Source organism: Firmicutes bacterium HGW-Firmicutes-1, from assembly GCA_002841625.1.
Lineage (GTDB): Bacteria > Bacillota > Clostridia > Lachnospirales > Vallitaleaceae > HGW-1.
Genome location: PHAG01000007.1, coordinates 115343 through 173013 on the forward strand (window position 1 = coordinate 115343; position 57671 = coordinate 173013).

At 35.6% G+C, this 57671-nt stretch carries 59 protein-coding genes and 1 riboswitch (1 of these 60 cut by a window edge); of the genes, 57 read left to right on the plus strand and 2 right to left on the minus strand.

Going from position 1 to position 57671, the window contains the following annotated elements:
- Nucleotides 1-344 precede the first annotated feature (344 nt).
- The 54 genes from CVU84_09305 (at nt 345) to CVU84_09570 (ending at nt 53512) form a co-directional block, all read left to right on the plus strand.
- A complete protein-coding gene (locus CVU84_09305) occupies nt 345-1085 on the plus strand; it encodes a hypothetical protein (protein ID PKM94701.1) in 741 nt (246 codons plus the stop codon).
- A gap of 24 nt (nt 1086-1109) precedes the next feature.
- On the plus strand, nt 1110-2807 hold the full coding sequence (locus CVU84_09310) for a VWA domain-containing protein (GenBank protein ID PKM94702.1): 1698 nt from the start codon (nt 1110-1112) through the stop codon (nt 2805-2807).
- Between the two features lie 58 nt (nt 2808-2865).
- Nucleotides 2866-4008 carry a toxic anion resistance protein gene (locus tag CVU84_09315; protein PKM94703.1) on the plus strand — a complete coding sequence of 381 codons (1143 nt, stop codon included), beginning with the start codon at nt 2866-2868 and terminating at the stop codon, nt 4006-4008.
- A 563-nt stretch (nt 4009-4571) separates the two neighbouring features.
- On the plus strand, nt 4572-5864 hold the full coding sequence (gene ltrA / locus CVU84_09320; GenBank protein PKM94704.1) for a group II intron reverse transcriptase/maturase: 1293 nt from the start codon (nt 4572-4574) through the stop codon (nt 5862-5864).
- 236 nt (nt 5865-6100) lie between these two features.
- Entirely contained in the window at nt 6101-6592 is a 492-nt protein-coding gene (locus tag CVU84_09325; protein ID PKM94705.1) for a rubrerythrin, read from the plus strand.
- A gap of 241 nt (nt 6593-6833) precedes the next feature.
- Nucleotides 6834-8183 carry a histidine kinase gene (locus CVU84_09330; protein PKM94706.1) on the plus strand — a complete coding sequence of 450 codons (1350 nt, stop codon included), beginning with the start codon at nt 6834-6836 and terminating at the stop codon, nt 8181-8183.
- Nucleotides 8184-9185, plus strand: a complete 1002-nt coding sequence (locus CVU84_09335; GenBank protein ID PKM94707.1) for a hypothetical protein — start codon at nt 8184-8186, stop codon at nt 9183-9185. It abuts the gene before it with no gap.
- Nucleotides 9186-9674: 489 nt separating this feature from the next.
- The gene (pduA, locus tag CVU84_09340) at nt 9675-9956 is read left to right on the plus strand and encodes a propanediol utilization microcompartment protein PduA (GenBank protein ID PKM94708.1); all 282 of its coding nucleotides are present in this window, start codon (nt 9675-9677) and stop codon (nt 9954-9956) included.
- 15 nt (nt 9957-9971) lie between these two features.
- Nucleotides 9972-10754 carry a propanediol utilization microcompartment protein PduB gene (locus tag CVU84_09345; GenBank protein ID PKM94709.1) on the plus strand — a complete coding sequence of 261 codons (783 nt, stop codon included), beginning with the start codon at nt 9972-9974 and terminating at the stop codon, nt 10752-10754.
- A gap of 21 nt (nt 10755-10775) precedes the next feature.
- Nucleotides 10776-12440: a propanediol dehydratase gene (gene pduC / locus CVU84_09350; protein PKM94710.1), complete on the plus strand. Its 1665-nt coding sequence runs from the start codon at nt 10776-10778 to the stop codon at nt 12438-12440.
- Between the two features lie 16 nt (nt 12441-12456).
- Nucleotides 12457-13104 (plus strand): propanediol dehydratase, encoded by a 648-nt coding sequence (pduD, locus tag CVU84_09355; protein PKM94711.1) that lies wholly within the window; start codon nt 12457-12459, stop codon nt 13102-13104.
- A 15-nt stretch (nt 13105-13119) separates the two neighbouring features.
- The gene (pduE, locus tag CVU84_09360; GenBank protein ID PKM94786.1) at nt 13120-13626 is read left to right on the plus strand and encodes a propanediol dehydratase small subunit PduE; all 507 of its coding nucleotides are present in this window, start codon (nt 13120-13122) and stop codon (nt 13624-13626) included.
- A gap of 17 nt (nt 13627-13643) precedes the next feature.
- Nucleotides 13644-15452, plus strand: coding sequence for a diol dehydratase reactivase subunit alpha (locus CVU84_09365; GenBank protein ID PKM94712.1), 1809 nt, complete (start codon nt 13644-13646; stop codon nt 15450-15452).
- Between the two features lie 179 nt (nt 15453-15631).
- Nucleotides 15632-15976, plus strand: coding sequence for a hypothetical protein (locus CVU84_09370; protein PKM94713.1), 345 nt, complete (start codon nt 15632-15634; stop codon nt 15974-15976).
- 30 nt (nt 15977-16006) lie between these two features.
- On the plus strand, nt 16007-16750 hold the full coding sequence (locus CVU84_09375) for a hypothetical protein (GenBank protein PKM94714.1): 744 nt from the start codon (nt 16007-16009) through the stop codon (nt 16748-16750).
- A gap of 56 nt (nt 16751-16806) precedes the next feature.
- Nucleotides 16807-17082: an ethanolamine utilization microcompartment protein EutM gene (locus CVU84_09380; GenBank protein PKM94715.1), complete on the plus strand. Its 276-nt coding sequence runs from the start codon at nt 16807-16809 to the stop codon at nt 17080-17082.
- A 10-nt stretch (nt 17083-17092) separates the two neighbouring features.
- On the plus strand, nt 17093-17752 hold the full coding sequence (locus CVU84_09385) for a propanediol utilization protein (protein PKM94716.1): 660 nt from the start codon (nt 17093-17095) through the stop codon (nt 17750-17752).
- Nucleotides 17739-18569: an ethanolamine utilization protein EutJ gene (locus tag CVU84_09390; protein PKM94717.1), complete on the plus strand. Its 831-nt coding sequence runs from the start codon at nt 17739-17741 to the stop codon at nt 18567-18569. Before CVU84_09385 ends, CVU84_09390 begins: the two co-directional genes overlap by 14 nt.
- A 2-nt stretch (nt 18570-18571) precedes the next feature.
- A complete protein-coding gene (locus CVU84_09395; protein PKM94718.1) occupies nt 18572-19240 on the plus strand; it encodes a hypothetical protein in 669 nt (222 codons plus the stop codon).
- A gap of 10 nt (nt 19241-19250) precedes the next feature.
- Nucleotides 19251-19514, plus strand: coding sequence for an ethanolamine utilization protein EutN (locus CVU84_09400; GenBank protein ID PKM94719.1), 264 nt, complete (start codon nt 19251-19253; stop codon nt 19512-19514).
- Between the two features lie 10 nt (nt 19515-19524).
- Nucleotides 19525-20469, plus strand: a complete 945-nt coding sequence (locus tag CVU84_09405; GenBank protein PKM94720.1) for an ATP:cob(I)alamin adenosyltransferase — start codon at nt 19525-19527, stop codon at nt 20467-20469.
- A gap of 14 nt (nt 20470-20483) precedes the next feature.
- A complete protein-coding gene (locus CVU84_09410; GenBank protein ID PKM94721.1) occupies nt 20484-21884 on the plus strand; it encodes an aldehyde dehydrogenase EutE in 1401 nt (466 codons plus the stop codon).
- Nucleotides 21865-23223 (plus strand): electron transport complex protein RnfC, encoded by a 1359-nt coding sequence (locus CVU84_09415; protein PKM94722.1) that lies wholly within the window; start codon nt 21865-21867, stop codon nt 23221-23223. Before CVU84_09410 ends, CVU84_09415 begins: the two co-directional genes overlap by 20 nt.
- Before the next feature lie 26 nt (nt 23224-23249).
- Complete coding sequence (locus CVU84_09420; protein ID PKM94723.1) at nt 23250-23801, plus strand: propanediol utilization protein; 552 nt, start codon at nt 23250-23252, stop codon at nt 23799-23801.
- A gap of 146 nt (nt 23802-23947) precedes the next feature.
- Nucleotides 23948-25018, plus strand: coding sequence for a butyrate kinase (gene buk, locus CVU84_09425; protein ID PKM94724.1), 1071 nt, complete (start codon nt 23948-23950; stop codon nt 25016-25018).
- 63 nt (nt 25019-25081) lie between these two features.
- Complete coding sequence (locus CVU84_09430; GenBank protein PKM94725.1) at nt 25082-25621, plus strand: hypothetical protein; 540 nt, start codon at nt 25082-25084, stop codon at nt 25619-25621.
- Between the two features lie 216 nt (nt 25622-25837).
- Nucleotides 25838-27136: a 4-hydroxybutyrate--acetyl-CoA CoA transferase gene (locus CVU84_09435; protein PKM94726.1), complete on the plus strand. Its 1299-nt coding sequence runs from the start codon at nt 25838-25840 to the stop codon at nt 27134-27136.
- A 52-nt stretch (nt 27137-27188) separates the two neighbouring features.
- Complete coding sequence (locus tag CVU84_09440; GenBank protein PKM94727.1) at nt 27189-28532, plus strand: MFS transporter; 1344 nt, start codon at nt 27189-27191, stop codon at nt 28530-28532.
- 61 nt (nt 28533-28593) lie between these two features.
- A riboswitch (cobalamin riboswitch) is annotated at nt 28594-28787 on the plus strand.
- 215 nt (nt 28788-29002) lie between these two features.
- Nucleotides 29003-29734 carry a cobalamin biosynthesis protein CbiM gene (locus CVU84_09445; protein ID PKM94728.1) on the plus strand — a complete coding sequence of 244 codons (732 nt, stop codon included), beginning with the start codon at nt 29003-29005 and terminating at the stop codon, nt 29732-29734.
- A gap of 4 nt (nt 29735-29738) precedes the next feature.
- On the plus strand, nt 29739-30029 hold the full coding sequence (locus tag CVU84_09450) for an energy-coupling factor ABC transporter substrate-binding protein (protein ID PKM94729.1): 291 nt from the start codon (nt 29739-29741) through the stop codon (nt 30027-30029).
- 5 nt (nt 30030-30034) lie between these two features.
- Nucleotides 30035-30799: a cobalt ECF transporter T component CbiQ gene (gene cbiQ / locus CVU84_09455; GenBank protein PKM94730.1), complete on the plus strand. Its 765-nt coding sequence runs from the start codon at nt 30035-30037 to the stop codon at nt 30797-30799.
- Nucleotides 30800-30818: 19 nt separating this feature from the next.
- On the plus strand, nt 30819-31670 hold the full coding sequence (locus tag CVU84_09460; GenBank protein ID PKM94731.1) for an energy-coupling factor ABC transporter ATP-binding protein: 852 nt from the start codon (nt 30819-30821) through the stop codon (nt 31668-31670).
- Nucleotides 31657-32436: a sirohydrochlorin cobaltochelatase gene (locus CVU84_09465; GenBank protein PKM94732.1), complete on the plus strand. Its 780-nt coding sequence runs from the start codon at nt 31657-31659 to the stop codon at nt 32434-32436. Before CVU84_09460 ends, CVU84_09465 begins: the two co-directional genes overlap by 14 nt.
- A gap of 271 nt (nt 32437-32707) precedes the next feature.
- Nucleotides 32708-33346 carry a precorrin-8X methylmutase gene (cbiC, locus tag CVU84_09470; protein PKM94733.1) on the plus strand — a complete coding sequence of 213 codons (639 nt, stop codon included), beginning with the start codon at nt 32708-32710 and terminating at the stop codon, nt 33344-33346.
- Nucleotides 33336-34475 carry a cobalamin biosynthesis protein CbiD gene (gene cbiD / locus CVU84_09475; GenBank protein PKM94734.1) on the plus strand — a complete coding sequence of 380 codons (1140 nt, stop codon included), beginning with the start codon at nt 33336-33338 and terminating at the stop codon, nt 34473-34475. Before cbiC ends, cbiD begins: the two co-directional genes overlap by 11 nt.
- Nucleotides 34420-35088, plus strand: coding sequence for a precorrin-6y C5,15-methyltransferase (decarboxylating) subunit CbiE (gene cbiE / locus CVU84_09480; protein ID PKM94735.1), 669 nt, complete (start codon nt 34420-34422; stop codon nt 35086-35088). The genes cbiD and cbiE overlap by 56 nt, the downstream gene beginning before the upstream one ends.
- Complete coding sequence (gene cbiT / locus CVU84_09485; GenBank protein PKM94736.1) at nt 35075-35680, plus strand: precorrin-6Y C5,15-methyltransferase (decarboxylating) subunit CbiT; 606 nt, start codon at nt 35075-35077, stop codon at nt 35678-35680. Before cbiE ends, cbiT begins: the two co-directional genes overlap by 14 nt.
- Nucleotides 35673-36374, plus strand: coding sequence for a precorrin-2 C(20)-methyltransferase (gene cobI / locus CVU84_09490; GenBank protein ID PKM94737.1), 702 nt, complete (start codon nt 35673-35675; stop codon nt 36372-36374). The genes cbiT and cobI overlap by 8 nt, the downstream gene beginning before the upstream one ends.
- Complete coding sequence (cobM, locus tag CVU84_09495) at nt 36371-37129, plus strand: precorrin-4 C(11)-methyltransferase (GenBank protein ID PKM94738.1); 759 nt, start codon at nt 36371-36373, stop codon at nt 37127-37129. Before cobI ends, cobM begins: the two co-directional genes overlap by 4 nt.
- Nucleotides 37126-37872, plus strand: coding sequence for a precorrin-3B C(17)-methyltransferase (cobJ, locus tag CVU84_09500; GenBank protein ID PKM94739.1), 747 nt, complete (start codon nt 37126-37128; stop codon nt 37870-37872). Before cobM ends, cobJ begins: the two co-directional genes overlap by 4 nt.
- A complete protein-coding gene (gene cobK / locus CVU84_09505) occupies nt 37869-38636 on the plus strand; it encodes a precorrin-6A reductase (protein PKM94740.1) in 768 nt (255 codons plus the stop codon). The genes cobJ and cobK overlap by 4 nt, the downstream gene beginning before the upstream one ends.
- 17 nt (nt 38637-38653) lie before the next feature.
- Nucleotides 38654-39883, plus strand: a complete 1230-nt coding sequence (locus CVU84_09510) for a glutamyl-tRNA reductase (GenBank protein ID PKM94741.1) — start codon at nt 38654-38656, stop codon at nt 39881-39883.
- Between the two features lie 41 nt (nt 39884-39924).
- Entirely contained in the window at nt 39925-41316 is a 1392-nt protein-coding gene (locus CVU84_09515) for a hydroxymethylbilane synthase (GenBank protein PKM94742.1), read from the plus strand.
- Nucleotides 41306-42805, plus strand: a complete 1500-nt coding sequence (cobA, locus tag CVU84_09520; GenBank protein ID PKM94743.1) for a uroporphyrinogen-III C-methyltransferase — start codon at nt 41306-41308, stop codon at nt 42803-42805. Before CVU84_09515 ends, cobA begins: the two co-directional genes overlap by 11 nt.
- Before the next feature lie 207 nt (nt 42806-43012).
- Nucleotides 43013-43990 carry a porphobilinogen synthase gene (locus tag CVU84_09525; protein PKM94787.1) on the plus strand — a complete coding sequence of 326 codons (978 nt, stop codon included), beginning with the start codon at nt 43013-43015 and terminating at the stop codon, nt 43988-43990.
- Entirely contained in the window at nt 43987-45279 is a 1293-nt protein-coding gene (hemL, locus tag CVU84_09530) for a glutamate-1-semialdehyde-2,1-aminomutase (protein ID PKM94744.1), read from the plus strand. Before CVU84_09525 ends, hemL begins: the two co-directional genes overlap by 4 nt.
- Nucleotides 45280-45289: 10 nt before the next feature.
- Nucleotides 45290-46387, plus strand: a complete 1098-nt coding sequence (locus CVU84_09535; GenBank protein PKM94745.1) for a cobalt-precorrin 5A hydrolase — start codon at nt 45290-45292, stop codon at nt 46385-46387.
- Nucleotides 46368-47732, plus strand: coding sequence for a cobyrinate a,c-diamide synthase (locus CVU84_09540; GenBank protein ID PKM94788.1), 1365 nt, complete (start codon nt 46368-46370; stop codon nt 47730-47732). The genes CVU84_09535 and CVU84_09540 overlap by 20 nt, the downstream gene beginning before the upstream one ends.
- An 18-nt stretch (nt 47733-47750) precedes the next feature.
- Nucleotides 47751-48281 (plus strand): cob(I)yrinic acid a,c-diamide adenosyltransferase, encoded by a 531-nt coding sequence (locus CVU84_09545; GenBank protein PKM94746.1) that lies wholly within the window; start codon nt 47751-47753, stop codon nt 48279-48281.
- A gap of 21 nt (nt 48282-48302) precedes the next feature.
- Nucleotides 48303-49787, plus strand: a complete 1485-nt coding sequence (locus CVU84_09550) for a cobyric acid synthase CobQ (protein ID PKM94747.1) — start codon at nt 48303-48305, stop codon at nt 49785-49787.
- A 2-nt stretch (nt 49788-49789) separates the two neighbouring features.
- Complete coding sequence (cobD, locus tag CVU84_09555; protein ID PKM94748.1) at nt 49790-50752, plus strand: cobalamin biosynthesis protein CobD; 963 nt, start codon at nt 49790-49792, stop codon at nt 50750-50752.
- A gap of 12 nt (nt 50753-50764) precedes the next feature.
- On the plus strand, nt 50765-51844 hold the full coding sequence (locus CVU84_09560) for a threonine-phosphate decarboxylase (protein PKM94749.1): 1080 nt from the start codon (nt 50765-50767) through the stop codon (nt 51842-51844).
- A 27-nt stretch (nt 51845-51871) separates the two neighbouring features.
- Nucleotides 51872-52939, plus strand: coding sequence for a nicotinate-nucleotide--dimethylbenzimidazole phosphoribosyltransferase (cobT, locus tag CVU84_09565; GenBank protein ID PKM94750.1), 1068 nt, complete (start codon nt 51872-51874; stop codon nt 52937-52939).
- Between the two features lie 9 nt (nt 52940-52948).
- Nucleotides 52949-53512: a bifunctional adenosylcobinamide kinase/adenosylcobinamide-phosphate guanylyltransferase gene (locus CVU84_09570; protein ID PKM94751.1), complete on the plus strand. Its 564-nt coding sequence runs from the start codon at nt 52949-52951 to the stop codon at nt 53510-53512.
- A 1-nt stretch (nt 53513) separates the two neighbouring features.
- Here the strand turns inward: CVU84_09570 and CVU84_09575 are convergent, their stop codons facing one another.
- Together CVU84_09575 and cobS are read right to left on the minus strand one after the other, a co-directional pair.
- On the minus strand, nt 53514-54104 hold the full coding sequence (locus tag CVU84_09575) for a hypothetical protein (protein PKM94752.1): 591 nt from the start codon (nt 54102-54104) through the stop codon (nt 53514-53516).
- An 11-nt stretch (nt 54105-54115) separates the two neighbouring features.
- A complete protein-coding gene (gene cobS / locus CVU84_09580; GenBank protein PKM94753.1) occupies nt 54116-54862 on the minus strand; it encodes an adenosylcobinamide-GDP ribazoletransferase in 747 nt (248 codons plus the stop codon).
- Between the two features lie 319 nt (nt 54863-55181).
- Between cobS and CVU84_09585 the strand changes: the two genes are divergently transcribed.
- The 3 genes in view from CVU84_09585 to CVU84_09595 are tightly spaced (at most 11 nt apart) and all read left to right on the plus strand, a layout consistent with a single transcriptional unit that may run on beyond the window.
- Nucleotides 55182-56036 (plus strand): ATP-binding protein, encoded by an 855-nt coding sequence (locus tag CVU84_09585; protein ID PKM94754.1) that lies wholly within the window; start codon nt 55182-55184, stop codon nt 56034-56036.
- The gene (locus CVU84_09590; GenBank protein PKM94755.1) at nt 56037-57071 is read left to right on the plus strand and encodes a hypothetical protein; all 1035 of its coding nucleotides are present in this window, start codon (nt 56037-56039) and stop codon (nt 57069-57071) included.
- 11 nt (nt 57072-57082) lie between these two features.
- On the plus strand, nt 57083-57671 hold the 5' portion of the coding sequence (locus tag CVU84_09595; protein ID PKM94756.1) for a hypothetical protein. It continues 413 nt past the right edge of the window; 589 of the gene's 1002 nt are visible here — the first part of the coding sequence; its start codon is at nt 57083-57085; the stop codon falls past the right edge of the window.

Consider the following 57671-nt stretch of genomic DNA (forward strand, 5'->3'; position numbering starts at 1 on the left):
TGTAAGCTTAAGTCATACGCTTTAATAAGTTAGGGTTGTGAAATGGAAAAGAAAGGACGCTGTTAATAAATAATGACTGTTGCGCATACTTATCATACCCTAAATAGAATAATATAACAACAAGTATTATTTTATCCTATTTTTATTTTGCTATTTCAACAGTTACGAGAGGTTAAGATTACGCCTGTTTAAGGGGGTATAAAATTGAAAAAAGTAACTGACAGTTTTTTATCAATATGTTAAAATTAAAACTATAGTTGAAAACAGATTAAAGTTATAATTATTTTTAACCGAATGCAGAGGTTTTGTAACATTGACTGAGATAAAGAGGAGAAGGATAAACCGTGGGTACAAAAACAATCATTAAAATTGCAATGTTGAATTTGGCAATCGTTGTGCTTAATATAGTGATTTTCTCAAAAGGGCTTTTAGATATTGAAATAGGAGGGACAAGTGTTTTTGAAACTGCGTTTGGTTTTACGGCTATATTAATGAGTTTCATCATTTTTGTTTTAGGAAACTACAAACTTATATCTGGAAAAAAAGAAATAATTCATGCGATTGAACTCAAAACAGTTGAGGATTGTATAATAGCGCTTAAACAGCAGCATGTAAAAAAAACTTTTTCAAAAGATATTGCTAATATATTAGAACAAATAGAAAGGTTCATGAAAAAGAAAGAAACACTAAAGGATATTCTACTTCAGAAATTTAACATTGGAGAAATGAGTTATTTAAAATTTGAAGGAGCTGTATTAGGTATTCAAGAAGTGTTTTACATAAATATCAAAAGTATATTAAATAAATTAAACGCTTTTGATGAACAAGATTACAATCGTATTCGAAACGATAGTATTCAAAAAAATTTCACAAAAGAATTCATTCAAACTAAGCTTAGCATATATAATGAGTATATTGTATTTGTAAAAGATTCAATTGAAGACAATGAACAAATTTTACTTAAACTTGACAAGCTTCTTTTGGAAATATCTAAGTTTAGCAGTTTGGAAGATGGAGAAATTGAGAAAATGAGTGCAATGATAGAGGTAGATGAACTGATTAACAAGACAAAGCTTTACAAATAAAAAGACACAGGAGTGAGAGCAAATATGAATGAGAAAAACAATTCAATTAAAATGATTATCATTTTGACAGTTATTGCAGTAGTCGTTTTTGGAATTATTTATGGAGGTATTCAGGTAACAAGAAATTTAGGGAAAAGTGAAAAAGTTGTGACAACGGAAAATGCTATGGAAACATTGAAGGATCTTTACAGTGAGATAACCGTAAACACAATAACACCTAGAAAGGTTCCGGTAAGTCTTGAAACCACAAGTTTAGAGGAATCATTGCCGAGTATAGATAAATTTCCAGCACAAGTAGAAAATACAACGGATACTTATATCGAAATATTTTCTTCCACTGAAAAATCGGGTGAAGGAAAAGACGGCTGGTTAAATGACGTTGCAAAAGCCTTTAATGATGCAGCTATAAAAGTGAACGATCAAACGGTTTCTGTAAAAATTAGAGGTATAGCCTCTGGAACGGGAATGGATTATATCGTTTCAGGAAAATATATTCCAGATGCATTTACTCCCTCCAATGAACTATGGGGAGAAATGATGTTATCAAAAGGAACAGACATCACATTGGTTGATGAGAGACTAACCGGAAATGTGCCGGGAGTTCTTTTAACCAAAGCTAAATATGATGAACTTATTGATAAGTATGGTGCAATTAACCTGAAGGTAATCACTGAAGCAGTTGCCAATAATGAAATTGCAATGGGTTATACCAATCCGTTTGCAAGTTCTACAGGACTTAATTTCTTAGTATCTACATTATATACTTTTGACGAAAAGAATCCATTAAGTGAAAAGGCTGTTCAAGGTTTTGAAACATTCCAAACGAACATACCATTTGTGGCATTTACGACTTTGCAAATGAGAGAATCCGCCAAATCTGGTGTTTTGGATGGTTTTATTATGGAATATCAAACGTATCACAATTCACCGGACTTAAAGTCTGATTATATATTCACTCCATTTGGTGTCAGACATGATAGTCCAATGTATGAAATAGGAAACCTTTCTACTGAAAAGAAAGAAATCTTGAGCAAGTTTATTGAATTCTGCAAAATGGAAGAAAGCCAAAAACTAGCCTCGGAGTATGGATTTAATAATCTAAATGAATATAAACCGGAAATAGGTAATATCAACGGAGATACCATTACACAAGCTCAGAAACTATGGAAAGAAAAGAAAAACGGTACGAATGATATTGTTGCAGTATTCGTAGCGGATATATCTGGAAGCATGGAGGGGGAACCCTTGAATAAACTTAAGGAATCTCTTCTAAGTGGTTCACAATTTATCGGAAAAGATAATTCAGTGGGATTTGTTACATTTTCAACGGATGTGAATATTAATCTTCCTATTGGGAAATTTGACCTGAATCAGAGATCATTATTTACAGGAGCTGTAACAGATATGCAGGCAACAGGAAGTACAGCCATGTTTGATGCAATTGTTGTAGCTACAAAAATGCTGATGGATGAAAAAGCCAATAATCCCAATGCAAAACTAATGCTCTTTGTGTTAAGTGATGGTGAAACAAATCAAGGCTACAATTTTAACGATATAGAGAGCATGGTAGAAGTTTTGAAAATACCTGTTTATACAATCGGATATAATGCCAACATAAAAGTATTGCAAAATATTTCAAGTATAAATGAAGCAGCAAGTATTAATGCGGATACAGATGATGTTATTTATAAGCTCCAAAACTTATTCAATGCGCAAATGTAAATAGTTGCTACTAGGTAAAAATATTACTTACCAATAAATGATTAGGAGGGTTATTCATATGAGTTTTTCTATGGAAGTTACAGATACAGAATTAGTTAAAAAAGAGATTGTTGAGCAGGTAAAGCCAGTTCCTGAAGAAATTGCTAAGTTAAAAGAGTTGGCAGATAATAATGTATCAGAAATCATGGCATTAGACATGGATTCATTAGAAAAAAGAAAAGTAGTACTTCAATCAATTGATGAATTTGGACTGGAAACACTTCACAGTTCAGCGAAGAAAAATTCACTACTACAAGTTTCTGTTGGAAGTTTATCTAAAATGGGAGGTGAAGGTGGATCAGTTGCAACTAGCCTTCTTGATTTGCATCATGAAATCAAAGATCTTGATCCCAGCTTAATTGACTTTACAAAAACAGGAATTTTGGGAAAAATTTTCAACCCTTTAAGAGCTTATTTTGAGAAATACGAAAAGGCAGACAGTGTGATTAATGATATTGTGGTATCTTTAGAAAAAGGTAAAACAACCTTGAAAAACGATAACACAACTTTGGAAATTGAAGAAATGTCCATGAGAGATCTTACAAAAAAACTTACAAAAGAAATTGAAATGGGAACAATGATGGACGAAACAATTTCTAAACAAATAGACAACGCTAAAGCTAGCAATGAAGATCCGGAAAAAATCAGATTTATCACTGAAGAGATTTTATTCCCATTGAGACAAAGAATTATGGATATGCAGCAAATGATAGTAGTGAACCAACAAGGAATCATGGCTATTGAAGTCATAAGAAGAAATAATAAAGAACTCATTAGAGGCGTAGAGCGCGCAAAAAATGTAACGATTTCTGCAATGAGAATTGCTGCTATCGTTGCAAGCGCTTTGTATAATCAAAAAATTGTATTAAAAAAGATCGAAATGTTGAATGCAACAACAAATGAATTGATAAGCGGAACCTCTAGGATGTTGAAAGAACAAGGAGCAGAGATTCATAAGCAATCAATGGAAGCCAATATATCTGTGGATACTTTAAAGACAGCTTTTACAGATGTTATTGCAGCTATGGACGCTATAAGTGCATATAAGCAAGAAGCGCTTCCTAAAATGAAGCAAACGATAAGTGAATTTAAAGAACTAGCTGAAATTGGTGAGCAACAAATACAAAGATTAGAGAAGGGAAGCCGACTTTCTATATCTTAGTAGATAATCTGTCTCACAATTAAAACTAATATTCTCAAGCTCACAACACTTCTTTATGGGAGTGTTGTTTTGTGTTCGCCCAGCATGGGCGAACTCTTGCGGGTGAAAGTCCCGAGTGTGCCTTTGTAGTAGGAAGCACATAGCCAAGAACAAGGGTGTCCACCGTGAGGTGGAATCTGAAGGAAGTTGGAGGCAAACCTCTGGTCTGACGGACAGAAATCACATATAAGGCAGTTCATAATGGATAAGGTTGCACAACAAACTGAAGTCCGATACTACTGGAATAATTATGAAGTGTAAATGTGGCAGATAGATGGAGGGAAAGAGTTCGTTCTTAACTGGGGAGATCTTATCTCCTACACCAAAGGCTTGCAGTGATGTAAGAATGGGAAATGAGAAGTCAGCAGAAGCCATAGTAGTGATGAAGCCTATGGAAACTTAGGAATAGCGAAGGGCTGAACAATCTTATCAGTTACTAAAATCGTGATTGCGTATCAATGCAACATCAGGTGCTTTAACACTCTATCGAAAGATAAGGCGATGGCAGAGATACCACGAGAAGAATGGAGGTAGCGAATGTGAAAACTGAAAATCTTTTGGAGCAGATACTGAGTTCGGAAAATCTGAATGAAGCATATCTGCAAGTCAAACGAAATAAGGGAGCAGAGGGAGTTGACGGAATGAAAGTCGATGAACTTAAGGAGCATCTTAGAACGAATGGCGAGAACATTAAGGAACAAATAAGGGAAAGAAGGTACCACCCTGAACCTGTAAGGCGAGTTGAAATACCAAAGCCTGATGGTGGGGTAAGAAACTTAGGAGTTCCAACAGTAACAGACCGATTCATCCAACAAGCAATAGCACAGGTGCTGACACCAATCTATGAGGAACAATTCCACGACAACAGCTATGGATTTAGACCTAAAAGATGTGCAGAAATGGCAATCATCAAAAGCCTTGAAGTGATGAATGATGGCAATACGTGGGTAGTTGATATTGACCTGGAGAAATTCTTTGACAATGTAAACCACGATAAGCTGATGAATCTCATAGCAAGGACGATTAAAGATGGAGATGCCATTTCAATCATCAGAAGATTTTTGGTAAGTGGAGTAATGATTGATGATGAATACAAAGAGACCATTATTGGTACACCACAAGGTGGGAATTTATCACCACTCTTAAGCAATATAATGCTTAATGAACTTGACAAGGAACTTGAAGGAAGAGGACTTAGCTTTGTGAGGTATGCAGATGACTGTATTATTCTTTTGAAAAGCGAGAAAGCAGCCAACAGAGTCATGTCAAGCATAACGAAATTTATTGAAGAGAAGTTGGGATTGAAGGTCAATGTAAGTAAAAGTAAAGTGGATAGACCCAATGGCATAAAGTACCTAGGATTTGGATTCTACTGGGACACATTTAGTCATCAGTTTAAAGCAAAACCACACCAAAAGTCTGTAGAGAAGTTAAAAGAGAAACTTAAACGGCTCACATCGAGAAGTTGGGGTGTTAGTACGGCATACAGAATGGTGAAGTTGAAGCAATTGATAATTGGATGGGTGAACTATTTTAAAATCGGTAGCATGAAGAAAATGTGTACTGAACTAGATGCACACATAAGATTTCGATTAAGAATGTGTATATGGAAGCAATGGAAAAAGGTTAAAACGAAGTACAAGAATCTTATGTTACTTGGCATCCCGAAGCAGAAGGCTTGGGAGTGGGCAAATTCTAGAAAAGGCTATGCGAGAATAGGTAGTTCATGGATTCTGCATAGAGCGATTACCAACGAAAGATTAAAGAAATTTGGCCTAGTATTGCTACTAGACCAGTATCAGTTAGTTCACATTTAGTTATAAGATTGAACCGCCGTATACGGAACCGTACGTACGGTGGTGTGAGAGGACGGAAATTTCTCATTCAGAGAAATTTCCTCCTACTCGATTTAAAACTTGGCACATTAGTGTTTAAAGAGTTTATTTATAATGCTGATATTAAGGGTATATTTTATGCAATAAAAAGAAAACAACTTATCCTAAATATGTTAATATAAAGAATAAGGTATAAAAAAAATAAGGATGGTGTTAATATGCTAAACGAAGAACTAGAACTTATCAAACAAGCTATTGTCAATGAGGTTGAAGGATATGAATTTTATCGTATGGCTGCCAATCAATCCGCAAGTATAGGAAGTAAAGAAGCATTGTTATTACTAGCAGAGGAGGAATTAAAACATGTTGAATACTTAAAGCTGCTTTTTGATAAAATGAAAAATGGAGCAGCTGAGGATTATAAACTCGCATTTTTATCGGATCCTCCTTCTCCCAATATTTACAATTGGAATAAGGTGGAGAAAGAATCAATTGGTTTGGCAATGTCTGTTTTTAGTGTTGGGATGCAAATGGAAAGAGATGCCATAGCATTTTATGAAAATGCAAGAGAAAATACTTCAATGGTAGAAGCTAAAAAGTTATTCTCACTCTTAATTGGTTGGGAAAAAATTCATTATGAGCAGTTTTCTCTGCAATATCAGATCTATAAAGTTGAGTGGTGGTTAGAGCAAGGGTTTAGTCCTTATTAGAGGAGCAGAGTTTATAGTTGTAAAAATAAATGAAAGAAAAAATTGATATAGCAAGTTTCACGTTGATTCAAACGATTGCTATTAGAAAAAAACTGTGATATTATAATATAACAATTAGCATCGGACTTGTAATGAAATTCAACTAATAGTGGATTAAAAAATGCGAAAATTTAAGACACGAAGACGTATTGTAAGAATAATATTAAGAGATTATTCAGTTTTTTGAAATGGAGGTAAGATAATGCCATCAGGGATAAAAAAAGACTACAAGCAGACACATCAACTCAAGACAGATGAATTAGTTGAAGATTTAGATAATGAAAATATAATAGGCAATGATGAAGGCTATAATGAGAGGTTTGAGTTAAAAGAACTTATAGACTTAAAATTGTTTAACGACATTCAAGAAGGGTTATCCAAGGTTACAGGATTGGCATTTGTTACTGTTGATTATAAAGGAGAACCCTTAACAAAAAGAACTAGTTTTTCTGAGTATTGTCGTGCACGTAGAAAAATTGATACGTATAAAAAAGCGTGCTATTTATCAGACGCTCACGGAGGATTGGAAGCTGCGATTAGAGGCAAACCATATATATATCGTTGCCCGGGTGGCTTAATCGATTTCGCGGTGCCTATTGTTGTGAAAGGTCAATATTTAGGAGCTGTTTTATGTGGACAAGCGAGAAGTAGTGAAAGTGACCGATTTGATGATATCAATGAATTTATCAAGGCAGATCCAAAGTGGAAAGAAAATCCTGAGTTATTAGCAATGTATGAGAAAACACTAGAGATTGATTATGAAAAAATAGTATCGGTTGCAGATTTGGTGCATTTAGTCATAAATCAATTGGTTGAAAAAGAAGCGATTAACATTATTCAGGAAGAATTGAACCGACAAAGTTTACAGCTAGCGGTCGAAAAAAGAGCACGTTTAGAAATTGAAAAGGAATTGAAGGATGCGGAGCTTAAAACACTTAAGGCACAAATGAATCCTCATTTTATGTTTAATGTATTAAGTTCTATTAGTAACCTTGCCTTGGTAGAAGGTGCTAAGCAAACTGAAGAAATGTCCTATTTGTTCTCCTACTTACTTAGATACAACATTGAAAACGGTGACAAAGAAGTGTTTTTAAAAGAAGACTTAGAAAATATTGAAAGATATTTAAAGGTTCAAAAAATTCGCTTTGGTGATAAATTGAATTATGAAATTATAATATCAGAGGAAATAGATACACAAAAAATACCACCATTTGTAATACAAACCTTTATTGAAAATGCTGTAAATCATGGTATTGTTCCTAAAGAAGGACCGGGAACTGTTATTGTAGAAGTATTTTTAGAAAATGGAGATGTGGTTATTAAAGTTGAAGATGACGGTGTGGGGATGTCAAAAAGAGCATTGCGCAAAATATTTTTGCTAAACCAAGAAAATTACGAAGGAAATTCTTTGGGAATTGGTATTCAAAACACAAGAAAACGTTTGATGAATAATTTTGGTGACGCATATGACATAGAGATTATCAGCAGAGAAGATGTTGGAACATCAGTAATAATTAAGATTCCAGAACATTTTGAAGAAAGGGTTAGCTAAATGCATAAAGTACTCATAGTAGATGATGAATATTTAATGAGAAAAGCACTGCGTATTGTTATTTCAGAAACAGAAGGTTTTCAAATTGTAGGAGAAGCAGAAAGTGGCTTACAGGCACTTAAACTTTCTGAAGAGTTGGTACCAGATATTATTTTTATGGATATTAAAATTCCAACAATTAATGGATTAGAGGTCAGCCAAGTTATTAAGAAAAGAGCACCAAATACATCAATTATTGTACTAACAGCCCATAGTGATTTTCAGTATGCTCAAACCGCAATTCAAATTGGTATAGATGAGTACTTATTAAAGCCATGTTCATTTGAAAAAATAAGAGAACTATTAAACAAATATAAGCAGAATCATGTAACAAAAAGTTCTCATTCAGCAGAGCTAATAAAACATTTATCAGAAAAAGATTTTGAAAAAACATATGAAAAGATCAATAAGGTTGTAGGTTATATTTTTAAACAAACGCAAGACCCAAATTTGATTTATAGAGAACTTAAGGAAATGCTTGCTCAATGTTTAGATTTAATTGCTTGTATGGATAAAGATTATAGAGATTCCTATGAAAAAAAATTCCAAATCAATGAAGCCATATGTAAAGACGTTGTATTAGCAGAATTTTGGGTATTTGATTTACTAGATGAAGTTTTCAAGCAAAGGAGTATTCAAAATTATCCTCAATTGATTAAAGTATTTACCTATCTTGAGAATAATATAAAAAAGGATGTAAGTCTCCAATCAGCGGCAACCTATTCAGAACTTAGTCTTAGCTATTTAAGTAGATTGTTCAAAAAGGAATTCGGGATAAATTTCACAAATTATATTAGTATTAAAAAGGTAAGAAAATCCAAGAAATTATTAAAAGAAAGTGATATCGGTATAGCAGATGTAGCGTTTGAATTTGGGTATAATGAATCAAGCTATTTTTGCAAGGTATTTAAAGGAATTGAAGGAATTACGCCTACTCAGTACAGAGAAAACCTTAAGAAATAATAGTAGGTACAATTCGAAATATGATGAAAGCAACCAGTAGAGAGCATTTATATCTCAAATATAGATGTTCTTTTTTTTGTCCTATTTTAGCAGGAATGAAATGGTGAATAATCGAGGAAGGACAAAAAAGTATAACTGATTAAGCGGTTTTACAATGGCTTATTTTAATTGTGAGCAAAATAGTATAACCATGGTTTAAGATTACTGAAAAAGAAATTGGAAACCCCAAGTTCACAAGAAGAATTTAACTATTTACAGGTTAAAAGTGACAATAATTAAGTGTTGTTATCGATGAGGTTGGTAATATTTCTTAACGTAACAATAGGACACGTGTAAAACTATAAAAAAATTATCAGGTTTTGTACAAATTTTTGTTACTTATTTTTTGAAAAAAACAGTAGCATATAGAGAGTAACACAAGAAAACTTCTAGTGCAAAGCAATATGCACTTCAGGTATAACTTAAAAAGGGTAAAAGGAGGAATACAAAATGTCACAAGAAGCTTTAGGAATGATTGAAACAAAAGGACTTGTTGGAGCGATTGAAGCTGCCGACGCAATGGTTAAATCAGCAAATGTTGAGCTAGTTGGATACGAAAAAATCGGATCAGGTTTGGTAACAGTTATGGTAAGAGGAGATGTAGGCGCGGTTAAAGCAGCTACTGATGCTGGAGCTGCAGCAGCTCAAAAGGTTGGCCAAGTAATTTCGACTCATGTAATTGCAAGACCACACACAGATGTAGAAAAACTAATATCAGTTGAAAAAAAGTAGAAGGAGGTCTGAAAAATGGAAGATAAAGTAATGGAAAAAGTAATGGAAGAAGTAATGAAGAAATTAGGTAAGGAAGCAGAAGCACCAAATACAGAAAGTAAAATGAATACGACTGGACTAACTGAATTTGTAGGAACTGCTATTGGAGATACATTAGGATTGGTTATTGCTAATATTGACCATTCACTACATAGCTTTATGAAGCTTGATCCTAAATACAAATCAATCGGTATCATCGGAGCAAGAACGGGTGCAGGCCCTCATGTTATGGCTGCTGATGAAGCGGTAAAAGCAACAAATACAGAAATCATTTCTATTGAACTACCTAGAGATACAAAAGGTGGAGCAGGTCATGGTTGTTTGATTTTATTTGGAGCAGAAGATGTATCTGATGCTAGACGTGCAGTAGAAGTTTGCCTTAAAGAATTAGATAGAACTTTTGGAGATGTATATGCAAATGGCGCAGGTCATATTGAGCTTCAATATACAGCAAGAGCAAGTTATGCATGTAACAAAGCTTTTGGAGCACCTATAGGAAAAGCTTTTGGATTGATCGTTGGAGCTCCTGCTGCTATTGGTGTTATTACTGCTGATACTGCAGTGAAAGCAGCTAATGTTGATATTATAGGTTATGCTTCACCTTCAACAACATCTTTTTCTAATGAAGTTATTTTATTTATTAGTGGAGATTCTGGAGCAGTTAGACAATCCATACTTGCAGCAAAAGAAGTTGGCGTAAAACTTTTAGAAGTTTTAGGCAACGAAGCTGCACCATCCGTTACAACGCCATACATTTAAAGAAAAAAAGGAGGGTACCAAATGAAATCCAAACGCTTTCAAGTATTAGCGGAAAGACCAGTTAACAAGGATGGATTTGTAAAAGAGTGGCCAGAAGTTGGTCTGATTGCAATGAACTCACCATACGATCCAAAACCTAGTGTTAAAGTAGCAAATGGGATAATCGTAGAATTAGACGGTAAGAAAAGAGAAGACTTTGACTTACTCGATACTTTCATTGCAGATTACTCTATAAATAAAGAAAACACAGAAAAAGTTATGGCAATGGATTCTCTTAAATTAGCGCACATGCTTGCAGACATTAATGTAGGAAGAGATGAACTTGTAAAATTAACAACAGCAATGACTCCTGCTAAGGTAGTGGAAATTGTTGGACATATGAACGTGTTGGAATTAATGATGGCTTTAACAAAAATGAGAGCTAGAAAAACTCCTTCAAATCAGTGTCATGTTACGAATCTAAAAGATAATCCTATTCAAATAGCAGCAGATGCAGCTGAAGCGGCACTTAGAGGCTTTGATGAGCAAGAAACTACGGTTGGTATTGCAAGATATGCACCTTTTAATGCATTGGCATTATTAGTTGGAGCACAAGTAGGCCGACCAGGTATTTTAACTCAATGTGCGGTTGAAGAAGCAACTGAATTGGTTCTAGGTATGAGAGGACTTACTGCATATGCTGAAACAGTTTCAGTATATGGTACTGAGCAAGTTTTCATTGATGGGGATGATACTCCATGGTCTAAATCCTTCCTAGCATCTGCATATGCATCTAGAGGATTAAAAATGAGATATACATCAGGTACAGGTTCAGAGGTATTAATGGGATACGCTGAAAAGAAATCTATGTTATATCTTGAAGCAAGATGTATCTTTGTTACAAAAGGTGCAGGAGTGCAAGGTCTTCAAAATGGTTCAATCTCTTGTATAGGCGTTCCAGGTGGAGTACCAGGTGGTATTAGAGCCGTATTAGCTGAAAATGTTATCACAACAATGATGGATCTTGAAGTTGCTTCTGGCAACGACCAAACCTTCTCTCATTCAGATATTAGAAGAACAGCTAGAACATTAATGCAAATGATTCCAGGAACAGACTTCATATTCTCAGGTTATTCAGCAACTCCTAACTATGACAATATGTTTGCAGGATCAAACTTTGATGCGGATGATTATGATGACTATAACATTCTTCAAAGAGACTTAAAAATTGATGGTGGTCTAAGACCAGTATTAGAAGAAGAAGTTGTAAAAGTTAGAAATCAAGCTGCAAAAGTACTTCAATGTGTATTTAAAGAATTGGATCTTACAATCATCACGGATGAAGAAGTTGAAGCTGCAACTTATGCACATGGATCAAAAGATATGCCTGACAGAAATGTAGTAGATGATTTAGCTGCTGCTGAAGACATGATGAAACGTGGCATTACTGGTATTGATGTAGTGAAAGCAATTAAAAAGGGTGGATTTGATGAGCTTGCAGTAAGCCTTCTCGGTATGTTAAAGCTAAGAGTATCAGGAGATCACCTTCATACTTCAGCTATTATCGATTCAAATTTCCATGTAATTAGTGCTGTGAATGATAAGAATGATTATAAAGGTCCTGGAACTGGATACTCAATGTCTGAAGCAAGATGGAATGAAGTTCAAGACATTCCTAATGCAATCGACGCAGCAGACTATAAATAAGAGAGGAGGAATATCGATGGAAATCAATGAAAAAGTATTAAAAAGTATTATTGAAGAAGTTATGCAAAATTTAAAGCTACAAGAGTCTGGGGTTACAACTTCAAGTGATGATGTATCTGACATCAAGTTAACTTGTATCGGATCAGCAGCAGTTGGTAAACGCAAAGACGAAGTGATTATCGGACTTGCTCCTGCCTTTGGATTACATCAAACAAAAACTATAACCAAGATACCTCATGGTAAAGTATTAAAAGAGATCATGGCTGGTATTGAAGAAGAAGGTTTGGTACCTAGAGTAATCAGAGTACTTAGAACATCAGATGTTTCCTTTATAGCACATAATGCCGCAACTTTAAGCGGATCAGGAATTGGGATCGGAATTCAGTCAAAGGGGACTACAGTTATTCATCAAAAGGATTTATTACCTTTGAGTAATGTTGAGCTATTCCCACAAGCACCATTGATTACTTTAGACGTTTATAGAGCTATTGGAAGAAATGCTGCTAAATATGCAAAAGGTGAATCCCCAAGTCCAGTACCAACAATGAATGACCAAATGGCTAGGCCAAAGTATCAAGCAATTGCGGCTCTACTTCATATCAAAGAAACAGAACACGTTAAGCAAGACGCTCCGGCTGAAGAGCTTAAAGTAATATTCGAATAAGGAGGAGATAAAATGATGGACAATGCTGTTCTAGAAAAAATGATCAAAGAAGTTATGGTTGCAATGAATAAAGAAGATTCCTATACAACTAAAACTGAAGTTGCTTCTGGTGCAAGAATGACCGAGGCGAACTATCCTTTAAGTGAAAAAATGGGAAAAATCATTAAAGCACCTACAGGAAAGACATTAGATGAAATCACAATAGAAGGTGTTATGAATGGAAAGATTACTGCAGAAGACGTAAAAATAGCTCCAGAAACACTTGAAATGCAAGCACAAGTTGCTGAATCGGTTGGAAGAGATGCATTTGCAAGAAATCTAAGAAGAGCTGCAGAATTAATCGCTGTTCCTGATGCAAGAGTTCTTGAAATCTATAATGCTCTAAGACCTTATAGATCTACTAAAGCAGAATTACTTGCAATAGCTGATGAACTTGAAACAAAATACTGCTGTAAAATCAACAGTGCTTTTGTAAGAGAAGCAGCACAGTTATATGATAATAGAGGAAGACTTAAGAAGTAAATTCTGGAGGTTTTTTTATGAGAATAATTGCAGGAATAGACATAGGAAATGCAAGCACTGAAACTGCTATTGGCAAAGTATATGATGATAATAAGGTGGAATTTCTTGGCAGTTCCTTAGTGAATACTACCGGAATAAAGGGTACAAAAGATAATATTCCTGGAATTTTTAAATCCTTAAAAAAAGCTTTGGAAATGTCAAAAATCAATATGGAAGATCTTGATTTAATCAGAATAAATGAGGCTGCGCCTGTTATTGGAGACGTAGCCATGGAAACAATCACGGAAACAATCATAACTGAATCAACTATGATTGGTCATAATCCAACAACTCCAGGAGGCATTGGTATAGGGGTAGGGATTTCTACTCCTATAGACCAGCTCCATGAGATGAATAGCGGAGAAAAGGTAATTGTACTTATTCCAAAAACTTATGATTTTAATCAAGCTTCAAAGATTATAAATGATTTCAGTGACAGAGGTATTGAAATCACAGGTGCCATTGCTGAAAATGATGATGGTGTACTGATTAATAACAGATTAGAGAAAACGATACCTATCATTGATGAAGTGAAACTTTTTGATAAGATTCCTCTACATATGTTAACTGCAGTTGAAGTAGCCCATGTTGGACATGTGGTAGAAGTTTTATCTAATCCCTATGGGATAGCGACGGTTTTTAATCTGAATGGTGATGAGACGAAATTGGTTGTACCTATAGCCAGAGCTCTCATTGGCAATAGATCTGCTGTTGTCATTAAGACACCAAAGGGAGACGTGAAAGCTAGAAGTATTCCAGCTGGAGAAATTATTATCGTGGGTGAAAAGATCAAAAGGAAAGTAGATGTAGATGATGGTGCGATAGCTCTAATGAATAACATTGAAATGTGTGCACCTATCGTAGACATTCAAGGAGAGGCTGGAACAAATGCGGGAGGAATGCTTGAAAGAGTAAGACACGTTATGGCTAGTCTAACAGACCAAAGTCATATGGATGTCAAAATTAAAGACCTTTTAGCAGTTGATACGATTTGTCCTCAGAAGGTACAAGGTGGTATAGCTGGTGAATTTTCAATGGAAAATGCTGTAGGTATTGCAGCAATGGTTAAAGCTGATAGGCTTCAGATGAACATTATAGCAGAAATTTTACAAGAAAAACTAGGTGTTAAGGTTGAAGTAGGTGGTGTTGAAGCGCAGATGGCTATTAACGGTGCATTAACAACACCGGGCACTGATAAACCACTTGCTATTTTAGATATGGGAGCAGGTTCCACAGATGCATGCTTTATGACAAAGAATGGAGAGGTTAAGCTTGTCCATTTGGCTGGAGCTGGAAATATGGTGACCTTACTTATCCAAACTGAACTCGGTCTTGATAGCTTTGATCTAGCAGAAGACATTAAGAAATATTCCTTAGCAAAGGCAGAAAGTCTTTTCCATATTAGACATGAAGATGGTTCAGTAGAATTTTTCAGAGAACCACTTGATCCAAAGCTTTTTGCGCGGGTTGTTATTATTAAAGAAAATGAAATGATTCCTATAAACCATCAAGTATCTATTGAGAAAATAAAACTGGTTAGAAAACAAGCAAAGGAAAAGGTTTTTGTTACGAACGCCTTAAGAGCATTAAAACAGGTAAGTTCTACCGGAGATATTAGAGCTATAGATCATGTTGTTTTAGTAGGAGGATCAGCCCTTGACTTTGAAGTGCCTCAGCTTGTAACAGATGCGCTGTCCCAGTTTGGAATCGTTGCAGGTAGAGGAAATATAAGAGGTATTGAAGGTCCAAGAAACGCCGTGGCAACAGGGCTCGTTCTTGTTAAATAAGATAGTTCTGCATAAGCAATTGGAAAAGCGGCAGATGGGTAACGAGGATTTTAACTCGGTGCAGCCGATTTTCTTGTCCAGTAGGAAAGTTTACTTTCCACGAAGAATAACAAAGTGTTAGTTAGTATAAAAGTTATGTAACGCATCGACAAGCGCTTTGTAGGAAAGTAGGTGGAAAAATGAAAGAAAATCTTGCGATTTATATTTACTTTGAAAACAAGATAACAAATAAGAGTTTGATTGATTTAATAACTTACGGAATTGAAGAAGAAGGCATTCCGTATCACTTTATTGGGGATGATTGTTCCGATTATAAAGAGCTTGCAACTATGGCATCTAATGAATCACAGCTTGACGTCGGAATAGGCTTAGATGAATCAGGGAATATATGCCTGCATCATTCGAAATTACCGGATCAATATTTTCTTTTTCCAAGTAAACATCATAATGATCAAAAGAAATTAAGAGATATTGGTATAAACGGAGCAAGACTCGTTAAAGGGATACCTTTTATAGTTGAATAAGCAGTAAACTCTCTGAAAGGAGGAGATCTTTTGAATAATGCATTAGGGTTAGTTGAAGTAATCGGAAGAGCTGCAGCAGTTGTAGCGGTTGATACAATTTTGAAAGCAGCAAATGTTGAATTAATAGGTATCGAACCTAGTAAAGGCGACGGAATGTATGCCATCAAAATTGAAGGCGATGTAGGAGCTGTAAAAGCGTCGGTAGATTCTATTAAATCTCACCAAGAACTCATAAATAAAATTTATGCAACTAAGGTTATTGCTAGACCAGCGCTGGGAATTGACAAACTTGTTTATAATTCGTCAACGATTGGTTATAAAAACAAAGCCAAAGAGGCAGTTCTTGAAGTTAAAGAAGAAATAGTTAAAGAAGAAATAGTAAAAGAAGAAATAGTAAAAGAAGAAGTTAACAAAGAAGAAGCAAAAGAAATAAAAGAAGAAATAAAAGAAGAAATAAAAGAAGAAATAAAAGAAGAAATAAAAGAAGAAGTAAAAGAAGAAGTAAAAGAAGAAGTAAAAGTAGTACTTGAAGATGGAAAAGAAGAAATACAAATTAAAAAAGTTGTAGAAGTACAAGAAGTAGCAGAAGAACAAGCGGCAGTTGAAGAAGTTCAAACTGAAGATATTGTTGACCTGAATAAAATAATAGCTGTAACACCCGAAACAAAGATGAAAACAAAAGAAGTATGTAATCTTTGTAATGATCCAAAGTGTAAAAGGAAAAGAGGAGAACCTAAAAGTTTATGCATCAGTCATAACTCAAAGGCTACCTGAATTTATCCATATGCCCTATAACTTATGGGGTTGTCAACTAAAAAGGAGGTAATATTATGTCTAAAGAAGCATTAGGAATGATCGAAACAAAAGGTTTAGTAGGTGCTATTGAAGCTGCAGATGCCATGGTTAAGTCAGCTAACGTTGAACTCGTAGGTTATGAAAAAATAGGATCAGGTTTAGTTACTGTAATGGTAAGAGGCGATGTTGGTGCTGTTAAAGCTGCAACCGATGCTGGTGCTAGTGCTGCTAGTAGAGTGGGTGAAGTTGTATCTGTTCATGTTATTCCAAGACCACATGCTGATATTGAAAAACTTATTCCAGAAAAGTAGGTAAACTTTTATGAAAGAAGCAGAACTCATCAAAGTGATAGCACAAGTAGTAAAGAAGTATGTAATCGACTCTATTTATGTACCTGCGGGTGTGTCTAATAGGCACATCCACATTGAAAAAGAAGACTTTGAAATTTTATTTGGAAAAGGCCATGAATTATCTAAGTTAAAGGATCTTAAACAACCAGGGGAGTTTGCAGCCCATGAAACGGTGACACTCATTTCTGAAAAAGGTTCCATTTCAAAGGTTAGAGTACTTGGGCCTTTAAGAAAGCAAACACAGGTTGAACTTTCTTTATCAGATAGTTTTTTACTGGGTGTAAATAAAATCCCAGTTAGAGAGTCAGGGAATATAAAGGATTCTGAAGGAATCATTGTGCAAGGACCTGCTGGTGAGATTGAGATCAAACAAGGTGCAATTGCTGCACATAGACACATACATATGCCTCAAGATTTTGCTGATATTTATGGTTTTAAGGACAAAGAAATTGTATCAGTGAAATCAGAGGGAATTCGCTCTGTAACCTTTAATAATGTCATGCTTAGAGTCTCAAATAATTATGCATTAGAAATACATCTAGATCTAGATGAAGCAAATGCAGCCTTGGTTAAAAATGGTGACCTTTTAAAAATTGTAAGACATGAAGGTGAAGCAAATGGATATGAATAGGGTAAATCAAGACATTAAAGATTTTGAAATCTTAATTGATGAAAAGATCTGTGGAGAATATGAAGGTGAGTTGTTTACAGGCGTTGATCTTGGAACAGCATATATCGTTTTAAGTGTTGTTGATAAATCTGGCAAAGCTGTTGCAGGAGCAAAAAAAAGAGCATCAGTGGTAAAAGATGGCGTTGTCGTTGACTACATAGGAGCCATCAAAATCGTTAAGGAATTGAAGAGAGAGCTTGAAGAAATCATTGGGAAAAAATTGTTAAAAGCTGCTACAGCTATACCACCCGGTGTATCTGAAGGATCTGTAAAAGCAATTGTGAATGTTGTTGAAGCTTGTGAATTTGAAGTAATTAATGTAGTAGATGAACCTACAGCAGCTGCCAAAGTATTGTGTGTTCAAGATGGAGCAGTGGTAGATGTTGGTGGCGGCACTACAGGAATATCAGTTATAGAAAGCGGTAAAGTAACCTTTACAGCAGACGAACCTACAGGTGGTCACCATATGAGCTTAGTTTTAGCCGGTAGATATGGTTTAAATTATGAAGAAGCGGAAGTGTTAAAACATACAAAGGACAGAGAATGGGATGTATTTCCTGTTGTAGCCCCTGTAGTTGAGAAAATGGCGTCAATTGTAAATGGTTTTATCCATGGAAAAGAAGTCAGTGTCATTTATATTGTAGGTGGTGCAGCAACCTTTGTTGATTTTGAAAAAGTCTTCAAACAAAAAACTGGATTAAACGTTATAAAACCTTACAACCCAATGTTAGTGACGCCACTAGGAATAGCCTTAAGCTGTTTAAGTGAGGTGGTATAGTTTTGAATATTGATATGATCGTGAATGAAGTAATCAGACGGATCAAGCTTATGCTCAATACCCATAAAGGGCTTATCGTAATAAGAGAAAAAACGGACTATTCATTACTGAATATTTTGCTATTATCAATGAAAGACAATGGATTTATATTTGATGCAGTAGTAATCAGTCATCAAAAGGAAGAGATAGAATTAGATCAAGGGCTTATGAATATTACCTTTCTAAAAGAAGCAGAGTTATTAGATAACCTTGAAAGTATTCATAAATATGAAGTGATTGTATTAAGTAATTTAAACATCATTGAAATTGGAAAGTTGACAAATCTTAACATTGAAAACAAATTTTTGTATTTGGTATATGAGGCTTTAAAAGAAGGAAAAGAAGTATATGGTTTCTCTAAAGACTTAGATATTAAGAACAATATTAATCTTAGAAGTTTAACCTTAAAATTATGCAAAGCATTAGAAGATATTGGACTTAAGATGATCATTGGAAAAAATGAATTCATAAAAGTAGACAGTAGTATTGTCACAATAGATAGGAATGTCATCACATTAGAATGTGTTAACACCCTGGTAAAAGGAAGTCTACTCGTTCAAAAAAGTGCTATTTTAACAAATGCAGCTAAGGATTATTTATCTCAAAATAAAATTGATATTTTAAGAAGGTAGGGTGATCACAATGTATTTAGCAGAGGTCAGAGGACACGTTGTTGCAACAACTAAAAATGAATATTTGGTAGGAAAGAAACTTTTAATTGTTCAACCCTTAAGTCCTAGTTTTGAACCTTATGGTGAGGCAATCGTAGCGATTGATACAGTAGGTGCAGGCTTTTCTGATAGAGTTTTAGTTGCTACAGGTAGCTCTGCAAGAGCCATTTTTGATGAGAAGGCGCCGGTTGATGCTGCCATTGTTGCTATCATTGACACGCTTGAAAGGCATTAGGTGAATATCTATGAGCAAGATATACACAAAAGGCGGAGATAAAGGTGAAACAAGCCTATATGGTGGTTCAAGAATTCTCAAATCTTCAAAAAAAGTCGGAGCTTACGGAAGTGTTGATCAAGCAAATGCAGCAATTGGTGTAGCTTGTGTAAAGATTAAGGATCGAGTTTTAAAAGACTTATTAAAAATAATTCAAGAAAAATTATTTGTAGTTGGTGGAGAACTCGCATCTGATGAAAAAGGAATAGAGAAGCTTAAAAATCAAATTTTAGAAGCGGATGTAACTTTTCTTGAAAGAGTCATAGATGAGCTAACGAGCAAGTTATCTGAGATGCCTTGTTTTATTGTTCCAGGGGCTTCAGAGGAAGCAGCTTACCTCCATGTTGCAAGAACAGCGGTAAGGCTTGCAGAACGAGAAATCGTAAATCTAAGTGATGAGCAAGACGTAAGAGTCTATATATTGGAATTTATAAATAGATTATCTGATTTGCTTTTTGTAATGAGCAGATATGTAGTAGAAGTGAAGGAAGATGAAAAGAATAATGAAGAAAATACTGTAGGTATAAGCTTAGAATTAGCAAACGAAATGGCTGCCTTTTCAATTCATAAAGCGCAGGAATTAAAGGTTCCAGTCGTCATTTCAATTGTAGATGAAGGTGGTAATCTCATACTTTTAAATAGAATGGGGAATGCCCATATTGGAAGTATAGACATTTCCATAAATAAAGCGTACACCTCCATGGCTTTTAAGCTAACCACTGAAACACTTGGAAAACTAGCACTGCCAGGTGAAGCCCTATACGGTATTCAAAATACAAATGGTGGTAAGGTAGTTGTTTTTGGTGGAGGTATTCCAATTTATTTAAAGGGTAAACTTGTAGGAGCAATTGGCATAAGTGGTGGCAGCGTTGAAGAAGACATTTTAATCGCTGAAGCGGCTTTGAAAAACTTATAATAAGAGGTGAAACAATGAATATTGATTCAAAACAACTAGAAAAAATAGTGAAATTGGTAGCAAGTAAAATTGAAAATTATGAAGCGCAACCTTCAGAAAACTTGAATCGCTTAGGTATTTTTGAGGATATGGAGGATGCGGTTGAGGCTGCTTATCAGGCTCAAAAGGTGCTTTTTGAAATGACACTTTCAGATAGAAAGAAAATCATTGATTCAATAAAGGCACATCTTAGAAACCATATTGAAGAAATCTCAAGACTAGCCTATGAAGAAACAAAAATGGGAAGATACGAACATAAATTAATTAAAAATGCATTGGTCATTGATAAAACACCTTCTGTAGAAGATCTGAAAGCAGGTGTGTTTACCGGAGATGATGGACTTACACTTCTTGAAATGTCACCATTTGGTGTGATTGGAGCTATTTCTCCATCAACAAACCCATCAGAAACAGTAATTTGTAATGCCATTGGAATGATCGCTGCTGGAAATTCAGTTGTATTTTCACCACATCCTGGGGCTTATCATACTTCGAATAGAACGGTTGAACTGATCAATGAAGCAATTGCACTTGTAGATGGACCTAAGAACCTAGTTTGTACAGTGGATCATCCAAGCCTTACCAAAGCAAACACCATGATGAATCATCCGAAAATTAATTTGATTTGTGCTACGGGAGGACCGGCAGTTGTGAAAGCAGTTTTATCTACCGGGAAAAAGGCAATAGGAGCTGGAGCTGGCAATCCTCCTGTATTTGTTGATAAGACAGCTAATATTGAAAATGCAGCAAGAGATATCGTACTAGGTAGTAGCTTCGATAACAATATTCCATGTATTGCAGAAAAAGAGGCAATTGTAGTGGATGAAGTATGTGACTATCTCATTTTCAATATGAAGAACAATGGTGCTTATGAAGTAAAAGACAAAGAACTTTGTTTACTAGAAAAATTAGTTCTTTGTGACAAGGGATTTGCCAAAAAAGAATTTATAGGAAAAAACGCAGATTATATTCTTTCTAAAATAGGTATTGAGGTCGATCCTTCGATTGTTCTCATTATTATGGAAGTATCAAAGGAACATCCTTTTGTACAAGAAGAGCTTATGATGCCGATTCTTCCAATTGTTAGAGTGAAAGATGCGAAAGAGGGTATTGATTTGGCTTGCCAAGTTGAACATGGAAATAGACATACTGCAATTTGTCATTCACGTGATATTGAAGTGCTTTCTGAAATGGGAAGAAGAATACAAACAACAATATTTGTTAAAAATGGGCCATCTTACGCTGGAATAGGTGTTGGAGGAGAAGGTTTTACAACCTTTACAATCGCAGGACCTACGGGTGAAGGCTTAACTTCTGCAAGTACCTTCACAAGGAAGAGAAGATGTGTTTTAGTGAATGGCTTTAACATTAAATAACGGGGTGATAAAAGTGGAAAATCTAATAAATATAATCAAGGATGCTGGTGTTGTTGGTGCAGGTGGTGCAGGATTTCCTACACACGTAAAATTTGATGCTAAAGCAGATTTCGTCATCGTAAATGGTGCAGAATGTGAGCCGTTGCTTAGAGTAGACCAAATCTTAATGGATTTAGAAGCAGAAAAAATTCTTTTTGCTCTAGATCAATGTGTTACCCATGTTGGCGCTAAAGAAGGCATCCTTGGGTTAAAGAATAAGTATACCAAGGCAATCGCATCACTAACAAAAGCTTTAGAAAAATATCCGCATCTGCGCATTCATCTACTGGAAAATGTGTATCCAGCTGGAGATGAACAATATTTGGTTTATGTTACAACTGGAAGGATAGTTCCTGAAGGTGGTATTCCAATCATGGTAGGGACTATTGTTACAAATGTAGAAACCTTGCTTAATATTTATAATGGAATCCACAATACACCAGTAACGGAAAAATATTTAACAATAGCAGGTGCAGTAAAGAATCCAATTACTGTAAAAGTACCCTTAGGGATAACTGTGCGAGAGGTTCTTCATCTCGCAGGTGGTCCACTAAATGAGAATTATAAAGTAATTGATGGTGGACCAATGATGGGTAAAATATTAGCCTCCATTGATGAACCTGTAAAAAAAGCATCTAAAGGATATATCGTATTACCTGAAGAGCATCCATTGATTAAGAACAAAGAGAAATCAGTTACACGAGTGCTTAAAGAAGCGCAAACTTCCTGTTGTCATTGTGACTTGTGTACAGATGTTTGTCCAAGATATCTTTTAGGGCACAAAATACATCCTTCTAAGCTTATGAGGATTTCGAGCTACGGTTCCCTTGGAGACAAAAATGCAAGTTTAGATGAAGCATTCCTCTGTTGTGAATGTGGGTTATGTGAACAGGCATGTATCATGAACCTACAACCTTGGAAAGTAAATATGAATATAAAGAAACAACTGAATGAAATGGGAATAAAAAATCCAAACAATAGAAAGCCAACTGAAGTAAATCCATTTTTTAAATATAGAGGGTTTCCGGTTAAGAAGCTCATTTACAGACTTGAGCTTGATCAGTATGATGTAGATGCACCGTTAACTCAAATAGACCAGTGTTTTGAGGAAGTGACGATATTAAATAAACAACATATAGGTGCGCCATCGGTTCTTTGGGTAAAAGAAGGAGAAACTGTTACAAAAGGGCAACTCATTTTTAGAGCTAAAGACAATGCCTTAGGCGTAAATATACACGCTAGTATTTCTGGTACTGTTGTTAAAGTCTTTGGAGATAAGGTCATCATTAAAAGTACATAGAAAGTCTATGACTAAAAGGAGGAAATATGAAAAATTCCATTGGTTTATTAGAATTTAAAAGTATTGCAAAAGGTATAGAGGTAACCGATGAAGTGTTAAAATCCTCTAATGTAGAGCTTATATCCGCAAATCCAATATGTCCAGGAAAATATATTTCAATTGTTTCTGGAGATGTAGGTGCAGTAAAAAATGCTGTGGAGATAGGAAAGAAACTTGGTGGTGTATTCCAGATTGAGGCTCTTGTCATAGCAAATATTCATCCTGATATTTTTCCGGCGTTAACAGGAACGGCCGAAATGCATCCAATTAGTTGTATAGGTATTATTGAAACAATGTCTTCCCTTAGTTCGATTATGGTAGCAGACACGGCAATTAAAGCCTCAAATATAAATATTATTGAAATTAGAATTGCTAGAGGCTTAGGTGGTAAAGGTTTTACCATTATTTCTGGTGAAGTATCTTCTGTGAAAAGAGCGATTATGGCTGTAGAAGATAAGTATATGGCTACTGGAGAAATACTTTGTGCTTCTACTGTTGCAAACCCAGAAAAAGAGCTTATTAAAAAGATCTTTGGATAAACAAATTAGTCATTTTATTACCCTCATATGGAATTATAGAGGGAAAAACAATACATAATAGTTTATGATTGCAATGATGAGCTAAAGCTGTATTCGTCCCCCAGCGATATAGCTTTGTTTTAGCTCAGCTTGCAAAAGGAGAAAAAATGAACAAGTTTAAATCATTAATTATTAACCCAGGCTCTACATCCACAAAAATAGCGATTTTTGAGGATGAAAATGAAATATATAGTAAAACCATTAGACATGATACAGATGAGCTAATAGAATATACAAGTGTATTTTCACAATATCAATTTAGAAAGAAAACAATCATAGATGCGTTAATAGAAGAAAAATTCGATATGAACTCTTTAGATGTGATTATTGGAAGAGGTGGTATGCTTAGACCACTTGAAGGTGGCGTTTATACAGTAAATGCAAAGATGTTAAAGGATTTGGAATCTGGTGAATACGGAGAACATGCTTCTAGCCTTGGTGCAAAGCTGGCATTAGAAATTGGAGATCCTCTTCGTATTCCTTCTTATATTGTTGATCCAGTTGTTGTAGATGAGCTTGAGGAAATTGCTCGTATCTCTGGAATACCAGAAATTAAAAGAAAAAGTATCTTTCACGCACTGAATCAAAAAGCAGTTGCAAGAAAAGCTGCGAAGGAATTAGGCTCTACCTATGAAAACCTAAATTTTGTTGTTGCTCACCTTGGTGGTGGAATATCTGTAGGTGCTCATGAAAAAGGTCGAGTGATTGATGTGAATAATGCAGTAGATGGAGAAGGTTCTTTTTCTCCTGAACGAAGTGGTGGCGTACCAGTAGGTTCTGTTGTAAAGCTGTGCTATGCAGGAAAATACACCTATAATGAAATGAAAAAGAAAATAACAGGCAAGGGCGGTCTTCTAGCCTATCTAGGGACATCAGATGGTAGAGAGGTTGAAAAGCGTATTGAAAGTGGTGATGAGAACGCAGGACTTATTTATGAAGCGATGGCTTATCAAACGGCAAAAGAAATAGGTGCGTATGCAACCGTATTAAAAGGGAAAGTTGATGCTATTATTTTAACAGGTGGATTGCTTTATGATAAAAATATAAAAAAATGGATTGTAGAACGAATCGATTTTATTGCACCTATCATCGTTTATCCTGGAGAAGATGAGATGGCTGCATTAGCAGAAGGCGGACTTCGGATTTTAAGAGGTGAAGAAAAACCGATCCTCTATTAATATAAAAATAAAGTATTAAAAATATAGATATGAATATTTATTGGTTGAAAGAGAGGAAAAAACATGGACAGTAGCATAGGTTTATTCGAATTCTATTCAATCTCAGATGGATTAAAGATGACGGATATCATATTAAAAAGCTCAAATGTACAGATACATAAAAATGAAATCATTTGTCCTGGAAAATACGCACTACTTGTTAAAGGCGAGTTTAAGGCAGTGAGCAATGCTGTAAATAGAGCAAAAAGTGAAAATATGGTTACCATGCTGAAAGCAGAGCTCATTGCAGATATTTCAAATAAAGTATTTGAGGCCATTAACAGAAATGTGGTTTTAGAAAAGGTTGATTCTGTAGGTGTATTAGAAACAAAAAACTATGTTATGTCACTTGTTTTAGCTGATCTAATGATAAAAAGTGCAAACATTACGATTCAGAAGATACCAGATAGACTTGGCGTTGTTGGAAAAGGACTCGTTATTTATAGTGGATCGACCTCTGAGGTAAGTAGTGCCCATAATAGTGCGATTGCCTCTAAGTTTGCAGATAATATTATTAGCTCGAATATCATTCATAAACCTTCCTTTAACTATTTTAATGTTTAAAAATAGGAATTATTTATGGAATCAATGCTGTAGGAAAGCAAAATTTTATAACGAGCCCTTAGCACGTGATTATGATAGAAATATTACCTGAATATGTGCAAATTTTTATTATATATAATTCAAAAAACCCTTTATTATAGAGAGAACGAACTATAGTAGCTTGTATAGTGTTCTGTAGTTTACTGTACAAGGATAAATCGGGGAGTGGAGGGTTTTATGAATATGTGGAAAGAGCTTTACATAAGCAAGCTTCAAGCTGTTGAGGAACTTGTAAAAGAAATAAAGTCAAATGATATTTGTGTTGCGCCATGTATGATGGGTGAACCAACGAATATACTGAATGCTCTTTCAAAACGAGAAAATCTTGAGGGAGTTATACATCATCAATTATTACCTTTTGATCATCATACCTATTTGCAAGCGCACATGAAAGATAAGATTAAGCATGTATCATGGTTTACCACGGGATATTCTAGAAATGCAGTGCAAAGTGGTACGGCAGATTATATGCCAGTGTTCTATCATGAGGTACCCAAATTTTGGAATGAGTTTTTAGAGTTAGATGTGTTATATGCTACAGTATCTAAAATGGATAAGCATGGATATTTCAGTTTTGGGATCGCAAACAGTGAATCTAGAGCTGCAATCAAAAAGGCGAAAAAAATATTTCTAGAAGTCAATGAAAATATGCCTAGAACCCACGGTGATAATTTTATACATATTTCGGATGTAGATCGTTTGTGTGAATGTAACACACCCTTACAAGAAGTGAAAAATCCAGACATAAACGAAATAGATAGGATTATTGGAGAATCTATAGCTCAGTTCATTCCAGATGGAGCAACGATTCAACTTGGTATTGGAGGAATTCCAAATGCGATAGGGAAAGCTTTGCTGGGGAAGAAAGACTTAGGTATACATAGTGAGATGTTTACAGAAGTCATGGTGGATTTAATTCTTTCTGGAGCCGTCAATAATAAGAAGAAAACAATTCATCCAGGTAAAGTAATTACCACTTTTGCAGGTGGAACCAAAAGGATGTATGATTTTTTGGATGATAATCCAGGAATAGAATTTCACCCAGTAGATTATGTTAACAATCCAAATGTAATATCTTCCCATGACGATTTTATTTCAGTGAATTCATGTATTGAAGTGGACTTGTTAGGACAGGTTTGTTCTGAATCTATAGGCTATAAAAACTATAGTGGAACAGGTGGTCAGGTGGATTTTGTGAGAGGTGCTACGAAGTCAAGAGGTGGAAAATCATTTATTGCAATGTATTCTACAGCAAAAAAAGGCACTGTATCTAAAATCAAGCCGATATTAACAGAAGGATCTGTAGTGACTACTTCAAAAAATGATGTTGACTATATTGCTACTGAGTTTGGTGTTGTTAGATTAAAGGGAAAAACCGCAGGACAAAGAGCAAAAGCATTGATTTCTATTGCCCATCCGGATTTCCAAGAGTATTTGATTAGAGAAGCGTTGAGAATGAATTTAAACATACTGTAGAAAAATCAAATAGTCATTATTTTATTTTAACAACCTAAAGGGAGGAATTACAATGAGCGAAATAAAAATACAAAACAATAGATTAAATCGTTGGGTACCTGTAATAGCAAGTATAACAATTCAACTTTGCTTAGGTACAGCATATATATGGAGTGTATTTCAAACTGGCATTGCAACCAGACTATTTGAAGGAGACAATGCAGCTGCCGGACTTACCTTTGCTTTTCTACTTGGCATGCTTACCGTTGGTAGTTTGGTTGGAGGAAAGTTACAAGATAAATTTAGCCCAAAACCAGTAGTTATGGGAGGTGGTATCATTCTTGGAGTTGGGTTTTTCCTTTCCTCCTTCACCACTAGTTCAGCAAGCTGGATGCTTTGGGTGACCTATGGAATTCTTGGCGGTTTTGGTATGGGAATGATTTATTCTACTACAATTGCCTGTAGCCAAAAATGGTTTCCAGATAAGAGAGGGTTTATTACAGGTATTATTGTTTCTGCATTAGGCTTTGGTGGTGTTGTATTTACACCTATTGCAGAAATTTTAATAAAGAAGTTTGGCATAGATGGATCAGGTAATCTAATGCCTGGTGTTGGAGAGCTTCAGACATTTGCATGGCTTGGAGTTGTATTTATTATTGTTTGTGTTATAGGATCCTTCTTTATTAGTAATCCACCTGTTGGGTATAAACCTGAAGGTTGGACGCCTCCCGCGCCAAAGGGTGGATTGATACATCAAGACTTTACACCCTTGGAGGTGCTTAGAACGCCCCAGTTTTACATGGTAACCCTTACGTTAATGTTGGCGTGTATGGCAGGGTTGATGATTATAGGCTTTGCAAAGCCTATTGCAATCGCAAAAGATCTTGCCAAGGTTGCAGCTGTTGGAGTTATGATTATTTCGATTTTCAACTCCCTAGGGCGAGTGTTTTGGGGTTGGGCATCTGATAAAATTGGTAGGAAAAATACAATAATGATTTTGTTGTTATTAACGGCAAGCATGATATTACTTGTCAATTGGGCAACGGGATATGCTGTGTTTGCATTAATAGCAATTGTAGGGTTTTCATACGGAGGCTTTCTGGGTGTATTTCCAGCCCTTGCTGCAGATTACTGGGGTAGTAAAAATATGGGAACGAATTACGGGATGGTTCTTCTTGGATTTGGAGCAGGTGCAGTTGCCTCGATTTACATAGCTGGTTATTATAAAAATGTAGCGATTATAACAAAAGTAGTTGATGGTGTTACTATAACGGGAACTGATTTAAGTAAAATGTACCCTGCATTTATCATTGCATCTATTGCTTCGTTACTTGGATTCGTATTAATACTTTTCTTAAAGCCACCTAGTATAAAGGATGTCATTGAAATCAAATCACTTCAAGAAGTAGTTGATTAACAGCTTAAAAGAGTTATAATATATGTACCACATATAAAAAAACAATATGTAAAAACTTAATAAAATAATAAAAAGTATAGGTGCCTTCGATCTGAAGGTTAAAAGGGAAAACGGTGAAAAACCGGTACAGCCCCCGCTACTGTAAGTGGTAAAGAAGCTTTTGCAATATACCATTGAGCATAATCAATTGCTTGAGAAGGTGAAAAGCGTGATCATCCACAAGTCAGGAAACCTGCCTATATGAAGTTATGACGCTTTCGGAGGGAAAGACTATATCATATACCATGTGATTACTTTGGGTTTGTGATCAGTATATAGTTGAATCTTCGAATGAAGATTCTTTTTTTTATCCAGTAGGAAAGTTCTACTTTCCACGAAGCATAGAACAAAGCGTAAGATAGCATAAATTATTATGTAACACGCTGACAAGCGCTTTGTTATTTATTCATGTAAAAGCAAAAGGAGGCACTATGAAAAACAAGAAATTTGCACTTGGTTTATTATTTTTAATATTACTTTTTCAAGCAAAACCTGTTTATGCTATGCATATTGCGGAAGGCTTTTTGCCTCTGAAGTGGTGCATTTTTTGGTTTGCTTGTTCGATTCCTATTGTAACATTGGGTATTTATAAGCTAACGAAAAGAATTCAAAAAAATCCTGAACAAAAAATGCTAGTTGGAGTGAGTGGAGCCTTTACATTTGTTTTATCTGCGCTTAAAATGCCGTCAGTAACAGGAAGCAGTTCACATCCAACAGGTGTGGCATTAGGAGCTATTTTGTTTGGACCTATGACTATGAGTGTACTAGGAACGATTGTATTGCTTTTCCAAGCCCTTCTTTTGGCACATGGAGGACTAACTACTTTAGGCGCAAATGTATTTGCTATGGCAATAGTAGGTCCGGTAACTGCCTATTGGTTATATTGGGCCAGTATCAAACTTGGCTTGAATCGTTCTATTGCTGTGTTTTTTGCAACAGTTATATGTAATATTTTTATTTATGCAACAACATCGTTTCAATTGGCGCTTGCTTTTCCAGGAGATAGCTTTGCAGCTTCTAGTCTTAAGTTTTTAACTGTATTTGCAGTGACTCAAATACCACTTGCAATCATCGAAGGATTATTAACAGTCATGATCTTTAACTTTTTAGAAAAGCATGAAAGCACAGAGTTAGAAAAAATGCTAATTGCCATAAAGGAGTAGAACCATGAAGAAGAATAAGAATTTAATATTTATATTATTGATTTTAGCACTATTAATTCTTCCGTTTATAGTAGCTAATCAAGGAGAATTCGGTGGTACAGATCAAATTGCACTTGATGTGGTAATGGAAATTGATCCGAATTATCAACCAATAGCAGATAATATTTTTGTACCGGCAAGTGGAGAAATCGAATCTATGCTATTTACTTTACAAGGGGTTATAGGAGCAAGCTTTATCGGTTATTTTATAGGAACAAAAAGAGCTGCTTATAAAAGTAAGCATTCTGCTGGGTGATATCAATGGATCAATGGGCTTATGTAAACAAGTTTAGTAAAATTCATCCCTTTGAGAAGTTTTTAGTAGCTATTGTAACGATGTTCTTAGTTCTTTTATGGGATAAACCAGTTTTCCAAGTATCTATCCTTATCATAATGGGCATAGGTACAGTCCTTGGTGCAGGTATTCCTTTTAAAGTATATATAAAATATATGACAATACCACTCCTATTTATTTTTATAACGCTCCTATCGGTTTTACTAGAAGTTCATACAGTCAATAAGGATTTTTTATTTACTATAGAAATTTTCCATGTGTTTATTGGTATAAGCAAAGAGAGCATAGGAGTAGCGATAGCACTATTCTTTAGAAGTACTGCGACACTTACATGTTTATATTTTCTAGCCATGACGACATCGATGCAGGAACTTATTTATTTGTTAGAGAAATTCCATTGTCCCTCTATTGTTACTGAGCTTATGGTTCTAACATACAGATTTATATTCGTTTTTTTAAAAACAGCAAGAACAATTTATTATGCCCAAAGTACAAGATTAGGTTATAACGGATTTGTTAGAAGTTTAAAATCTCTTAGTATATTAAGTTCAGTATTGTTTATCAAAGCCTATATGCAAGCAAAGGCGTTAAATCAAGCAACGCTTTCAAGAGGTTACCAAGGTACTTTTTATCAGCTTAATACAGAGCGAACCTTGAATAAAAGAAGACTTATCATTATTATTGCAGTAGAAATTGGGCTTTTTATAATAGGTGGAATTAGCCCAAAATAAATCATCGGAGGATGTTCAAATGAAGGAAACAATTTTACAGGCGTGTGATCTGAGATATCATTATGAAGATGGAACCTGTGCGTTGGAAGACTTGAATATCCAAATTAAAAGGGGTAAAAAAACGGCGATCATTGGTGGAAATGGAGCAGGAAAGTCCACATTGTTTTTGAATTTTAATGGTGTATTAAGGCCAAAGGAAGGACATATCCTCTATAACGGTGAAATCGTTCAAAGCGACAAAAAGAGTATAAATAATTTGAGGAAAAAAGTAGGGCTAGTCTTTCAGGAACCAGATCATCAAATATTTTCTTCTAGTATTTATCAAGAAATTGCCTTTGGTCCTTTGAATTTTGGGTTATCAAAGGAAGAGGTTAGCAGTAGAGTCGAAAAGGTTATGGAAGAAATGCAAATTACGCACCTAAAAGAGAAGCCTACCCATTTTTTAAGCTATGGACAGAAGAAACAAGTAGCGATAGCTTCCATTTTGGTTATGGAACCAGAGGTGATTATTTTAGATGAACCAACGGCAGGCTTAGACCCAATGCATATTAAGAAGTTGTTGCTACTACTGGATGCATTGAGTGAAAAAGGGATTACACTTATCATTGCAACCCATGATGTGAACTTTGCATATAGTTGGGCGGATTGTATACATGTCATGCAAGAAGGTCAAATTATTCGATCGGGTTCGCCCCAAGAGATATTTATGGAGGAACAGGTGTTAGAAGCATCAAATATGGAAATGCCTTATATGGTTGAGTTTATGAAAAAGTATTTTCGGGGTAGCCAACTTTTTAAGGAAGACTTACCAAGAACAATTGATGAACTTGTACAAACAGTAAAAGGAGGGCTAATAAGTGGCAGAAATTAAAAAAGCAATATTAGTAGTAAGCTTTGGAAGTAGTGTAGAGTCAGCAAGAGTAAAAGCCATTCAAAAAATTGAAGAGTTGATGAAGAGAACCTTTGACAAATATCAAGTTGAAAGAGCCTTCACTTCAAATAGAATCATAAAAAAGCTAAAAGAGACTGAAGGTATCGTTATTGATACTCCAGAGGAAGCACTACAAAAACTAATCGAACAAGGTTTTCAAGAAATTATCATCCAGCCCTTGCATATTATTGCAGGCTACGAATTCGATAAAATTAAAAAAACTATTATGGACAATGAAAATCCAAATATTGATATAAAGCTAGGGAAGCCATTGCTATTTGAAGAAACAGACTATCTAAAGGTTGTTGAAGCCCTTAAAACCCAATTGCCGGAGGATAAAGAAGAACAGGTCGTTATATTAATAGGGCACGGTACAAATCATTCAGCAAATGAGTGCTATGAGAAATTACAAGAGTACTTAAGCGATAAAAGATTACAGGTTTTTGTAGGAACAATTGAAGAGGGAGTAGACCCGATGATTACCAAATTGAAAGCTAGTAAATACAAAGAGGTCGTCTTAATTCCGTTCTTATTAGTAGCTGGAGATCACGTACAGAACGATTTGCTAGGTGATGATCAGCATTCCTGGAAAAGCAACCTGATTCACAACGGATATGCCGTAAAAGCTTATCACAAAGGCTTAGGGGAAAACCCAGCTTTTCAAGACCTATATATTCAACGCGTTAAAGATTTAATGAATGAGTAATCAAGAAAAGAATAATCAAGAAATAAACAGACAAGAAATAAACAGACAAGAAATAAACAGACAAGAAATAAACAGACAAGAAATAAACAGACAAGAAATAAACAATAAGAAATAAACAACAAGAAATAAACAACAAGAAATAAACAACAAGAAATAAACAACAAGAAATAAACAACAAGAAATAAACAACAAGAAAGTACAACAACAAGAAAGTACAACAATACAACAAAGAAACGACGATAAGATAATGAACGAATAGGGAGGACAAAAAATGAGCTACCGATATATCGAAGACCCGATGGAAATAGAAAAGAGAAGTTTTGAAATAATCCAGGAGGAAATGAACAATACCCAGCTTCCACCTTTGAAGCTTGCTATTATGAAAAGGGTTATACACACTACTACGGATTTTATTTATGAAGATATTTTGCTATTTAAAGAAAATGTTGAAAATATTCTACTTAGTGCCGTTCAAAAGGGATGTACAATCATTACAGATACAGAAATGATTAAATCAGGGATCAGTAAAAAGCTAGCAGACCAGTTAGGTGTCAAAATAGTTTGCTTTGTGGGAAGCCAGGAAGCAATAGATGAAGCAAATAAACAAGGTATCACAAGATCTATGGCTGCAGTTGACATTGCAATTGCACTACCAGGAAAAAAGGTATTTGCGATTGGAAATGCGCCCACTGCCTTATACAGAATTATGGAATGGTGTTCAGAAGGCAATCAAGGTATAGAAGCGGTTATAGGTGTTCCAGTAGGTTTTGTAGGCGCAGCTGAATCCAAAGAAGAGCTATGGGAAAAAGAGCTTCCTTCAATCATTACAAAGGGAAGAAAAGGGGGAAGTACGATAGCAGTCGCAATCATTAACGCAGTGATGAGAGAAGCGGTGAAGCATGGTGGATGAAAGTAGATATCTCCTTAAGGGTGGGAAAAAACTACGAACAGGTTACACATCAGGTTCGTGCGCAGCGGCAGCCTCGAAAGCTGCTGCATGGATGCTCAAAAATCAACAAACCTTGGATTGTATAACAATTGATACACCAAAGGGATGGGTCTTAAAACTTAATGTATGTAAACCAAGCTTCAATAAAATAGAAGCCTCCTGTTGCATTATTAAAGATTCAGGAGATGATCCGGATATCACCAATGGCATGGAGGTTTGGGCAACGGTAAGCTTAAACGAGGATGTCAAAGTTAGCATCACGGGAGGTCCAGGGGTTGGTAAAGTGACACAAAAAGGTTTGCAAATTTCAGTAGGTCACTCAGCTATTAACCCAGTGCCCCTCCTGATGATCGAACAAGAAATAAGAAGCATTTATGAAGAACCTCAAGGAGTTACGGTGGTAATACATTTGCCAGAGGGTGAAGCTTTAGCAAAAAAGACTTTTAATCCTAAGCTAGGTATTATAGGTGGGTTATCTATATTAGGAACCTCAGGAATTGTAGAGCCGATGTCAGAGGATGCGTTAAAAGATACAATTACTCTAGAGCTCAAGGTACTAAAAGAGAAAGGGTTTACAACTGTTGTACTTGCACCAGGTAATATTGGTGAAAAGTTCTTAATGAACCACTTCAGTATGAGAAGTATCAATATGGTAAAAATGAGCAATTATCTAGGTCATGCCCTTGAGCAATGTGTTGCTTTAGGCTTCAAACGAATTATACTTGGAGGTCACCTTGGAAAACTCATCAAACCAGCTGGTGGAATTTATTATACACATAATCGAGTGAGCTCCACGAGAATGGAAATATTAACAGCGAATCTAGTACTACTTGGTATGAAGAATGAAGATCTAGTTGCTATTATGAACTGTAGAACAACAGATGAAGCGATAGAAATTATTACGAAGACGGGTATGGAAGAGATCTACAAGTTGTTGGCCAATAAGGCGGCTGACAATTGTAAAGCGTATTGCTTTGACCAATTAGAAATTGGAGTTGCTCTGTTTAGTATGAAGGAATTTTTAGCTGTGAGTGATGATTTCGAGCAGATATGGGGGAATATTCAAGATGAATACAATGAAAACAGTTAAAATAGTTGGCATAGGCCCAGGTCATAAGGATTATATCTTACCCATTGCATATAAAGCTGTTGAAGCAGCAGATTTCATGATTGGAGCTAAGAGACATTTGGAGATTTTTTCTGACTACAATAAGGAAACCTATTGTTATGATAATAATTTAGAAGAAGTAGTCAACAAGATTAATGAAACCAGGAGTACAAAAAATGTAATTGTATTGGTTTCAGGAGACCCAGGATTTTATAGCTTGCTTGATTTTATACAAGATAGAGTTGGAAAAGAGGTAGTTGAAGTTATTCCTGGAATTAGTTCTTTTCAATACTTTTTTAGCAAATTAAATAGAAGCTATAAAGAGTATAAATTACTGAGTCTTCATGGTCGAAACATAGATTTACGGCAAAGCCTTCAAGAGGATAAAGGAATGTTTTTGTTAACAGATAGCAAACATACACCTTCAGAAATAGCAAAAGCATTGATAACTTTAGGGTTTGGTAATTATAAAATGGCAGTAGGAGAAAACCTTTCTTATGAAAATGAACGAATTGAAGAAGGGCGTGTTCAAGATTTTGCAGATAGAGGTTTTCAAAACTTATGTGTGGTGGTGATAAATAATGAAATGGGATAAACAGACACATGGTATACCAGATGAGGAATTTGTTAGAGGTTCGATACCAATGACAAAATGCGAGAATAGAACGATTAGTTTATCTAAACTACAACTGAAGAAAAACTCAAAGGTTTTAGATATTGGCTGCGGAACAGGAAGCATTAGCATTGAATGTGGGATTTTATGCTCGGATGGATCTGTAACAGCCATAGATCAAAATGAAGAAGCAATTGCTTTGACACAGCAGAATATGGAAGCTTTCAATTTGAAAAATATTCATATTATTCATGGTAAAGCACCTGATGATCTTCCAGAGGAAGAATTTGATAGAATTTTTTTAGGTGGAGGCAGTAGAGAAATTGAACCAATCATACAGTATGTAAAAAAACATTTAAAAACGCAAGGAATATTTGTAGCAAATACAATTTTGCTAGAGAGTACCTTTAAAATATTACAAGAGCTAGAAGCGGAAGGCTTTGTAGAGATAAGCTGTACACAAATTCAAGTAACGAAGGCTTTACAAGACCCCGGATGGATGATGAAAGCACTAAATCCAATTTATATTATTACAGCGATCAACCCAATTAGAGAGGAAAAATCAAATGAGTAAATTTTATGGAATTGGCGTAGGCCCAGGAGATCCAGAATTATTAACGATAAAGGCTGCTAGAGTTTTAGGTTCAATTGATGTGCTTCTCATTCCGCAAACACAAAAGGATAAGAAAGGTGTTGCGTATACAATCATGGAGCAATTTCTTAGAAAAAATATAGAAGTGGTTTATATTGATTTTCCAATGGTAGCGGATGAGGAAACCTTTGTTGATGCTGGTAAGCAAGCAGCGAATATCATTATTTCTCAAACGAAGCTAGGAAAAAGTAGTGCGTTTGTAACTTTAGGAGATCCTTCCGTTTATAGTACTTATGGCTATATTGTAAAAGCCTTAGAAGGTAAAGTTGAAATTGAGACGATACCAGGAATTACTTCCTTTTGTGCAGCGGCAGCGCTAGCTAACAGGCCTTTGGTTGAAAAGGATGAGATATTAACCATTGTACCAATGAATGCATCGGATGAAAGAATTGATGCAGCACTCAAAGTTGGGGATGCGTTTGCTTTTATGAAAATCTATAAGCGAGAAGAAAGAGTGGCGAACCATTTAATGAAGCACTATATGGAAGAAGATGGAATATTGGTTCAAAGATGTGGGTTTAAAGAAGCTATCGTACATACCGATGTGATAGAGAGTTTACATGAAAATACGGATTATTTGACACTGGTATTAAGTCGTAAGGAGGAAGTCGTATGATAAGATTTGTAGGTGCAGGTCCTGGTGATCCAGAACTTATAACGGTGAAAGGTATGAAAGCACTACAAGAGGCAGACTGTGTTATCTATGCGGGCTCCTTAGTAAGTGATAAGCTACTTCAATATTGTAAAAATGATGTATTAATCTATAATAGCGCACAGATGGATTTGAACCAAGTAATTGAAGTGATGTTAGAAATGGAGGCCAAGGAAAAGACAACAGTTCGTCTACATACAGGTGATCCAAGCATATACGGCGCGATACGTGAGCAAATGGATGTGCTTAAAATAAATAATATCTCTTATGATGTCGTTCCTGGTGTAAGCTCCTTTTTAGGTGCAGCAGCACGTATCAAACATGAATTTACTTTGCCGGGGGTATCTCAGACTTTAATCATCACTAGGTTGCCAGGAAGAACTGGAACAAGTGAGGGTGGTACTTTAGAAGAACTGGCAAAACATAGAGCGTCTATGGCAATCTTTTTGTCCGTGCAAGCGATCGAAGATGTAGTTAAGGAGCTTAGTAAAAGCTATCCAGTAAAAACACCGATTGCAGTTATATACAAAGCCACTTGGGAAGATGAAAAAATTGTGCAAGGAACGCTATTAGATATCGCTGAAAAGGTAAAAGCGGCAGGAATTACTAGACACGCTCAAATTTTAATCGGAGATTTTATGGCAGATAAGTATGAACTTTCTAAACTATACGATCCAAGCTTTACACATATGTATAGAGAAGGAGGCAGCAAAGCGTGACGGTGAAACCTAAAATTTATGCAATTGGCATTGGGCCAGGTCAAATAAATGGAATGACGTTAAAAGCATTTGAGGCAATTACCTTGTGTGAAGCAATTGTTGGCTACAGTGCTTATATTGAACTCATTAAAGACTTACTAAAAGATAAAATTGTATTTGAAAATGGAATGGGTAAGGAGAAGGATCGTTGTGAAAAGGCAATCACACTTGCTTTAGAAGGTAAGAGTGTAGCTATGGTTTGCAGTGGAGATTCAGGATTGTATGGAATGGCTGGTTTGCTTTATGAGCTTTTAGAAAAAGAAGAGCTATTGGAAAAAGTTGATTTTGAAGTAATACCAGGGGTAACTTCCGCACTTTCTTGTGCTGCATTATTAGGTGCTCCAATTGTCGAAGACTTCTGTACGATTAGTCTAAGCGATTATATGACACCCTATGATACCATCCTTAAAAGAATCATTTATGCAACGAAGGCTGATTTTACGATTGCGTTATACAATCCAAGAAGTCTCAAACGTCCAGAGTATCTACAAGAAGTAATAGATAAAATCAAAGAAGATCGAGATGGAAATACACCTGTAGGCATCGTAAAAAATGCATATAGGAGTGGACAAGAAATTCTAAGAACCACATTAGATGATATCCCTACTGAGTGGGTTGATATGTTTTGTACAATCCTTATTGGGAATACAAAAACCAAATGGTTGGGTGATTATATGGTTACATCAAGAGGCTATGGTCTATGATCCTCTTATTAGGCGGTACAGGAGACAGTGTAAAATTGGCACAAAGGCTTTTTGAACTCACCAATCAATTCATCTTAAGTACCGCAACTGAATATGGTGAGAATCTTGCAAGACAGTCTTTTAAAGGATTGGTGATCAGTGGACAAATGGATTATGAAGCTTTAAAGCAATTTTGCCAAATTCATTCAATTGCACATATTGTTGATGCAACACACCCTTATGCCCAGATCATTTCCGAAAATGCGATGAAAGTATGTACTGATATTCAAATATCTTATTATCGTTATGAAAGACCGAGTAGTATAGAAGGCAGAATAGACAATGGTGATGTGATTTATTGCAAGGATTATGAAACTGCAGGCAAAATTGTAGATGCTGGAGAAGGAAATGTTTTGATTACAACGGGAAGTAGACAAATTGAGAAGTTTGTTCAGGAAGTCAAAGATAGTAAGCGTTTGTATGCAAGGATATTACCGAAATCAGAACATCTTATAAAACTAGAAAGGTTAAACTTTTTACCTGATCAAATAATTGCAATGAAAGGCCCTTTTAGTCTTGAAATGAATAAACTGATGTTGTCTCAGATAAAGGCCAAGTATTTAATCACCAAAGAAAGCGGAGTTCAAGGCAATACGGATGAGAAACTTCAAGCTGCAAAAGAATTGGACGTTCAAGTAATCATTATAAAACGACCAGATATAGAATACCCAATCGTTTGTTCTACGATTGATGAGATGGTAAATTTAGTAAAAAATAGACTATAATAGAGAGGTGACAAAGAATGCATGTTGTTTTAGTTGGGATTAGTCATAAACAAGCACCTATTGAAATAAGAGAAAGAATTGCATTTACCTTATCTAAGAGAATCGGTGCAATGAAGGAGCTCATAGATCAGGGAATTGAAGAAGTTGTAATCCTTTCTACCTGTAATAGAAGTGAAGTAATTGCCGCAACAAGTCAACCAGAAGAATGTATAAAAATTATAATTACTTATCTTAACAGCTATGCTGGAGCCGACCTTTCCCCTTATTTTATTATCAAAGAAGGGGAAGCTGCACTGACACATATATATGAAGTAGCGAGTGGTTTAGATTCAATCGTTATTGGAGAAGATCAAATTCTTGGTCAAGTTAAGGAAGCACTAGAAAGAGCGCAAGAAGTAGGGAGTGGGAAAAAGTATTTATCAAAAATATTAAGAGAAGCAATTACCTTCTCCAAATTTGTTCGTTCGACCTATGCCTTTTCAGAAAACCCGCTATCTATTGGTTCTCTTGGAGTTAAGTTTTTGAAAGAGCAGGCAGGCAGTTTAAAGGAAAAAAAGGTTTTGATCATTGGAACAGGTAAAATGGGATGTTTGGTATTAAGATATTTGCTAGAAGAACAGGTTGAGCAAATCTATATTGCGAACAGGACCCATTCGAAAATGAGTAGAATACTAGAAGATCATGAAAATGTTTCAGGCGTAGCCTATGAAGATCGCTATGGAGCATTACCAGAGATGGATATCATTATTACGGGCACCTCTTCTCCTCATATTGTTATCAAAGAAGAAAGTATGCCTAAGCTGAACAAACCTCTTATGATACTTGATCTAGCAGTGCCAAGAGATGTAGATCCAAAGGTTGCTAAGGCTGATTTGGTAAAACTGTTTACCGTGGATAATTTACAAAACATTGTAGATGAAAACTTACAATACAGATATACTATAGCTATAAAGATTCAGGAGCAAATTATTGGTGAAGTTGCAAAAATGTCAGAATGGTTGTTCCAAAGTCAAGTAGATCCAATGATTGAGTGTATTACAGCTTGGCAAAAACAAGTTATAAATGAGACACTTGAACAGCTTTCACAAAGCAGATATTTTGAAGTATTTGAGAAGGAATATATCGAGCGACTTATGGGAACATCCATTAAAAGGGTGATGAGAAAGACTATAAAACAGCTTAAGACCCTTGATCAGCCAGAGCAAATCGAAGAATACGGTAAAATAATTAACCATCTTTTTAACTGAATGGAGTAAGTCAGAAAGTGGTTGAGTGGAGGACACACAGTATGTTTCTACCTATATTAATGAATGTAAAAAAACATAAGTTTATTGTGATTGGTGGTGGAAAAATAGCGCTCAGAAAAACCTTGAAAATTCTAGAGTATGGCGGCTCAGTCATTTGCATTAGTCCTGAATTTGAAAAAGGTTTTTATGGTCTAGCACAGGTTGAGTGTATTGCCTCAACTTATGATAAAAAGCTATTAAGGGGTGGAGTGGTTATTGCTGCAACAAATAATCGAGAACTAAATGAAATGATTTATTATGATTGTCAACAGCTAGGTTTATTTTGTTCACTAATTGACAATGGAGAAGAATCTGATTTTATTTTCTCAGCTGCCCAACAAACGGAGGATGTCATTATTTCAGTTAGTACGAAAGGTAAGGATCCTAGTTTGGCAAAAAACACACTCACAAAGCTTATGGAAGCATATACATTGGATAGAAATGTTGGGAATCCCGACAGACCAGATAAGGAGAAAATAATGAAAATCAAAATTGGAACAAGAGGCAGTAAGTTGGCATTAACACAAACCCAGTGGGTAGTTGATCAACTCACACAAAAATTTCCTCATATTCAATTTGAGACTCAAATTATTGTGACAAAAGGTGATCGGATACAAAATGTTAGCATAGAAAAGATTGGTGACAAAGGTGCTTTTGTAAAGGAAATTGAAGATGCATTACTAGTTGGTACAATCGATATGGCTGTACATAGTATGAAGGATATGCCAGCAGAAGTCACTAGTGGACTGATATTTACAGAAAGTCCAATTCGAGAAGATGCAACAGACACACTCGTTACACCACATCCTATTTCCAGTTTTATGGAATTGCCTCAAAATGCAGTTGTAGCAACAGGTAGTAAAAGACGTTCCTATCAATTATTAGAAAAGAGACCTGATATAAAAGTGATTGGCATTAGAGGAAATGTTGATACTAGGATTAAGAAGATGCTAGAGCAAAACTTAGACGGTGTCATTCTCGCAACTGCAGGGCTAAACAGGTTAAAGCTAAATGAAGCTGAAAACTATCGTTGTGTGAATATTTCTGTAGAGGATATGGTTCCTGCACCTGCTCAAGGCATACTTGGTATTCAAATTAGAGAAGGGAGACCTGATTTACTTGATATGATAAATCAAATCAAAGACCTGAATACGAATGTACAATTGGTTGCAGAAAGAAGTTTTTTGAAGGCACTTGGAGGTAACTGTCATCTACCAATAGGCGCGTACTGCAAGCTAGAAGAAGAAAAGTTGTCATTGGTAGGTTTATTTGGAACTGAAGATGGAGCATTTATATCTAGACATATAATGGTTGGAGAACAACATGAGGCAGAAAACATTGGTGTAATGTTAGCAAGAAAAATAAAAGAGGAGGTAGAGTCCTATGGTAGGTAAAGTTTATTTAGTAGGAGCAGGTCCTGGAGATGAAAAATTAATGACATTAAAAGGAATGGAAAAAATAACGCAAGCAGATGTGATTGTATATGATGAATTGGCCAACAATCGTCTTCTAAGTTATGCCAAGGAAGCCTGTGAAACTATATATGTTGGAAAAAAAGCCGGTAACCATTCACTCCCTCAAGAAAAGATTAATGAATTGCTTGTGGAGCTTGCAAAACAAGGAAAAATGATTGTCAGATTAAAAGGTGGAGATCCATATGTATTTGGTAGAGGTGCGGAGGAAGGCCAAGTTCTAAAGGAAGAGGGTGTACAATTTGAAGTGATACCTGGAATTACCTCTGCAATAGGAGGGTTAACTTACGCTGGCATTCCTATCACGCATAGAGGTTGTGCATCATCCTTTCATGTGATCACAGGTCATTTGAAGTCTTCAGACTTAGAGCTGGATTTTGAAAGCCTTGCAAAAATAAATGGTACCCTTGTTTTTTTGATGGGAGTAGAAAATTTAGAAAATATATGTGCAAAATTAATGCAGTATGGAAAAAGTCCAAGTACACCAGCTGCAATTATATATAGAGCGTCTACACCTTATCAAAGGGTAGTGGTAGAACAATTAGATAATCTAGTTGTAGCTGCAAAGACAGCACAAATGGAAGCACCTAGTTTAATTGTGATTGGTGAGGTTGTTAACTTTCGAAGTCAACTATCCTTTTTTGAGAACAAACCCTTATTTGGAAAAAGGATTGTAGTTACGAGAGCAAGAGCACAAGCATCTTCTCTTGCAACGAAGATTGAAGATCTAGGAGGTTTGGCCATTACATGCCCTATTATAAAAACGGAGTCAGTTGAAGCTGAGCGTTTATCCATTATGATTAATAGGTTGCCTGTTTATACCCATATTCTTTTTACGAGTGTAGTTGGTGTAGAACTGTTTTTTAAAGCCTTATTCTTCAGTAAAAAAGATTCAAGAGCCCTTGGCAATATTAAGATTACAGCCATTGGGATGGAAACTTCCAGGAGCCTGCTGCAGTACGGTATTATTGCAGATTATATGCCAGAAAGCTATGTAGGAGAGGCTATTGTAGATCTTCTTAAAGACAAGTTGACACCATATGACCATATATTACTACCAAGATCAGAAAATGCAAGAGATTATTTAGTGACAGAATTATCTAAGCTTTGTAAAGTAGATGAGTTTATCACCTACAGAACAATTGCAGAGGCAGATCGAATTATAGATTTAGATGAAATTGTAAGACAAGGAAAAATGGATTACGTAACCTTTGCCAGTTCTTCCACAGTAGATAATTTTATTGAATTACTTGGAGAAAACTATAAAGAAATACTCCAAGGAGTAAAGTTGGTTTCCATAGGGCCAATCACGTCTGGTCAAATAGCCTCTTATGGTTTAACTGTGGACTTTGAAGCAAAGCAGTATACTATGGATGGAATTATCGAGGCGATCATTGAAGATAAAGAATGAAGATAGGACAATGAAGATAAGAAATGAAGAAAAGAAATGAAGATAGGCAAAGAAGGTAGGAAATGAAAACAGACAATGAAGAGACAGACAATGAAGAGACAGACAATGAAGAGACAGACAATGGAGTGACAGACATTGAATGCAGGTAATGAAGAGAAACAAGGAAGACAAAAAGTATTATCCTATAATAGGAGTAAGGAGTGTAATATGAATAATCAAAAGCCAACAAGATTAAGAGGTAATACAATGGTAAGAAGCTTAGTTAGAGAAACTAGGTTATCAATGGATCAAATTATTTATCCCTTGTTTATCGTAGAGGGTGAAGGCGTAAGGGAAGAGATTTCTTCTATGAAAGATCAATATCATCTATCTATTGATGTTTTAGCTGAGGAAGTAAAACATCTACATAGCTTAGGCATAAGAAACCTTTTGATTTTTGGTACACCAGACAATAAAGATAGTAAAGCTTCATCAGGTTACGATAACGACGGGGTTATTCAAAGAGCTGTGAGAACAATAAAGGATCATTTTACAGATATTTATATTATCACCGATATTTGTTTGTGTCCCTTCAAAGACGATGGGCATTGTTGTGTATATCATTCTGATGGAAGAATAGATAGAGAACAATCTCTTGAACTCTTAGGTAAAATCGCACTTAGTCATGTTTGTTCAGGTGCTGATATGGTGGCTCCTTCAGATATGATGGACGGTAGAATTGGATATATTAGACAGCTATTAGATGAAAACGGATACGAGCATGTTCCTATTATGGCCTATAGTGCAAAATTTGCATCTTCCTTTTATGGACCTTTTAGAGAAGCATTACATTCAGCACCTACTTTTGGAGATCGCAAAATGTATCAAATGGATCCTTCTAATGGAAGAGAAGCGATTAAAGAAATGACCCTAGATTATGAAGAAGGGGCAGACATTCTAATGGTAAAACCAGCCATGCCATACTTAGATGTAATCAAAGCTGCCAAAGATACATTTTTAGTACCAATTGCAGCCTACCAAGTAAGTGGTGAATATGCAATGTTAAGAACTACAATAGATGCAGGACTGATCGAGGAAAGAGCAATTTATGAAAGCTTATTAAGTATTAGAAGAGGCGGAGCAGATATGATTATCACCTATTTTGCAAAAGAATTAAAACGTCTCCTATCAGAGGTAAAACTATGATGCATACAAAATCAGAAGCCAATTTTGAAACGGCAAAACGTTTATTACCGGGTGGTGTGAATAGTCCAGTTAGAGCCTTTCAGTCTGTAAATACCACACCACTTTTTGTGGAAAGTGGAAAGGGATCAAAGCTTACGGATGTAGATGGGAATGTGTATATAGACTATATCTGTTCTTGGGGACCGTTAATTCTTGGTCATGCTTCAGAGGTAGTTTATAGTGGGGTAAATGAATACCTACTAAAAGGGACGACATATGGTGTTCCTACTGCTATAGAAGTAGAAATGGCAGCTTTAATCAATGAGGCTTATCCATCTATGGAAATGCTACGACTTGTAAGCTCAGGTACAGAAGCAACAATGAGTGCGATTAGAGCTGCAAGAGGTTATACAGGAAGAGAAAAGATTTTAAAGTTTGAAGGTTGTTACCATGGACATAGTGATAGCTTATTGGTTAAGTCAGGGTCTGGTACACTTACCTATGGTGTTCCAACCAGTGCAGGAGTTACAAAAGGAACAGCACAAGATACCTTAGTTGGAAAATTCAATGACTTAGATATGCTGAAGGAAATCTTAAATGCAAATCAAGGCAGTATTGCTGCAGTCATTGTGGAACCTATTCCAGGAAACATGGGCCTTGTACTCCCTAATATAGAATTTCTAAGATCACTTAGAAGCTTAACGCAAGAACATGGAATTGTACTGATTTTTGATGAAGTAATAACGGGTTTCAGAGTGGATTATCTAGGTGCGCAAGGTTTATATGATATACAACCTGACATGACCTGTCTTGGGAAAATAATAGGTGGTGGCCTTCCGGTTGGAGCCTATGGTGGTAAAAAAGCGATTATGGAGTGCATAGCACCCCTTGGACCAGTATATCAAGCAGGAACACTATCGGGTAATCCAATTGCAATGAAAATGGGTATGAACCTGATCACATATTTAAAAGAACACCAAGAGATCTATGAAGAATTGGATCAAAAAGGCAAGTTTTTAGAGGATGGATTTCAGAAAAACATACAAAAGACCGGTATTCGTGCTAGGGTAAATCGAGTGAAAGGAATGCTCTGCTTATTCTTTACAGAAGGTGAAGTGGATAGCTATGATGCTGTAATGCGATCAGATACGCAGCAATATGCAGCTTATTTTAATGGAATGTTGGAAAGAGGTATCTTGTTACCACCTGCTCAATTTGAATGTTTGTTTTTATCTCACGCCCATACTTATGATGACCTTGAAGCTACCATCAATATGCAACTAGAAGTCTTTAAACAAATGTGTATGTAAAGGGGAGCCAATGAAATTAGCAATTATTACGCTTACAACTGGGGGCGTTTATCAGGCTAAAAAGCTTAAAAGACACTATATGGACGCAACCTTGTATACTTTAAAAAAGCACTTGCAAGAAGGCTTTCTTGAAATAGAACCCTCTCTGAGTGATTTGGTTGCTGAGTTGTTTGAAACTTATGAAGGAATCGTATTCATTATGTCTACAGGTATTGTGGTTCGTACAATTGCACCTTTTATTCAGCATAAAACCATTGATCCAGCAATTATGGTAATGGATGAGAAAGGTGAATATATCATTAGTTTACTTTCAGGTCATATTGGAAAGGCAAATGATTTCACCATTGATATTGCTAGCCATATGAGTGCATTACCAATTATTACAACTGCATCTGATGTAAATGGAAAAATGGCCGTTGACACCATGGCAGATTATCTTGGTTGCCACATTGATAGCATGGAAGCTGCAAAGAAAATTACAATTGGTATCATTGAAAATAAGAAGATTGGCATCCTATGTGATTTTCCTATCAATATAAATTTAGATGATCAATTTACTGTTTTAGAAGGAAATGTAGATGATGATAGCATTGAAAATGAAAATATTGAAGGCCTTATTATTGTTTCTAAGGAAAATCCAAGGTTGTTCAAGGTGCCCAATGTATGGTTAATTCCAAAGGATATCGTAGTTGGGATAGGCTGTAGAAGAGGTAAAACAAAAGAAGAGTTGTTAAAGGCCTTAAAAAATGCTTTTGAAATAGCCCAACTCTCCGTAGAACGCATAGAAAAATTAGTAACTGTAGATATAAAAAAAGATGAACTTGGTTTGCTAGAATTGGCAAGAACGCTAAAGGTTCCGTTAGTATGTTTACCTAGAGATGTAATTCGTAAGGTAGAAGATAGATTTGAAGGATCAGAGTTTGTGAATGAAACGCTTGGTATCAAATCCGTTTGTGAACCTTGTGGCTATATTGGTTCTGCCTACGGTAATTGCCTTTTACCGAAACAACAGCTAGAAGGGATCACGATATCAATATGGGAAAAAGCCCAATCACTGGAGGTTCAATCATATGAAAGTTCCAAAATTAATGATAGCTGGAATCAGTAGTGGAGTGGGTAAAACAACTTTAACTATGGGCATATTAGCGGCACTGTCTAAAGAAATGGTGGTGCAATCATATAAAGTTGGGCCAGATTATATTGACCCAACATATCATACTTTTATCACAGGAAGAAAATGTAGAAACCTTGACAATTATTTGTTAACTGATGGAGCTATACAAGAAATTTTCTATAAGAATATCAAAGATGCACAAATTTCTATCATCGAAGGGGTAATGGGCTTATATGATGGCGCACATACAAGCGATGATATTGGTAGTTCAGCAAGTGTTGCAAAGGTATTAAAATGCCCTGTCGTATTGGTAGTGGATGGAAGAGGAATCGCAAAGAGTATCGCTGCAATTGTGAAAGGCTTTATTGAGTTTGATGCAGAAGCTAATTTGTGCGGTGTAATCATAAATAAAGTAAATTCATTGAATCATTATAAGTTATTAAAAGAAGCAATTGAGCATTATACGTCTGCAAAATGTTATGGGTACTTACTTAAAAATGATACGGGTACTTTGAAATCAAGACATCTTGGGTTAATACCTAGTGCTGAGGTTGAAGATTTAAAAGTGAAGATTGATGCGATTGGTCAAGCAGTTGAAGAAACCATTGACTTAGAAGGGCTAATTGAATTAGCTCATAAAGAGGCAGAAGAAATTCACATTGATTTTAAACCACAACAACCGCAATTTGAAGGTCTACATATTGGTGTTGCATATGATGAAGCCTTTAACTTTTATTACGAAGACAATTTTGACTTATTTAAAGAATTAGGTGCTAAGCTTAGCTTTTTTAGTCCAATAAAGGATTCAAAGCTTCCGGAAAATGTTCATTTTCTATATTTTGGAGGTGGATTTCCAGAAGTATTTGCGGGGGAATTATCGCATAATCATTCGATGATGCAGGATATTTTAGGGAAATTGAATGCAGGAATTCCTTATTTGGCAGAATGTGGTGGTCTCATGTATTTAACGAAAGAATTGATCAATTTTGAGGGAGAGACTTTCAATATGGTGGGCTGGTTAAATGGTAAATGCGAGATGACAAAGACCCTGCAACGATTTGGCTATAAAACCTTGCGATTAAGTACGAACTGTATTTTAGGAGAAAAGGATCAGGAAATTAAAATTCATGAATTTCATCGTTCTACAACAGAGGTTGTAAATAGCTTAACGGCATATGAATTAAAGAAAATTAAGGACGGTAAGCTCATAGATACTTATGAATGTGGCTTTATGAAAGGAAACGGTGTTGCAGGTTACCCACATTTTCACTTCTATGGAAATCCAGGCATGGCCATAAATATTCTGAAAGTCGCACAAGAATATGCAAATAAAAATTGATTAAGGGGGAAACCGAAGGTGGACAAGGGTTACATTCAAATTTATACAGGAAACGGAAAAGGAAAGACAACAGCCGCCTTAGGATTAGGACTCCGAGCAGTAGGCAGTGGTTGTAAAGTCATCATGGTACAGTTCTTAAAAGGATCACCGACGAGTGAATTGATTTCCACTAAGCTATTAGGCAATCAATTTGAAATAATAAGATTGGTAGCACATGAAAAATTTTTTTGGCAACTTACTGAAATAGAAAAAACGAGTTTGAAGCAACAACTTGACATAGAAATAAGAAGGGTTTTTGAAATCTTAGATAAAAACTTATGCGATGTACTTATACTGGATGAAATATTTGGGGCCCTTACCAATGAGATGGTAACGATGGAACAATTAAATCAAATACTAGACTTGAAACCTGAAGGATTGGAAATCGTGTTAACAGGCAGAAATGCTCCAGAGGAAATAATAGATAGAGCAGATTTGGTAACTGAAATGAAACCTATAAAGCACTATTATGAAAAGGGTATCAAAAGCAGGAAAGGAATCGAGTATTAAAAACTTGAAAAGGGTGAAAAAATGGCTAAAAATTTAATGATCTTAGGAACTGCTTCTACTGTTGGGAAAAGTATTTTAACTGCTGCCTTTTGTAGAATATTTAAGCAAGAGGGTTATCAAACAGCACCCTTTAAATCACAAAATATGGCGTTGAATTCTTATGTTACAAAAGATGGTAAAGAAATGGGGAGAGCTCAAGTTGTTCAAGCAGAAGCGGCAGGTCTAGAACCAATGGTTGAAATGAATCCAATTCTTTTAAAACCAACCTCCGATGTAGGAAGTCAAGTTATTCTCAATGGAAAAGTATTCAAGAACATGACTGCTTCCGAATATTTTGCTATGAAAAGCAGCTTAAAGCCAGAGATTATGAAGGCCTATCATACCCTAGAAGAACAATTTGATATGATTATTTTAGAAGGAGCTGGAAGTCCTGCTGAAATCAATTTAAGGGCAGACGATATTGTAAATATGGGGATGGCTGAAATGGTAGATGCACCAGTAATCCTTGTAGGGGATATCGATAAAGGCGGAATTTTTGCCTCTCTTTATGGAACAATCATGCTTCTAGAGCCAGAAGAGCAAGCACGTATAAAAGGATATATTATCAATAAATTCAGAGGGGATGTAGAAATTTTAAAGCCTGGAATTGATATGTTTTATGAAAAAATACAAATACCTTGCTTAGGTGTGATTCCCTATATGAAAATGAATATCGATGACGAAGATAGCGTTACAACACGTTTTGATAGAAGGCAAGAAGGTGCCATTGTAATTGGAATTATTAGGCTTCCATATATGTCTAATTTTACAGACTTCACTGTTTTTGATTTGGAGGAGGACGTTACGGTTAGATATATTCAAGACAATACAAATGAAGAGGTAGATATGATTGTGATTCCGGGTAGCAAGAACACCTTAAAGGATATGGAGTTCTTACACCATTCAGGATTAGCCGAATACATCTATAGAGCGCATAGAAGCAATATACCTATTATTGGTATTTGTGGAGGTTACCAGATGCTAGGTAGAACAATATCCGACCCCTTTAATGTTGAGACAACCCAACTTACGGTAAATGGATTAGGTCTAATAGAGGCAGAAACCTCTATGTCTCAAGATAAAAAAACTGTTCGAATCAATGGTAAATTTGAAGAAAAGCTATCTTTTGCAGAGGATGCATTGGATATGAAAATTGATGGTTATGAAATTCATATGGGTGTTACTATTTTGTTAGAGGGTACAAAGCCAGCAATACGTCTTGAAGATGGCAGAGAGGATGGAGCCATAAACCTTGAAGGAAATGTCTTCGGAACTTATTTACATGGCATTTTTGACAATGATAATTTCAGAAATGCATTGTTAAATAACATTAGAAAAATAAAAGGATTAGATACTACTGCAGAGATTGATTATAAAAGCTTAAAGGAAGCAGAATACGATAAATTAGCTGATGTTGTAAGGAGTCATGTTGATTTAGAGCAGATTAAGAAAATCATAGGGGTGTAAAGATGAAAAACATCATCATTTTAATGCTAGCTGTTTTATTAGATCTTATTTTTGGAGATCCATATCATATTCCACATCCTATAACCTACATAGGCAAAATGATACGTTTGATTGAGAAAGGCATCAGAAAAACAAAGATGCCCCTAAGACTTGGAGGATTTTTATTAATGCTATCCTCTGTTAGTACAGTATGGGTTGTGATTACGGGATTATTATATATGGCAAACCTCCTTCATCCAGTTGCAAAAGACCTCGTAACGATATACTTGCTATATACCTCACTTGCAGCGAAATGTTTAAGAGTTGAAATTATGAAAGTTTATAAAGCTCTAAAAAACAATCAATTACTAGAGGCTAGAAAATATATTTCCTATTTAGTAGGTAGAGATACAAGTAGCTTGAATTCGGATGAAGTAACAAGAGCTGCAGTGGAAACTGTTGCAGAAAACACAGTGGATGGTGTGTTGGCACCTCTTCTTTACATAGTAATTGGCATGTTTTTCCAATTGCCAGTACAATTTGTTTTTGCTTATAAGACGGTTAATACCTTAGACTCTATGGTGGGGTATATACAGGAACCTTACAAAGAAATTGGATTTTTCTCAGCAAAAACAGATGATGTACTAAACTATATACCAGCAAGAATTGGGAGTCTTGTGATGGTTCTAGGTGGATCAATTCGAGGCTATCATTTGAAAAATGGGTTGAAGATCTTGATAAGAGATCGTAGAAATCATAAAAGTCCAAATTGTGCTTACCCGGAAGCGGCTGTAGCTGGATTACTAGGAGTTCAAATTGGAGGAACAAATCAGTATTTTAATGAAACTGTTGAGAAACCAACAATCGGTGATGAGCTTATTCCACTGGGCTTTATACATATTTTAGATACCGTAAAAATTATGTACGCAGCTGAAGCAATCATGATTTGTGCAAGCATACTTACATTAAGCATTTTATTAAAATAAGGGGGATTAAACATGAATGTTCATGGTGGTTATTTTGGTAATAACAGGAAAGAAATATTGGATTTTAGTGTTAATCTAAACCCTTTAGGTGTTCCAGAATCGGTAAAAAATAATATTATCAATAACTTAGGAGCATTAGACACCTATCCAGAAATAGAGGCTAGGACTGCAAGGGAACACCTTGCACGTGAATATGGACTAAAATCTAGTAATATCATCATGGGAAATGGTGCAGTAGAATTGATTTATCTTTTGGCAAAGACAGTAAAACCCAAGAAAGTACTGTTGGTGCAACCTACTTTTAATGAATATGAAAGAGCTTTTAAGCAGAGCAATACGGAATGTATTCATTATTTCCTAAAGGCAAATGATGATTTTGAATTAAACTTAGAAGACTTATTTTATACCATTTTGATTCACAAGCCTGAAGTGATGGTGATGTGTAATCCGAACAACCCAACAGCTTCCTACATAGAGAATGATTCAATAGAAAAGATACTTGAAGCGCTCAAATCCTATGGCGGAATTCTAATGATTGATGAATCTTTTTCAGCATTTGAAAATCTTCCAACGGCAATTTCCTTGTTACATCATGAAAATTTATTTTTATTAAGATCTATGACAAAGTACTACTCAATTGCAGGCATTAGGCTTGGATATGGTATTGGAGCTGAAAGCATTACCGGACAGATGCAATTACAAAAGGAGCCCTGGACCTTGAACTCAATTGCTTGCAATATTGTGGAGGTTCTACTTCAGGATAAAGAATATCAGTTAAAAACACAGAAGTGGTATCAGGAAGAGAAAAATTACTTTGTTGAAAATATCAAAAAAATCCCCTTTTTATATACGTTTGATAGTAAAGCAAATTTTTTCCTCTGTCGGTGTGAGATAGATAGTGAGGAAATTAAAAATAGATTGTTAGCAAAGGGGATATTTATTAGAACCTGCAATGATTTTACTAGCTTAGAAGGCAAGTATATTAGAATAGCACTTAGAAGCAGAGTAGAAAACAAGCTGTTTTTTGAAGCGCTTTTAGAAATTCAAGAGGACTTAAAAGAGAAAAAAGAGTTGAGATCATTAAATTATTAAACATTTAAATGTTGAAGGAGACAAAACATGGACTTATTAAAAAGAACCTCCACAGGGATTGTAGGGTTAAAAGAAGACATAATGGACCAAGCAAAGATAAGAATGGATGCACTTGCTAAGCCTCTAGGAAGTTTAGGGAGACTTGAGCAAATCGCCATACAAATTTCAGGGATAACAGGAGAGTTACATAACAAAATAAATAAGAAATGTACGATTATTATGGCTGCAGATCATGGCATCTGTGATGAAGGGGTAAGTTGTGCTCCACAAGAAGTCACTGCCATCCAAACGATAAATATGTTAAAAGGGCTAACGGGAATATGTGCAATCAGTAAAGCAAATAATGCAGAAATACGTGTTATAGATATTGGTATTATGAAAGATATAGCGTATCCTGGCCTAATCAATAAAAAAATACGTTATGCAACGGATAACTTTTTACTTGGGCCAGCAATGAAACGTGAAGAAGCCGTAAAAGCTTTAGAAATTGGTATAGAAATGGTTAGAGATTTAGTGGAGGATGGCTTTAATTTGTTAGGAACTGGTGAAATGGGCATAGGAAATACGAGTTGTAGTAGCGCTGTTTTTATGGCTCTTACAGGCTGTAGCGCAGAGGTATCTGTAGGCAAAGGTGGCGGGATTACAGAGGAAGCCTTTGAAAACAAAAAAAGAGTAATAGAAAAATCAATACAGTTTCATCAACCAGATCAAAATGATCCTATTGATGTTTTAACGAAGGTTGGAGGATTAGATCTTGCTGGTATGGTAGGTTGTTTCCTTGGGGCCGCTTATTATAGAGTTCCTATTGTAATTGATGGATTTATTTCAGCAGCAGCAGCGCTTACTGCGTATAGAATCAATCCATTGGTAAAGAATTTTATGATTCCGTCTCATTGTTCTATGGAACCGGGGTACATCAATATTATGAAAGAAATTGAGCTGAAACCAATCCTTTATTTAGAAATGCGTCTTGGTGAAGGCACAGGTTGTCCAATAGCCTTCAATATTGTTGAAACAGCATTATCGGTAATGAGTAACATGGCAACCTTTGCAGAAGCAACGATTATTGATGATTACTTAGTCGATATCAGATAAGGAGATTACATGGCACATATCGTTTTGGTAACAGGTGGTTCAAGAAGTGGGAAAAGTAGATTTGCAGAAAAGTATATGCAGGAAGCAGCGGCTAAAACCCTATATATTGCAACTGCAATTGCCTTTGATGAAGAAATGAAGGATCGGATACTGAAACACCAGAGTGTAAGACCAGAAAACTGGGATACCTATGAAGGTTATCAACACTTAGATCAAGTAGTTCAGAATAGAGGTAAGGATTATGCTTGCTTGTTGTTAGATTGCGTTACGCTTTGGGTAACCAATCTCATGTTTGAAAACTTCAAGACAGACGATTATGATACCTTATCACAAGAAGAGGTTAATGAAGTAGAGCAAATCATCATTAGTGAAGTGGATAAGTTTATGAAGGAGTTGCGAAAAACTGAGCTTGAGGTGGTAATGGTTACGAATGAATTAGGGTCCTCTCTAGTTCCAGAAAACAAGCTAGGAAGAATTTTTCGAGATATCCAAGGTAGAATAAATCAACAGCTAGGGAATGCGAGCGATAGAGTGTATCTTGTAGTTTGTGGACAAGCGATTAAAATCAAATAAACTAGGTTTGCAAGATTTCTGACATGATCCACTGACCTTTCTGATTGGTTACTTCAACGATACAACCTGGATGAATGGGGTGATTCCAAACTTCTCCGGGTGCTAAGTGAAGTAAATGGGTGAGAATTTCTCTGATCACTCCACCGTGGGTTACGATTACAAATGTTTCATCTTTGCCTGGTAGGGATTTTTCAAGAAAAGATAAAACGCGGTTCTGAAATTCAAAATACCCTTCACCAGAGGGGATACTATAGGTCTCGTATTGGGACATGAAAAGGTTGTACTCTTGATTGTATTTGAGAAGTACAACTTCTTTTGTTTGACCTTCAAAAATACCATAATTCATCTCTTTCAACTGGGGGTCTTCTATAATAGATAGTCCATTGATATGTTGAGTGATTTGCTCAGCTATGTATTTTGCTCTTATTAGAGGACTCGTATAGAGTCTGTGAAAAACCTGGTGCTGCAAATAAGCAGTCATTTTTTTAACTTGTTCAAGGCCTTTGTTTGTAAGGGGATAGTCTGTCCAGCCATAGATTTCTTGGTTTTTATTGCCTTCACTTTCCCCATGTCTAATTAATATAAGCTTCATATGTCACCTCGTTATTGGAGTAGAGTAGCAAGTAATAGAAAGATACATTGAGATACTTCAACGGTCATCCCCATAATATCTCCAGTGATTCCTGATAATTTTTTGCGAATGACTTGTGTCATAATAAGCACCAATACATAGGTTATACAAATTGGTATAATGCTTTTTATATCCAAAAGGGCTCCTACAGCGATGGTTAGAACGATTGCATATATAATATGCTTAGGACCAGCTGCATCGACAATAAGTTTTCCCATACCTTTTTCTTTGGCATAATTAGAACTACCTGCGGCAAGCAAAACAGAACCTCTACCAACCAAAGGAAAGAGTAAAATGATGGTCCAATCTACATGTTGAAACGTAATCAATAGGAAAGCAAAATAAAGAATCAAACCAATGACACCGAAGGAACCAATTCTACTATCTTGCATAATCTCAAAAATTCTAGCTTTATCTCTTCCGCTAAACAATCCATCAAAAGAATCTGCCAATCCATCTAAATGCAAACCGCCACTTAGAAATACATAGCCTATTATCAATACCAAGGCCAATATATCCATCTCCGGGGTCATATATAAAACACCCCAACGAATAGCTGATAATATGCCCCCAATAATAAGTCCGATGATGGGATAAAATGAAATACTTCCTGCAAAGTCCTGATCATTCATTTCATAATGGTTTGGTATGTATAGTCTTGTTAAAAATGTGAGTGCTAAAATAAATGGTTTCAAGGTAGATTCCTTTCTGGAGTTTATTTATGATGATGTAATTGAAAAGCGTTAAAAAGATAAGGAGAGTTTTGATTAAACTAACCAATTTTTATATACTCTTAGTTTACCATTTGAGCAGAGTACTTTCAACTCTTTTGCATGTTTCCTGTAGAAAATTGAAAGACTAGTGTTAAGGTCATTAGACCTACTTAATTGTATTTATAGCTATATTTGGAATTATGGTATAATATAATCAAGGCATAAATAAGATGCCAAGGGATATGAACAGATTCACGAGTATATTTATGAAGGTTCTAGATTTATACAATATAGTATAAGGTTTATTAGAAAAGGAGGAATATAAATGATTGAGGTTGAAGGACTCTACCATTCATATAGCAAAGATGAAAACTATGCAGTTAAAAACGCTAGTTTCGTCGTTGAAAAAGGAGAAATATTTGGTTTTCTTGGGCCATCTGGAGCGGGAAAATCTACAACTCAAGGAGTATTAACAGGGTTGTTACAACTCCAAAAAGGCAATGTATCTGTGGTTGGATACGACATTAAAAAACCATCAAGACAAATGTTCAACAAGATTGGAGTCTCCTTTGAACAATCTAATGTTTATGGGAAGCTAACAGCACTTGAGAACCTTGATTTTTATAAAAAGCTTTTTGATGTTCCTACGCTAGACTCTAAAGAATTATTAAAGTTAGTAGGACTAGACCATGTAGCCACAAAAAAAGCAGTTGAGTTTTCAAAAGGCATGAAACATAGATTAACCTTTGTTAGAAGTATGTTAAACAATCCTGAACTTTGGTTTCTTGATGAACCAACAACTGGACTTGATCCTGCAATTGCTAGTGAAATTAAAGATATTATTAAGAGCAAACAAGATACTGGAACCACTGTGTTTTTGACAACTCATAATATGTTTGCAGCTGACGAACTTTGTAATCGAGTTGCATTTATTATCGATGGTGAAATTCAATTGATAGATTCACCCCGCAACCTTAAACTTCAATATGGGAATAAACTTGTAGATGTAGAATATAGAATTGGAGAGGTGCTTAAAAAAGAATCCTTATCTTTAGTGGACGAGAAGGACCGTTTGCATCTAAATGAGCTTGTTAATTCAGGTAACATTGAATTGATGCACACGAAAGAGGCTTCTTTGGAAGAAATCTTTATTAAAGTGACAGGTAGGGGGTTGAAGTAAATGAAACTTCTATATAACTTCCTTAAAGATATGAAATTGTCTTCGAAAAGCTTTTATTTTTATGTGGAGATTGGCTTTGCGCTAATCATTGTGGCTGTACTTCTCTTTGTTGTTCCTGAAAACTTTGAGTCAACGATGTCCGTGTATACGAGTATAGATGTAGATGCTTCAATGATGGAAAAGATTGAAGAGGCTATGGGGGAAGACAGCGATGAATATATTCTTCTAGAATCTAGAGAAGCCGTAGTGAAAGCCCTCGAAGATGAAAGAAATAGTATTGGGTTGTCTATTACACAAGAAGATGGTGTGGTTGTTTATGACTTTATACTACAAGGCTATGAAGATGAAAAGTTTAGAAATATCATCGAAACAACGGTTGAAACTGGTTTTGCAAGTGAAATTCAGGGCTACAATAAGGTTACGTCTATTACCAAACTAGATAAAAATGCAGAGAAATTAAGTGATCGAGTGAACATGTTGCCTATTATATTGACGCTTAATGCAGCTTTTATGGGTTTGTTTATTATTGCCTCTTATATTTTTCTGGATAAGGAAGAAGGAACGATTCGTGCTTTGGCAGTAACACCAAGTGCGATATGGCAATATTTGTTAGGTAAAATCGGGGTTATCATGGTGTCGGGTATACTCACAGGATTCTTAATCATTCTTCCAATTGCAGGCTTTAGAGCACATTATTTTCATTTCACTTTATTACTCATAGCTACGAATTTATTTGGGTCGACATTAGGACTTTTTATAGCTAGTTTTTTTGATACCATGACCAAGGCGATGGGATGGTTGTACTTATCCATTATTGTTTTAGGCTTGGCTTCAATGTCTTATTATATGCCAGCGTTTTCACCGCTCATTATTAGGATTCTACCATCTTATCCAATGCTATTTGCATTTAGAGAAATACTTCTTGATCGACCTGATATAACTTATATTTACATCAATGTGATAGGGTTTTTCATAGCATCTGTTGTGATCTTTTTGTTAGCAAATCATAGATTTAAGAAGACATTAACCATATAGGAGGTGAGGGTATGATCAAACGAATATTAGCTATTATGCTTCGAGATTTAAAAAGTGGAACACGTGACTCCATGGTAATCTATATTACAATTGCACCTTTTTTGCTGGCCTTCATTTTAAGGGCATTAATTCCAAGTGCGGGTTCAACAACCATTAAGATTGCAGTTGATGAAACGTTACCTTCTACTATGGTGTCTTATTTAGAGGGCTATGGTAAAGTTGAAAGACTTAGTAGTAGAGAAGAAATTGTTAAACGTGTTGAAAAGCTAGATGATATTATTGGACTGATTCAAACAGACAAGGGCTATGAGCTCATCCAACAAGGTAATGAATCCGAAGGTAGTTCGGAGTTGGTAGAATTTATTATTAATGCGGAAGAAAATAGCGAGATGGTGTTGCCTGTAAAGGTTAAAATCTCTGATGTTGGTTGGAAATTATCACCACTAAAACAATATGGAGCCAGTTTTTTAGTTGTTTTTTGCTCGGTTTTTGGTGGTATGGTCATCACACTAGCTTTAGTTGAAGAAAAGATGAGCAATACCCTAGCAGCCATCAATGTTGCGGCTATTTCAAAAGTAGAGTTTGTAATTGGAAAAGGTC

Bases quoted from the DNA above. Each gene is read 5' to 3' on its own strand.
- CVU84_09310 (PKM94702.1), top strand. From the start codon at position 1,110: ATGAATGAGAAAAACAATTCAATTAAAATGATTATCATTTTGACAGTT.
- CVU84_09315 (PKM94703.1), top strand. From the start codon at position 2,866: ATGAGTTTTTCTATGGAAGTTACAGATACAGAATTAGTTAAAAAAGAG.
- ltrA (PKM94704.1), top strand. From the start codon at position 4,572: ATGGAGGTAGCGAATGTGAAAACTGAAAATCTTTTGGAGCAGATACTG.
- CVU84_09325 (PKM94705.1), top strand. From the start codon at position 6,101: ATGCTAAACGAAGAACTAGAACTTATCAAACAAGCTATTGTCAATGAG.
- CVU84_09330 (PKM94706.1), top strand. From the start codon at position 6,834: ATGCCATCAGGGATAAAAAAAGACTACAAGCAGACACATCAACTCAAG.
- CVU84_09335 (PKM94707.1), top strand. From the start codon at position 8,184: ATGCATAAAGTACTCATAGTAGATGATGAATATTTAATGAGAAAAGCA.
- pduA (PKM94708.1), top strand. From the start codon at position 9,675: ATGTCACAAGAAGCTTTAGGAATGATTGAAACAAAAGGACTTGTTGGA.
- CVU84_09345 (PKM94709.1), top strand. From the start codon at position 9,972: ATGGAAGATAAAGTAATGGAAAAAGTAATGGAAGAAGTAATGAAGAAA.
- pduC (PKM94710.1), top strand. From the start codon at position 10,776: ATGAAATCCAAACGCTTTCAAGTATTAGCGGAAAGACCAGTTAACAAG.
- pduD (PKM94711.1), top strand. From the start codon at position 12,457: ATGGAAATCAATGAAAAAGTATTAAAAAGTATTATTGAAGAAGTTATG.
- pduE (PKM94786.1), top strand. From the start codon at position 13,120: ATGGACAATGCTGTTCTAGAAAAAATGATCAAAGAAGTTATGGTTGCA.
- CVU84_09365 (PKM94712.1), top strand. From the start codon at position 13,644: ATGAGAATAATTGCAGGAATAGACATAGGAAATGCAAGCACTGAAACT.
- CVU84_09370 (PKM94713.1), top strand. From the start codon at position 15,632: ATGAAAGAAAATCTTGCGATTTATATTTACTTTGAAAACAAGATAACA.
- CVU84_09380 (PKM94715.1), top strand. From the start codon at position 16,807: ATGTCTAAAGAAGCATTAGGAATGATCGAAACAAAAGGTTTAGTAGGT.
- CVU84_09385 (PKM94716.1), top strand. From the start codon at position 17,093: ATGAAAGAAGCAGAACTCATCAAAGTGATAGCACAAGTAGTAAAGAAG.
- CVU84_09390 (PKM94717.1), top strand. From the start codon at position 17,739: ATGGATATGAATAGGGTAAATCAAGACATTAAAGATTTTGAAATCTTA.
- CVU84_09400 (PKM94719.1), top strand. From the start codon at position 19,251: ATGTATTTAGCAGAGGTCAGAGGACACGTTGTTGCAACAACTAAAAAT.
- CVU84_09405 (PKM94720.1), top strand. From the start codon at position 19,525: ATGAGCAAGATATACACAAAAGGCGGAGATAAAGGTGAAACAAGCCTA.
- CVU84_09410 (PKM94721.1), top strand. From the start codon at position 20,484: ATGAATATTGATTCAAAACAACTAGAAAAAATAGTGAAATTGGTAGCA.
- CVU84_09415 (PKM94722.1), top strand. From the start codon at position 21,865: ATGGCTTTAACATTAAATAACGGGGTGATAAAAGTGGAAAATCTAATA.
- CVU84_09420 (PKM94723.1), top strand. From the start codon at position 23,250: ATGAAAAATTCCATTGGTTTATTAGAATTTAAAAGTATTGCAAAAGGT.
- buk (PKM94724.1), top strand. From the start codon at position 23,948: ATGAACAAGTTTAAATCATTAATTATTAACCCAGGCTCTACATCCACA.
- CVU84_09430 (PKM94725.1), top strand. From the start codon at position 25,082: ATGGACAGTAGCATAGGTTTATTCGAATTCTATTCAATCTCAGATGGA.
- CVU84_09435 (PKM94726.1), top strand. From the start codon at position 25,838: ATGAATATGTGGAAAGAGCTTTACATAAGCAAGCTTCAAGCTGTTGAG.
- CVU84_09440 (PKM94727.1), top strand. From the start codon at position 27,189: ATGAGCGAAATAAAAATACAAAACAATAGATTAAATCGTTGGGTACCT.
- CVU84_09445 (PKM94728.1), top strand. From the start codon at position 29,003: ATGAAAAACAAGAAATTTGCACTTGGTTTATTATTTTTAATATTACTT.
- CVU84_09450 (PKM94729.1), top strand. From the start codon at position 29,739: ATGAAGAAGAATAAGAATTTAATATTTATATTATTGATTTTAGCACTA.
- cbiQ (PKM94730.1), top strand. From the start codon at position 30,035: ATGGATCAATGGGCTTATGTAAACAAGTTTAGTAAAATTCATCCCTTT.
- CVU84_09460 (PKM94731.1), top strand. From the start codon at position 30,819: ATGAAGGAAACAATTTTACAGGCGTGTGATCTGAGATATCATTATGAA.
- cbiC (PKM94733.1), top strand. From the start codon at position 32,708: ATGAGCTACCGATATATCGAAGACCCGATGGAAATAGAAAAGAGAAGT.
- cbiD (PKM94734.1), top strand. From the start codon at position 33,336: ATGGTGGATGAAAGTAGATATCTCCTTAAGGGTGGGAAAAAACTACGA.
- cbiE (PKM94735.1), top strand. From the start codon at position 34,420: ATGATTTCGAGCAGATATGGGGGAATATTCAAGATGAATACAATGAAA.
- cbiT (PKM94736.1), top strand. From the start codon at position 35,075: ATGAAATGGGATAAACAGACACATGGTATACCAGATGAGGAATTTGTT.
- cobI (PKM94737.1), top strand. From the start codon at position 35,673: ATGAGTAAATTTTATGGAATTGGCGTAGGCCCAGGAGATCCAGAATTA.
- cobM (PKM94738.1), top strand. From the start codon at position 36,371: ATGATAAGATTTGTAGGTGCAGGTCCTGGTGATCCAGAACTTATAACG.
- cobK (PKM94740.1), top strand. From the start codon at position 37,869: ATGATCCTCTTATTAGGCGGTACAGGAGACAGTGTAAAATTGGCACAA.
- CVU84_09510 (PKM94741.1), top strand. From the start codon at position 38,654: ATGCATGTTGTTTTAGTTGGGATTAGTCATAAACAAGCACCTATTGAA.
- CVU84_09515 (PKM94742.1), top strand. From the start codon at position 39,925: ATGTTTCTACCTATATTAATGAATGTAAAAAAACATAAGTTTATTGTG.
- cobA (PKM94743.1), top strand. From the start codon at position 41,306: ATGGTAGGTAAAGTTTATTTAGTAGGAGCAGGTCCTGGAGATGAAAAA.
- CVU84_09525 (PKM94787.1), top strand. From the start codon at position 43,013: ATGAATAATCAAAAGCCAACAAGATTAAGAGGTAATACAATGGTAAGA.
- hemL (PKM94744.1), top strand. From the start codon at position 43,987: ATGATGCATACAAAATCAGAAGCCAATTTTGAAACGGCAAAACGTTTA.
- CVU84_09535 (PKM94745.1), top strand. From the start codon at position 45,290: ATGAAATTAGCAATTATTACGCTTACAACTGGGGGCGTTTATCAGGCT.
- CVU84_09540 (PKM94788.1), top strand. From the start codon at position 46,368: ATGATAGCTGGAATCAGTAGTGGAGTGGGTAAAACAACTTTAACTATG.
- CVU84_09550 (PKM94747.1), top strand. From the start codon at position 48,303: ATGGCTAAAAATTTAATGATCTTAGGAACTGCTTCTACTGTTGGGAAA.
- cobD (PKM94748.1), top strand. From the start codon at position 49,790: ATGAAAAACATCATCATTTTAATGCTAGCTGTTTTATTAGATCTTATT.
- CVU84_09560 (PKM94749.1), top strand. From the start codon at position 50,765: ATGAATGTTCATGGTGGTTATTTTGGTAATAACAGGAAAGAAATATTG.
- cobT (PKM94750.1), top strand. From the start codon at position 51,872: ATGGACTTATTAAAAAGAACCTCCACAGGGATTGTAGGGTTAAAAGAA.
- CVU84_09570 (PKM94751.1), top strand. From the start codon at position 52,949: ATGGCACATATCGTTTTGGTAACAGGTGGTTCAAGAAGTGGGAAAAGT.
- CVU84_09575 (PKM94752.1), bottom strand. From the start codon at position 54,104: ATGAAGCTTATATTAATTAGACATGGGGAAAGTGAAGGCAATAAAAAC.
- CVU84_09585 (PKM94754.1), top strand. From the start codon at position 55,182: ATGATTGAGGTTGAAGGACTCTACCATTCATATAGCAAAGATGAAAAC.
- CVU84_09590 (PKM94755.1), top strand. From the start codon at position 56,037: ATGAAACTTCTATATAACTTCCTTAAAGATATGAAATTGTCTTCGAAA.